Consider the following 57671-nt stretch of genomic DNA (forward strand, 5'->3'; position numbering starts at 1 on the left):
CACCACGATATGCAGGAACGAAATGCACGAGAACGCGAAGAACAGCGAAATGCCGTGGATCAGCTTCTCCGATTCCACGCCGAGCAGACTGAAGACCGGTGTGAGCAACTCCGCGAACGCGGGCTCGCCGATCCAGCCGAGCCCGAGCGACGCCAGTGTGATGCCGAGCTGGCAGGCGGACAGATAGGCGTCGAGGCGCCCGTGCACCTTGCCCAGCAGACGCCCGCGCATGCCATGTTTGGCGGCAAGGCTTTGCACGCGCGTCTGCCGCAGTTTGACCAGACCGAATTCAGCGGCAACAAAGAAACCGTTGAGGGCAACGAGAAACAATGCACCAATAAGGGCGACGACCTGGATCAAAGCGAAAGGCTCCGGCAACAAAAGTTGTCAGTATAGAGGGTGAAAGCTCGGTGAAATCTGCATCGTGCAACCGAAGTGGCGGAGTCCAACCGTTCACTTTGCCGCGCTTGCGCTCAGCGGGATGCGTAGTGCGAGCGTGGCCATGTTGCTGCCGGCTGCGTCACCTCCGATTGCTTCGCCCTGCTCGAAACTGCCGCCGTGCGCTTCCGCGACGCGCTTGCACAACGCCAGCACCCATGCGATCCGTCTCGCTTCGCGCGGCTCGCGCGCCTGCTTGCGGGCAAACGCTTCGAGCACATGAGGCAAGGCGGGATCCTGCAACGCAGCGCAGTTCGTGTCGTACAAGAGGCTGGCGTGCCATGTGCTCGTGTCGGCTTTCGTGGACAGGACGACCGTGGCGCCTTCCGGGCTCGTTTCGACTGCGAACGTCAGCATCAGCCATAGCGCGGCAGCGAGGCGCTCGCGGTCGCCCTTGAGTTGCTCGGTGGCGAGTTGCGAGTCGAGCGTGACTTCCACGCCGCGCGTGCGAGCCAGGCCCGAGCGGACTTCTTCCACGGTTTCATCGAGTAACGGATGCAGTGGGAATGACGCATAGGCCAGCGCCAGCGATTTCGTTTCGGCGCGCGTGGCGTCGACGATCGTCTCGAGCAGCTTGACCTGCTGGTCCACGCCATTACGAATGCCGGTGACGGCGCGCTGCGCGTTGGGGTCGTTCGCGTCGAGCTTGCGCTCCAGCACGTACGCCCAGCTATGGATGGCATTCAACGGACCGCGCAGATCATGCGACACCAGCGAGAGCACATGGTCACGCATGAACAGCGCGGTTTCCGCGCGCAGGTGCGCGGTGCGTTCGGATACGGCGAAGCCGGAAGGGACCGTTTTTTCGCCGGCAGTTCCGGTTGAAGACGTTGTCACGATCGAGCCCTCTCAGGCAGTGCATGATGATTGAAAGAAGCCCCATTATAGGCATGCCGTCCGGCGCGACCAGCTTGGCCGGACGGCCAACTGGCACGCAATCCACGTGCCACGCGGCAATCCTCGGCATGCGGCGCCAACACGCCTACAATGTCGGTTTTTACGTTTTTGACCTGAGGAGCGACATATGTCGACTGTGACTACCGAATCCGGCTTGAAGTACGAAGACATCGTTGAAGGCACTGGCACCGAAGCAGTGGCCGGCAAGACCGTCAGCGTGCATTACACCGGCTGGCTGACCGATGGCCAGAAGTTCGACTCGAGCAAGGACCGCAACGACCCGTTCGCCTTCGTGCTGGGCGGCGGCATGGTCATCAAGGGCTGGGACGAAGGCGTGCAAGGCATGAAGGTCGGCGGCACGCGCAAGCTGACCATCCCGCCGCAACTCGGCTACGGCGTGCGCGGCGCGGGCGGCGTGATTCCGCCGAACGCAACGCTCGTGTTCGAAGTCGAATTGCTGGGCGTCTAAGTTTTTCGCTGTACTGTCCTGCGCACCGTCGATGAGCCACGCCGCCGTCACCGCTCCTAGCGTTTCGCTGCGCCGCTACGGCGCGATCGAGGCGTCGGACGTGCACGACTTTCACCAGGTCGTGCTCGGCCTCGACGGCGCGATGATGATGGCGGTGGACGGCGTCGCGCAACGGCTTGATGCCGGTTCCGGCTGGCTGATCCCGGCGGGCGCCCGGCACGATTACGCGGGCGTCGGCGAAAACCGGCAGTTGGTGCTGGATTTGCCGGCCGCGTCGCTGGCCGTGCCGGAACGCTTGTTCGACCGCGCGCGGGCCGTCTCCGTGGAAGGCTCGCTTGCGCAACTCGTGCATCGCATCGCGGCGCACGCTACCGGCGGTGCTCTCGGCGACGATCTGGATTCACGGCGTTTTCATTGGGACGCAGCCGCGCGCCTCGGCGCCGCGTTGGTGGCCGACGCGGGCACAACGGCCGGCGCACAGGCGGCTGGCGCGGGGCTCGACTTTGCACGTATCGACCGCTGGTTGCGCGCGCATTTGTCGGAGCCTTTGCGGATCGCCGACCTCGCCGCGCATTGCGGTTTCGGGATGCGGCGCTTTCATCAGCTTTTTATCGAGGCCTTCGGTGAGACGCCGCATCGCTATTTGCAGCGGCTGCGGCTCGATACGTCGATCACGCTGCTCGCCGATCCGCGCATTTCGCTGACCGATATCGCGTTGGATATCGGCTTCGGCGATCAGAGCGCTTACACGCACGCGTTCACGCGGCGTTTCGGGCTGGCGCCCGGTCAGTGGCGCGCATTGCGTCACTGAGTTTTCACTGCACTGAGTCTCACTGCGCGAGCCGCCTGAACGGAGCGGCCCGCTTGTCCTGCCTTGAGCTTTCGCTCAAAACCTTCGCTCAACCCGCCAGACCGCGCTCCAGATCACCGCGGATATCACCGGCGTTTTCCAGACCGACGGCAAGACGAATCAAGCCTTCGCTGATGCCCGCCGCCGCGCGCGCTTCCGGCGTCACGCGACCATGCGTGGTCGTAGCCGGATGCGTGATGGTGGTACGCGTATCGCCGAGGTTGCCGGTGATCGAGCAGATCTTCGTGTTGTCGATCACACGCCATGCATTCGCGCGCATTTGCTCCGGCGTATCGCCCTTCAGTTCGAACGAGAGGATCGCGCCGCCCGCCTTCTGCTGACGCATGGCCAGCGCGTGCTGCGGATGCGATTCCAGCCCCGGATAGAACACGCGATTCACGGCCGGATGCGTGTCCAGCCAGCGTGCGATTTCGAGCGCATTCGCCGACTGCTTTTCAACGCGCAGCGACAGCGTTTCCATGCCCTTGAGCAACACCCATGCGTTGAACGCGGACAGCGTCGGCCCGGCGCTGCGAACGAACGGGAACACCTTTTCCATGATGAACTGCTTCGAGCCGACCAGCGCGCCGCCAAGCACACGCCCCTGACCGTCGAGGAACTTGGTGGCCGAATGCATCACGACGTCCGCGCCGAGCTTCAACGGCTGTTGCAAGGCCGGGCTGCAGAAACAGTTGTCGACTACGAACAGCGCGTTGGACGCCTTGGCGATCTTGCTGATCGCTTCAATGTCGGCGACTTCGGTCAACGGATTCGACGGCGTTTCGAGGAAGAACATCTTCGTCTCCGGACGCACGGCGTTTTTCCACGCGTCCAGATCGGTCGGATCGACGAACGTGGTCGTGATGCCGAACTTGCTGAAGATCTGCGAGAACATGCCGAGCGTCGAGCCGAACAGCGCCTGCGAGCTGACCAGATGGTCGCCCGCCTGCAACGCCGACATCACCACCGACATGATCGCCGCCATGCCCGACGCCGTCGCCATGCAGGCTTCGCCGCCTTCGAGCGCGGCCAGACGATCCTGGAACATGGAGACGGTCGGGTTCGTGAAGCGCGAGTAGGTGTAGTTGTCTTCGGAATTCTTGAATTTTTCGGCCGCGTCGGCGGCGCTCTCGAACACGAAGCTCGAAGTCAGGAAAATCGCTTCCGAATGTTCGTTGAAGTCGCTGCGCACCGTGCCCGAGCGGACTGCCAGCGTGTCGAAGTTCAGGGAGTCGTCCATGTTGGTTCTGGTTTCCAATGTTCCATGGCTGCGTTCGGCGTCTGCGGCTCACGTGTGAGGTGAGTATGTGAGGCCGAACGGCAGCAACAAAAAAGCCCGCTTTTGCGTCGGCATAAGCGGGCTTCATGTGCGGGGGAAAGCTGGAGCGGAGGTAGATAAATGCGGCTTTTCCACCATTCGCTTTAGCTGTTTCGGGTTGCCCCGCGTCCGCAAGCTGAGTTCAAATCGACGCAAGCCGTCATGCTAACACGCTCCCGGCGTGGCGTGCAGCGTGCCGCGCCGGGAGCGGATCATTCAAGCCGCGCTCAACCCACCGACAGTTGCAGATGCAGTTGCGAACGCGCCGGTGCGCCGCCGTCGATCGCTTCGCTGGCGGCGTCGCGGTCCGATTGCGAGGACGGTGCGAGACGCGCCCTTTCGATGCGGTCGAGGTACTCGGTGGTCACGTCGCCGGTCACGTAGTTGCCGTCGAAACACGACGCTTCGAATTCCTTCAGCGCCGGGTTGATGTCGCGCACCGCTTGCTTGAGCGCGTCGACGTCCTGATAAACGAGATAGTCCGCGCCGATCATGCGCGCGACCTCGTCGTCCGAGCGGCCGTGAGCGACGAGTTCGCCGCGCGTCGGCATGTCGATACCGTAGACGTTCGGGAATTTCACCGGCGGCGCCGCCGAAGCGAAGATCACCTTGTTCGCGCCGGCGTCGCGCGCCATCTGCACGATTTCGTGCGACGTGGTGCCGCGCACGATCGAGTCGTCGACGATCAGCACGTTCTTGCCCTTGAACTCGATGCCCATCGCGTTCAGCTTCTGGCGCACCGACTTCTTGCGCACGGCCTGGCCCGGCATGATGAAGGTGCGGCCGACGTAACGGTTCTTGAAGAAGCCTTCGCGATATTCCACGCCCAGTTTCTTCGCGACTTGCATCGCGGCCGGACGGGACGAATCGGGAATCGGCATCACGACGTCGATCGCGACGTCGGGCAGCTCGCGCTTGATCTTCTCGGCGAGGTAGTCGCCCATGCGCAGACGCACGTTGTAGACCGGCACGCCGTCGAGTACCGAGTCCGGACGCGCGAGATACACGAGTTCGAAAATGCAGGGGTTCAGGCTCGGGTTCGTCGCGCATTGCTGCGAGTGCAGATTGCCTTCGATGTCGATGAAAATCGCTTCGCCCGGCGCGATATCGCGCACGAATTCGAAGCCGATACCTTCGATCGCCACCGACTCCGACGCCAGGATCCATTCGACGCCTTCCGCCGTTTCCTGCTTGCCGAGGCACAGCGGACGGATGCCGAACGGGTCACGGAAGCCCAGCAGGCCGTAACCGGCGATCAGCGACACGATCGCATACGACCCGCGCACCCGGCGATGCACGCCTGTCACAGCCTTGAACAGCGCGGCCGGATCGAGTTGCAGGCCCGAGCTGGAGAGCTGCAATTCGTGCGCGAGCACGTTGAGCATGACTTCCGTGTCGGAATTGGTATTGATGTGGCGGCGATCGATGCGGAACATCTCATCTTTCAGCTGCTGCCAGTTGGTCAGATTGCCGTTGTGCGCGAGGATGATGCCGAACGGCGCGTTCACGTAGAACGGCTGGGCTTCTTCTTCGCTCGATGCGGAACCAGCGGTCGGGTAACGGACCTGGCCGATACCGGTCGTGCCGGGCAGGCTGCGCATGTTGCGCGTGCGGAACACGTCGCGCACCATGCCGTTAGCCTTGTGCATGTGGAAGTTGCTGCCGTTCGCTGTCGCGATGCCGGCGGCGTCCTGACCGCGATGCTGCAGGAGCAGCAGGCTGTCATAGATCAGCTGATTGACCGGAGAGTGGGAAACTACGCCTACGATGCCGCACATGGCATGTCCTTCAAAGGTACGAAATTCGTCATGGCGGCCGCTGCCTGCGATCGTGTCCCAAGGGACTTCCTTCGAGACGTTAGCGAAGCTAAGCGACCGAACGTAAAGGCAGCCGGTTTGCGCCGGAGTCCTGCTGCGTTTCCCTCACCACTCGCCTGATCGTCACACTCGGACGTAGGCAGCAAGCGTCTCGGGAAGCAGCGGTTTCATTACGTGCACGCCCTCGACCGCATAGGGCCGAAGCAAGGCGTTGCGCCAGAATTCCTGTTGGGGCAGTTCGGTCAAGCCAGCCAGGGCGACCAGAATCAGCACCAGAATGACCCCGCGCACGAGGCCGAACATCAAACCGAGCGACCGGTCCACGCCGCTCAAGCCGGTTGCCTGCACGATGCGGCTCAAAAGGGCGTTCAGCACGCTCGCCACCAGCACCACACCGACCACCACCAGCGCAAAGGCCAGCAGCCATTGGGTCAACGCGCCGCCCGGCCAAGTGGACGGTATGTACGGCACGACGTAACCGACGAAGCGGCAAGCAATGAAAAACGCCGCAATCCAGCCGATCAGCCCGAATATCTCCGACAAAAACCCGCGCCATGTGCCGCGCAGCGCCGACAAACCGATCACCGCCATTACAGCGTAGTCGAAGGCAGTGAACATCGCTGGCTTACTGTGCAGCGCCGCTGTTCGCGCTCGACGTCAAGCCGACCTCGCGAACCTTTGCGATCGCGGCGCTTGCCGCTGCACGGTCGGCGAACGGGCCGGCACGCAGCAACGTGAGCGTGGAGCCGTCAGCCTGCTTTCGATGTTCGGTATATGCGGGCACACCCGCCGCTTTCAACTTGGCCGCCCAATTGCGCGCGTTGGCGTCGTTCGCGAAGGCGCCGAGCTGCACCGCGAAACGGCTGCCCGGCGGCGAAGCCGGCGTGCCGGAATTCGCGTCCGCGCTGGCGGCCGTGTTCGTGTCGTCGGAGCTCGGGGCTTGAGCAACCGGTGCCGGAGCCGTCGCGGCGTTATGCGTGACCGGCGGTTTCGCCGCCGGTTTGGCAGGCGTTGCGGGCGCCGCCGGCGTAGTGTTGGCGGCCACGGACGGTGCCTGCGCTTTAGCCGCCGGCTTGGCTGCGGACGCCGCTGCGTTCGTCTCCGCGCCCGGTTGCTTTGTGGCGCCGGACTGGCCTTGCCTTGCTGCCGTTGCCGGCGCAAGACCGGATGCGGCGAGTGCCGCGTCTGGCGTTGCGGGGTTATCGGGTGCTACGCCGGCCTGCGTGTCTTCCTGGGCTTTGGCAAGCTTCGGCGCGGGACGGCTGGGAATGTCGATGGAGATGTCGTCTGTGACGGGCTTGGGGTGCGAGTCCAGCACCATGGGCAGGATGACGACCGCTGCCACGACCATCGCGATCGCGCCGACGAGGCGGCGACGCGCACGCTGCTTTTCCGGCAACGTAGGGTCGAGCAGCATCGCATCGGCGTCGACGGTGCGCTCCGTGCGGCGGGTTCGCCGCTCCACGCGCTCGCCACGGGCGGCCCGGGTGGAACTGGTGTTTGCGCCGCGCCGGGTGGGCGCGTCGTCTTTCTTGCCGAACGAGAAAATTCCCATGAATCGCTTGGTTCGAGCCTGGCGCCCGTTCAGTGTTGCTGCGATTTACGGTAGGCCATCACGCCTGCTACCGTATAGAAACTGCCGAAAACCACGATTCTATCATTCTCTGACGCTCGTTTTACCGCGTCTTGGAAAGCCTCTGCCGGTGAGGCGTAGCGCGTCACGCTGCTGTCGGCGCCCTCGGCCACGCCTTGCTCGCGCAAGGCCGCCTCGAGTTCTTCCGCTGACGCCGCCCGCGGCGTCGGCAAATCGGTCACGCACCAGTGATCGATTTCGCCTTTCAGGTGCGCCAGTACGCCGGCAATGTCCTTGTCTCGCATCGCGCCGAACACCGCGTAGGTGTAGGGGAAGAAACCCATGTTGCCGAGGTTTTGCGCCAGCACAGCGGCCGCGTGCGGATTGTGGCCGACATCCAGCACGATGGCCGGCTTGCCCGGCAGCACCTGGAAACGTCCCGGCAGTTCCACGTTGGCAAGGCCGAGGCGGATGTCTTGTGCAGACACCGGCAAACGGTCGCGCACCGTTTCGAGCCCGGCCAGCGCCGCCGACGTGTTGATCAACTGGTTCGCGCCGCGCAGCGCCGGATACGCTAAAGCCGAACGCCGCATGGTCGGGCCGACGTAGCTCCATTGCTGGCGCTCGCTGCCGGCCTGGCCTTCATAACGGAAATCGCGGCCGAACAGCCACAATTCGGCGCCGATTTTTTCCGCGTGATCGATCAGCGATTGCGGCGGAACCGGGTCCGCGCAGATCGCCGGCTTGCCCGGACGGAAAATGCCGGCTTTTTCGAAGCCGATTTTCTCGCGCGTGTCGCCGAGATAGTCCGTGTGATCGATATCGATGCTGGTGATGATCGCGCAATCCGTATCGAGGATATTGACCGCGTCCAGGCGGCCGCCCAGGCCGACTTCGAATATCACCGCGTCCAGCTTGCGCGAGGCGAACAGGCTCATGATCGCCAGCGTCGTGAATTCGAAGTAGGTCAGCGTGACCGGTTCGGCGAGGCTCAGGCGCGCGGCTTCGACGGCTTCGAAGTGCGGCAGCAGATCCGCGTCGCTGGCCATTGCGCCGTTCACCCGCGCGCGCTCGTTGAACGACAGCAAATGCGGCGACGTGTGGCAGCCGACCGTGAACCCGGCGCGCAGCAGAATGGATTCAAGGATCGCGCATGTCGACCCCTTGCCGTTCGTGCCGCCGACCGTGATGACCGGACACGCGAACGACAGTTGCATCGCGTCGCGCACCTGGCTGATGCGGGCCAGTCCCATGTCGATACCGACCGGATGCGCGGATTCAAGGTGCGTGAGCCACGCGTCGAGGGTGGGGAATGTGGTCATCGGGTGAATCGCGAGTGAATCGATTAGGCAGTGTTGCGAATGGGCGCGGAGCGAAGCGATCGGCTGCGGCTGCGGCTGCGGCTGCGGCTGCGGCTGCGGGCAGCAGCTTAGTCCGGCGGGCAGTTTATGCGCGAAAACCGCACCCGTCCGCGCTGGCCGACGTCAGCGACCGTCGCCGCGTTGCGAGACGGTGATTATCCCGGAAATGACAGCGCGCCGCTTGATCACTCACGCGGCGCGCTATTTTTTACTGCTTTTCTGACGGCCGCCGCGCTCGAGAAAGCGCAACGACGGTTCACGGCGGAGGCCTGCTTACGCGACCGCGTCAGCCGGTTGATGGCTCAGCAGCGCCATCAATTGCGCGATTTCTTCACGCAGCTTGCGACGGTCGACGATCATGTCGATCGCGCCCTTCGTCAGCAGGAACTCGGCGCGCTGGAAGCCTTCCGGCAGCTTCTCGCGCACGGTTTGTTCGATCACGCGCGGACCGGCAAAGCCGATCAGCGCCTTCGGCTCCGCGATCACCACGTCGCCGAGGAACGCGAAACTGGCCGACACGCCGCCCATGGTCGGGTCGGTCAGCACGGAGATAAACGGCAGCTTGGCTTCGGCGAGCTTGGTCAGCATGGCCGTGGTCTTCGCCATCTGCATCAGCGACAACAGGCTTTCCTGCATGCGCGCGCCGCCCGAAGCGGTGAAGCAGATAAACGGCACCTTCTGTTCGAGCGCGTTCTGCGCGCCGCGCGCAAAGCGCTCGCCGACCACTGAACCCATCGAGCCGCCCATGAACGAGAACTCGAAGCAGGCCACCACCACCGGCAGCGTATGGATCGCGCCGCCCATGACGACCATCGCGTCGGTTTCGTCCGTGTCGTCCATCGCCTCTTTCAGGCGGTCCGGGTACTTGCGGCTGTCTTTGAACTTGAGCGCGTCGACCGGGACGATCTCCTGGCCGATTTCGTAGCGACCTTCCGGATCGAGCAGGCCGTCGAGCCGCTCACGCGCGCCGATGCGCATGTGATGGTCGCACTTCGGGCAAACATGCAGATTGGCCTCGACGTCGTTGCGGTACAGCACCGCTTCACACGACGGGCACTTGATCCACAGCCCTTCCGGAATCCCCTTGCGGTTCTTCGGGTCGGTTTGTTTGATTTTCGGCGGCAGCAGTTTGTCGAGCCAGCTCATAGTGAATCCTTCTCGGGTCTACGATCGCGCAAACGGCGGGACAAGGCCGCCGCTCACACTACAGAAGACAAAAATAACTGTTATCGGGCAGTCGCGACACTATCCAGCGCCTCGCGCACTTCAGCGACAAAGCGCGTCAGCGTCTCGGCAGCGGCTTCGGGGGCCGCCTGTTCGAGCAATTGCACGATACGGCTGCCGATCACGACGGCATCGGAGACCTCGGCCACCGAACGCGCGGTTTGCGCGTCGCGGATACCGAAACCGACGCCCACCGGCAGGGGGACGCGCGACTTGATGGCCGGGATTTTACTCGCGATGCTGGAAACGTCCAGATTTGCCGCTCCGGTCACGCCTTTCAACGACACATAATAGACGTAGCCGCTGGCTATCTTGCCGACTTCCGCGATACGCTCGTCGGTCGAAGTGGGCGCAAGCAGAAAGATCGGATCGATACCCGCAGATCGCATCTGTTCGGCGAAGTTAGCACACTCTTCCGGCGGATAGTCGACAACCAGCACGCCATCCACGCCTGCCTCCTGCGCCGCCTTCGCGAAGGCTTCCGTGCCCATGCGTTCGATCGGATTGGCGTAGCCCATCAGCACGACGGGCGTGGTGTCGTTGGTTTCGCGGAAGCGCTTGACGTCGGCGATTACGCGGCGCAGCGACACGCCATGGGCCAACGCGCGTTCCGACGACTGCTGGATCACCGGGCCGTCGGCCATCGGGTCGGAAAACGGCACGCCGAGCTCGATCACGTCGGCGCCGCCGGCGGCGAGCGCATGCATGAGTTCGACCGTGCGCGCGGGGTCCGGGTCGCCAGCCGTCATGAACGGAATCAGGCCTTTCTTACCCTGGGCGGACAGCGCAGCAAACGTGTTCTTGATACGGGACATGGAATATTCTCGGATTTGGGTTACTGCGCAGCGTGCTCATTGCACGTCGCTCATTGCACTTCGGTCTGCCGTTGAGTTTTGGCTTTGACCCGACGCGCAACAGGCGGATTGGCGGCCGCGCTGACGCGTTCGCGCGCGATCGCGCAGTAACTTTCATTGATTTCATAGCCGACGAATTCGCGCTGCTGACGGGCGCAAGCGACTGCGGTGGTGCCGCTGCCCATGAAAGGGTCGAGCACGCGGCCGCCCTTCGGACAACTTGCCAGCACCATCCGCTCGACAATTTCCAGAGGTTTCTGGGTAGGGTGCGCGACGCGCTCGGCATGTTGCCGATGCAGCCGCGATACCGACCAGACATCCTTTGGATTATAGCCAACCTCGAGCCACTTACTGCCTTCGAACAATTTACGCGAACGCGCCTTCTTCGTGGCGGCATCGTACGGGATGCGGACGGGATCGAGATCGAAGAAGTAATCCTTCGACACCGCGAAAAAGCCGATGTTGTCATGCACCGAAGTGAACCGGCGCACCGTTCCGCCCATGCTCGGCACACGCCGGTCCCAGATGATTTCGTTGATCATCGTGAGTTTTGTCTTCAGGAAGCTGAAGATTTCCGGCGCGTACTGCCAGGTGCAGAAAATATAGAGCGAACCCGACGGCTTGAGCTTCGGAATAGCCAGTTCGAGCCAGCCACGCGTCCAGGCGAGAAAATCTTCGCCCGTGCGCATGTCGGAGTCGTTGCCATAATCCTTGCCGAGCCCGTAAGGCGGATCGCATACGATCAGGTCGATCGATCCGTCGGGAATGTTCGACACATCGGTCAGAAAATCGCGGTTCAACAGCTGGATGCCGGCAGGCACCTGCGGCAACAGCGACGCAGGCGCCTCAGCCGCCGGACTATCGGCGGCCGGCGTGGTTTCAATTGCCGGCTGCGGCTCGTCGAACTCGTCACGCATCGTCGCGGCGCTCAGAACTGAATGCCCGATCGCTCAGCGACCGTATGCATGTCCTTGTCGCCGCGGCCCGACAAATTGACCAGAAGGTACTTGTCCTTCGGCAGCGTCGGCGCGAGTTTCGCGGCGTAGGCCAGCGCGTGGCTGGATTCCAGTGCCGGGATAATGCCTTCGATGCGGCAGCAATCGTGGAACGCCTTGAGTGCTTCTTCGTCGGTGATGCCGACATATTCCGCGCGTTTGCTGTCTTTTAACCATGCGTGCTCCGGACCGACACCCGGATAATCAAGGCCCGCCGATACCGAATGCGTTTCAATGATCTGGCCGTCGTCATCCTGAAGCAGATATGTGCGGTTGCCATGCAAAACGCCGGGACTTCCGCCGATCAACGATGCGGCGTGGCGGCCGGTTTCGATGCCGTCGCCGGCTGCTTCGACGCCGATCAATTTCACCGACGTGTCGTCAATGTACGGGTAAAAGATGCCCATTGCGTTCGAACCGCCGCCGACACACGCAATCACTGCATCCGGCTGACGACCGACCAATTCCGGCATTTGTACTTTGCATTCGTCGCCGATCACGCGCTGGAAGTCGCGCACCATCATCGGATACGGATGCGGACCCGCCACCGTGCCGATGATATAAAACGTGTTTTCGACGTTGGTGACCCAGTCGCGCATGGCTTCGTTCAGCGCGTCCTTCAAGGTCCGCGAGCCGGATTCGACCGGTATCACGGTCGCGCCAAGCAACTTCATGCGGTACATGTTAGCGGCCTGACGGCGCACGTCTTCCGCGCCCATATAGACCACGCATTCCATGCCGAAACGCGCGGCGATGGTTGCTGTCGCCACGCCATGCTGGCCGGCACCGGTTTCCGCGATCACACGCGGCTTGCCCATGCGCTTGGCAAGCAGCGCCTGGCCAATCACGTTGTTGATCTTGTGCGCGCCGGTGTGATTCAGGTCTTCGCGCTTGAGGAAAATCTGCGCGCCGCCGAGCATTTCGCTCCAGCGCTGTGCGTGATAAATCGGCGACGGACGGCCGACGAAATACTTCAATTCGCGCTCGTATTCGGCGACGAATTCCGGGTCTTTCTGATATTTCTCGTACGCAGCACGCAGCTCGTCGAGCGCGTGAACCAGTGTTTCAGCGACGAACACGCCGCCAAACTGGCCGAAATGGCCTCTTTCGTCAGGCAAGTTATACATGGTGATCACTCTTCTCAGTGTGGCGCGCGGCTCTCGTGCGAGATAGCCGCCGCGCCGAAATCATTCGGCATCCGCTGCGCGCACCGCGCGTACGAACGCCGCCATCCGGGCGTGATCTTTCACGCCCTTGGCGCCCGGCATTTCGATGCCGCTCGAGACATCGACCGCGTACGGGCGCACGCGATGGATCGCATCACTGACGTTTTGCGCGTTCAACCCACCACTCAAAACGGCCCGACGCGCGAGCTCTGCTGGAATAAGTGACCAATCGAAGACCTTCCCGCCGCCGCCGTACCCTTCGACATGGGTGTCGAACAGAAGGCCGCTGGCTGCTGAATAGCTAAGAGCCGATTTTACCAAATCGGCCGGCTGAGTATCCGCCGCGACGCGCAACGCGCGCAACCAAGGCAAACCCGCAACGCCGGCGAGCGATTCGCACTGCTCCGGCGTCTCATCGCCATGAAACTGCAACAGCGTCAGTCCGACGTTGCTCGCGACTTCGCGGATCCAGTCCGGCGTGGCATTGACGAACAAGCCGACCACTGACAGGAACGGCGGCACATCGTGCACCAGCTCGACCGCCTGCGCGACGCTGACCGAACGCGGGCTCGGCGGGTAAAAGACGAGGCCGATTGCGTCGGCGCCGAGGTCGATCGCCTGGGACACGTCTTCGGGCTTCGACAGGCCGCACAGCTTGATGCGCGTGCGATGCGGCGCGGCCTGCTGCTGAGCGCCTTCGTGGGATTCGTTCGCGAGGTTTTCGGTTGAGTTCATGTTTGCGTTTGCTCGGTCCATACGGTACTCCACGGCACGCTACCCGTCTGCGGCGCGGGCACGGCGAATTGCTCAGGATAGCCCACCTGCGCCAGATACAAACCGTCCGGCATGAAGGTCGGCGCGGCGAAATCGCGATCCCGGCTTGCGAGCACCTCGGCCATCCATTCGACCGGGTGACGACCGCGGCCGATGTAGACCAGACAGCCCATCAGGTTGCGCACCATGTGGTGCAGGAACGCGTTTGCCCGAAAACGGAAATGGACGAAGTTGCCCTGCTGTCGCACGTCGATCTGATGCATGTGCTTAATCGGCGTTTTCGCCTGGCATTGCGACGAACGGAACGCCGAAAAGTCGTGTTCGCCGAGCAGATGAGCGGCGGCCTTCTGCATCGCGTCGACGTCGAGCGCCGTATGCACCCAGCCGGCCCGCGTCGCCAGCATCGGCGAGCGCACAGGATGGACGTACAGCACGTAGTGATAAGTCCGCTCGAACGCGGAGAACCGCGCGTGGAACTCGTCCGGCATCGGCTTGGCCCACTGCACCGAGATCGTCTTCGGCAGGAACGCATTGGTGCCGCGAACCCAGGAAACGTCGGCGCGATCCAGTTCGGTGTCGAAGTGCACAACCTGCCCAAGGCCATGCACCCCCGTATCCGTGCGCCCAGCGACGACGGTATGCACCGGCGTCTGCGCGAACTCGCGCAGCGCCCGTTCGAGCTCGTCCTGCACGGTGTTGCGGTGCAGTTGAGACTGCCAGCCGCAAAATGCCGAACCGTCGTACTGGACACCTAGAGCAATACGCTTCACGACAACGGGGCGAGCGTCGAGAGCAACGCACGGGCTTCGGTGCGCGTACCCGGATCGTTCGTCTCGATTACTTCGTTGATGAGCGCGCGCGCGCCGGAAAGGTCGCCGAGCTCGATGTATTCGGCCGCCAGTTCGAGCTTGTTGCGGGCGATGCGGCTGAGATCATTCTGCGTAAACGCCGGCAACGGCTGGGCCGGGCTCGGCGGCAACTCGAGGTCGAAATCGAGCTTCAACGCGCCGAAGCCGGCCGCACCCAGGCCCGTACCAAAAACCGCGCCCAGGCCCGCGACGGCCGCGTGGCCTGCGGTGCCAGCGGTGATTTCGTCGGCGATATGCGGCGCGTCGTCCGGGTGGAGCAGCGGCACGGCTTGCTGCGCAGTGGTTTCCGGCGATGCTACCGGCTGGGTCGACAGTGAGGCGGGCGCTTTCAAAGCATCGGCGGACGACTCGACGCGTGGGGGCAACGGCATGTCGAGGCTGCCGAACGCATCGACAGCGTCGCGGGGGAATTCTGTCGGCACAGCTGCGGGCGCGAACTGGGGTTGCGCTCGCGGTTCAGGCTCGATGTTCGGTGCGGCATCGGACGGTATCGTTTGAGCCGGTTGATGCGGCTCGTACGCCGGTTCGCTGTGCGCTTGCTGCGCCTCGTCCACCGACGGCGCGGCCTGCGACGCGGCGTCGCTGTACGACTGACCGAACGCAGAAGTCGTGTGCGGCTCGGCGTGCTGCTGCGTGAAATCGACCGCCGGCGGCGGGTTCAGATGATGCTGCGGCTCGATCGACGATTCCAGTCGCGCGGCCGGCGCATCGTCCCATTGGAGGCGATGAGCGGGTTCTTCGTGCAGGAAGGCGTCGTCGACGGGTTCGAGCGGCGCCAGCGGCAAGGCCTCGGCGCCGAGTTCCGCAGCGGCGGCAAGGCTCGCGGCCGTAGTCGCGCTGTCGAAGTCGTCGTGGTGGGGCGCCGGGAGAGGTTCGGGAATCAAACCGCTTTGAGCGGACGGAGCGACGTTCGGATTCAATTGCGCAGGTTCGACGGATGCGGGTGTTGCGTCGCGCTCTTGCGAGATGTGGTCGGGCGCGTTGAGGTCGGGTGAGGGGAAGGTTGTGTGGGCTGCGGGCTGATCTTCTGCTGCACGTTCTGCGGTTGCGCGGTCGGCCTCTGCTTGCTCGGCTGCCGTGTGTTCCGACGCTGCACGTTCAGCCTCTGCCTGCTCCGCTACCGTGCGTTCCGCCGTTGCATGTTCTGCCGCTGCTTGCTCCGCTGCCGTGCGTTCCGACGCTGCACGTTCAGCCTCTGCCTGCTCCGTTGCCGTGCTTTCCGCCGCCGCGCGTTCTGCCGCTGCGCGTTCCGCCGCGGCACGCTCTGCCGCAGCCTGTTCTTCATCTACACGTTCCGCCGCCGCTTTCTCCGTGGCTTTTTCCGCCGCCTCCCGCGCAGCCGCCTGACGAATCTCCGCGTCGCGCTCCGCCGCTACCCGTTCCGCCATTTCACGCGCCGCCGCGTCGCCTTCCGCAGCTTCATGCTCCGCAGCCGCCAGTGCTGCCGCATTTCCGGCGGCCGAATCATCGCCGACGTCCGACGCTCCGCGCGCCGGAATCTGCTCGCCCGTCGAAACGACGTCCTGCGGGCCCGTTGCCCGCGCGGACACTGCCCCATCGCCAGCCGCCGACGCAGCTTCCGCCGCCACACGTTCGCGCTTACGCCGGCCCATACGCAGCGCCGCCAGCAGCGCGACCAGCGCCGCGCCAATCGCCGCCGCCACGCTCAACTCCGTCTGCGACATGCCGGCATCAGTCGATGTCGATGCCACCGGCGTAACGCCATGACTTGGCACAGCCGCCGCTGACGACACGCCAACCGCCGGCTGCGCGACACCGGTCGACGCAGTGCTCGTAGCGGGCGGCGTCCCGCCGATGCCGTGCTTCTGCAACTCCATCAGCACGCGATTTTTCAGCGCGAGCAATTGTTGCAAGCTCGACACCTGCGTACGTGGTTGCGATGCAGGCTGCGCGGCGGTCGTCGCCGGCGTCGTTCCGGCACCCGGCGCTGATGCGCCTTCAGCCTCGCTAGCCGAGGGTTGAATCGAGCCGGACCACTCATGGGTGCCGCTGGCCGGGAGTGCCGCCGCCTGCGATCCCGCGACCAGCGCCGAAGAAGCCGTGCCACCCGGCGTCGCCGAGCTTGCCTCAGTGGCCGCACTGGCCATCGCCGAAACAGCAGGGGCGGCCGGCGTCGCCGCGCGCGCGGCAGCACTTGCTGCGCTTGCCGCCGCCGTATTGGCCTGCGCCACGGCACTCGCCGCGTCGGCCACCGGTGCCGCGTTGGGCGCCGCATTCGACGCCGAAGCAGGGGCAGCCGCGGGAGCCGCCGCCGATGCAGCCAGCGCACCCGACGCATCCAACACCGGCACCGTCAACACCGCGCCCAGCCGCAGCCGGCTCGGGTCGTGGCTCATGAAGGCATTCGGGTTCGCATCGAACAACGCGCGCGAGGCGCGTACGAGCGTTGCCTTGTCGTGCGACTGCGTGACGGCAATCGCCACATCGTTCAGCGACTGCCCGGGCCGCACCGTCACTTGACCACCGTTCGCGTACGAAACGGAGGCGGCGTCCGGCGCGCTCGCGGCATCGCCCGGCGCGGCGACCGCGTTGCCCACGCCAGCGCATGCGAGCGCAGCGGACACAGCGGCGGCAGCCGCCAATCGGCCCGCACCTTGATGAATGAACATAGCCCGAAGGGATGAGAGTCGAAGGTTCATCGGGACTCCTGGCGCGTCAGCGCGCAGCCCTTTTTTGCGGTTGGAAAGAGACAAGATAATCGGAGCACACAATGAAAAAAGCGCCGCGCAAGCGCGACGCTTCTTGAGTTTTCTACGCGTCGTGAGCGCGTAGTTTACTTTACTTGTCGAGCACAATGCGAAGCATGCGACGCAGCGGTTCCGCGGCGCCCCACAACAGCTGATCGCCGACCGTGAAAGCCGACAGATATTCGCCGCCCATCGCCAGTTTGCGCACGCGGCCGACCGGCACCGTCAGCGTACCCGTCACCACCGCCGGGGACAGTTCGCGCATCGACGCTTCACGCTCGTTCGGCACGACCTTGACCCAGTCGTTGCCCGACGCGAGGATGCTGTTCACCTCGTCGAGCGGCACGTCCTTGTTCAGTTTGATGGTCAGCGCCTGCGAGTGGCAGCGCATTGCGCCGATCCGCACGCACAGGCCGTCGACAGGGATCGAACCCGGCGTGCCCATGGCCGGCTTGCCGAGAATCTTGTTGGTTTCCGCGCCGCCCTTCCACTCTTCCTTCGACATGCCGTTGCCGAGATCCTTGTCGATCCACGGAATCAGCGAGCCGGCAAGCGGCACGCCGAAGTTGTCGGTCGGCATGCGGTCGCTGTTCATCGCGCTCAGCACGCGACGGTCGATGTCGAGAATCGCCGACGACGGATCAGCCAGGTCTTCCTTGGCTGCACCGTACAGCGTGCCCATCTGCTGCAGCAGTTCGCGCATGTTTTGCGCGCCCGCGCCCGAAGCGGCCTGATACGTCATGGCCGTCATCCAGTCGACGAGGTTTTCGCGGAACAGGCCGCCGAGCGCCATCAGCATCAGGCTGACCGTGCAATTGCCGCCGATGAAATTCTTCTGGCCCTTGACCAGCGCGTTCTTGATCACGTCGAGGTTGACCGGATCGAGAATGATGACCGCGTCGTCCTTCATGCGCAGCGACGAAGCCGCGTCGATCCAGTAGCCGTTCCAGCCCGCTGCGCGCAGCTTCGGGAACACGTCGTTCGTGTAGTCGCCGCCCTGGCACGAGATGATCGCTTCGCACTTCTTCAGGTCGTCGATGCTTGTCGCATCTTTGAGCTTGGTCTCGTTTTTGGCGAACGACGGCGCGTTGCCGCCCGCGTTGCTGGTGCTGAAAAACACCGGTTCGATAAGATCGAAATCACCTTCCTGCTGCATGCGTTGCATCAGGACGCTGCCGACCATGCCGCGCCAACCTACGAGACCTACGTTCATGACTTCATACCCTTCGAATGGAAACTTCCCCGCATCTTTGCCCGCAGTGACCGCGCGGGGAAGATGAGCGGGCACGACGGACGATCAGCGTTTCGTGATCGTTTTCGGGGTAATGGTTTTGGTGGTAATGGCGAGATCAACCACACGGGCCGTTTTGCCGTGCAGTGTCGAAATCGAGGAGATTTGAACTGTATGCGCCATCGCTACAATATACACGAAAACCGCAATCCGGCGACGTCAATGTCCGTTGCTGTTGTCTGAATTACGCGCGAATCAGCCTCTTTCAAGGCCAATTCGCGTTTTAAAGGCCGTTTGTCGACCTAACTACCCTGCTTGACTAGTCCGCTTTTAAAGCGCAGCGACAACCGCGTCGCCCATCGCGACCGTGCCGACCTTATTGCAACCCGGCGTGAGAATGTCGCCGGTGCGGTAGCCTTGTTCGAGCACCTTTTTCACGGCGCTTTCGATGCGATCCGCCTGCTCGGCCTTGTTCAGCGAATAGCGCAGCATCATGGCCGCCGACAGAATGGTGGCCAGCGGATTCGCGACGCCCTTGCCGGCGATGTCCGGCGCCGAACCGTGCGACGGCTCGTACAAGCCCTTGTTGTCCTTGTCGAGCGAGGCCGACGGCAGCATGCCGATCGAACCCGTCAGCATGGCCGCTTCATCGGAGAGAATGTCGCCGAACATGTTGCCGGTGACGACCACGTCGAACGCCTTCGGCGCCTTCACCAGTTGCATCGCCGCGTTGTCGACATACATGTGCGACAGTTCGACGTCCGCATATTCCTTCGACACGTCGATCATCACGTCGCGCCAGAATTGCGAGGTTTCGAGCACATTGGCCTTGTCCACGCTGGTCAGCTTTTTCTGGCGCTTTTGCGCCGCCTGAAACGCGACGTGCGCAATGCGGCGCACTTCGGGCTCCGAATAACGCATCGTGTCGAAGCCTTCCTTCGCGCCTTCGAACAGCCCGTCCGGCGACGAACGCACGCCGCGCGGCGCGCCGAAATAGATGTCGCCGTTCAGTTCGCGCACGATCAGGATATCGAGGCCCGAGACAATCTCTTCCTTCAACGACGACGCGCCCGTGAGTTGCGGATAGCAGATCGCCGGACGGAAGTTCGCGAACAGTTGCAGGTGCTTGCGCAGACCCAGAATGGCCTGCTCGGGGCGCAGCGCGCGTTCGAGCGAATCGTACTTCCAGTCGCCGACGGCGCCGAACAGAATCGCATCGGCTTCTTTCGCCAGCGCCAGCGTCGAATCGGGCAGCGGGTGGCCCTTCGCTTCGTAGCCCGCGCCGCCAACCGGCGCTTCTTCGAGTTCGAACTTTTCGCCGAGCACGTTCAGAACCTTGACGGCTTCCTTGACGATTTCGGGACCGATGCCGTCGCCCGGCAACACTGCGATCTTCATGCGAATTCCTTGATGTTTGCTTCGAGACTTTTCAAGCGTGAATCAACGCAAGGGCGTCGAGCCCCAAGCGCTTAACCGACGATGCGGTGATTCAGCCAAGGCTGCTTCGTAATACGCTCCGCTTCGAACTGGCGAATCTTGTCCGCGTGGCGCAGCGTGAGACCGATGTCGTCGAAACCGTTCAGCAGGCAGTACTTGCGGAACGCCGCGACTTCGAACGGATATTCGGTGCCGCCGTCCGACGTGCGTACGACTTGCGCCTCGAGATCCACGGTCAGCTTGAAACCGTTGAACGCATACGTTTCGTTGAACAGGTGATCGACCTGCTGTTCGGTCAGCACGATCGGCAACACGCCGTTCTTGAAGCAGTTGTTATAGAAAATGTCGGCGAAACTCGGCGCGATCAGCGCGCGAAAGCCGTATTGCTCCAGTGCCCACGGCGCGTGCTCACGCGAGCTGCCGCAGCCGAAGTTCTTGCGCGCGAGCAGCACCGAAGCGCCCTGATAACGCGGCTGGTTCAGCACGAAATCCGGATTCAGCGGACGCTTCGAATTGTCCTGACCCGGCTCGCCGTGGTCGAGGTAGCGCCATTCGTCGAACGCGTTCGGACCGAAACCCGTGCGCTTGATCGACTTCAGAAATTGCTTCGGAATGATCGCGTCCGTGTCGACGTTCTCGCGATCGAGCGGCGCCACGACGCCGGTGTGTACGATGAATTTATCCATGACGCTTGGCACCTGTTTCAAGACCGGGCGATGCGCGCGGCGGCCGGAAAGCCGCTCGGCGCATGGCCGGCAAAAATCAAAAACCGCTTATTTATCAGCGTGGTTGCTGATCGAATTGCCGAGGTGTGACATGTCCTCGCCGAATCCGTGCACCGTGTTGCAACCGGCCAGACCAAGCAACAGCCCAGCCAGAGTACCGAGCGCGAAGCGGCGCAATAGAGTGGTGCGACTCATGTTCTTCATCATGCGTGTTTATCCAAGCTTGCGAATATCGACGAAATGCCCTTCGATGGCCGCAGCCGCAGCCATCGCGGGGCTCACGAGGTGGGTACGGCCACCGGCGCCCTGACGACCTTCGAAATTGCGATTCGATGTGGACGCGCAACGCTCGCCCGGATCCAGCCGGTCGGCGTTCATGGCGAGACACATCGAGCAACCCGGTTCACGCCATTCGAAACCGGCATCGGTAAAGACCTTGTCGAGGCCTTCACGTTCCGCCTGCGCCTTCACGAGACCCGAACCCGGCACCACCATCGCCAGACGGATGTTTGGTGCCACGCGGCGGCCCAGTTTCTTCACGACGTAAGCCGCGGCGCGAATGTCTTCAATGCGCGCGTTGGTGCACGACCCAATGAAGATTTTATCCGGCTTGATCGACTCGATCGGCGCATTCGGTTCGAGCGCCATGTATTTCAGCGCGCGCTCCATGGCGTCCCGCTTGACCGGGTCTTTCTCGCGATCCGGATCCGGCACGCGGCCGTCCACGGCCGTGACCATTTCCGGCGACGTGCCCCACGTGACTTGCGGCACGATCTCGGCGGCGTTCAGTTCGACCACGCGATCGAATTGCGCGCCCTCGTCCGACTTGAACTGCTTCCAGTATTCGACCGCGTGATCCCACTCCACGCCTTCCGGCGAGAACGGGCGGCCCTTCAGGTAGTCGACGGTCGTGTCGTCCACGGCGACCATGCCGGCGCGCGCGCCTGCTTCGATCGCCATGTTGCAAACCGTCATGCGGCCTTCCATGGACAACGCGCGAATGGTCGAACCGCCGAACTCGATGGCGTAGCCGGTGCCGCCCGCCGTGCCGATCTTGCCGATGATGGCAAGCACGATGTCTTTCGCGGTGCAGCCGCGCGGCAGCGCGCCTTCCACCTTCACCAGCATGTTCTTGCTCTTCTTCTGCAAGAGCGTTTGCGTGGCCAGCACGTGCTCGACCTCCGACGTGCCGATGCCATGCGCCAGCGCGCCGAACGCGCCGTGCGTGGACGTGTGCGAGTCGCCGCAGACGATCGTCATGCCCGGCAGCGTAGCGCCCTGCTCCGGCCCGATGATGTGCACGATGCCCTGGCGCAGATCGTTCATCTTGAACTGCGTGATGCCGAAAGCGTCGCAGTTCGTGTCGAGCGTGTCGACTTGGAGCTTGGAAATCGGATCGGCAATGCCGTGGCTACGATCCGTGGTCGGCACGTTGTGATCCGAGACCGCCAGGTTCGCGCTGATGCGCCACACCGGACGCTTAGCCAGCTTCAGGCCTTCAAACGCCTGAGGGCTGGTGACTTCGTGCAGCAGGTGACGGTCGATATAGAGAATCGTCGTGCCGTCTTCTTCCGAGTGGACCACGTGTGTGTTCCACAATTTGTCGTAGAGAGTCTGTGCCATGGTATGCGGGGTAGTAGTGACTGCGGGCTGACCGTGTCGGTCGATTATGCCACGCAGTGTCCCGCTTTGGGCCGTTCAATCTGGCGAAAAACCGATAAAAAACAGGGAGTTGGGTGGTAGTGTCGATACCTGTATCGACGTTACCCTGCAAGCCTACACGCGGCTGCCGCTTGCTGCACCGCCGCGCAACTACCTGCTCAAACGCGCGCGATCAAAGCACCAAACAAAATGCCCCGACGGGAGAACCCGTCGGGGCATTTCTTATCAACCAGATTCCCCGCTAGCTGGCAGCAGGACCTACTGCTACGAACTATGCGGACTCAAACTCGATCAACGTTGCGCGATCGGCTTGGCTTCACGTTGCGTGTCGCCGATGAACAGCTGACGCGGACGGCCAATCTTCTGCTCCGGATCGGCGATCATTTCGTTCCACTGCGCGATCCAGCCGACCGTACGTGCCATCGCGAAGATACACGTGAACATCGAGGTCGGGATGCCCAGCGCGCGCTGCACGATGCCCGAGTAGAAGTCGACGTTCGGGTACAGCTTGCGCGACACGAAGTATTCGTCTTCCAGCGCGATCTTTTCCAGTGCCATGGCCAGCTTGAACAGCGGGTCGTCGTGCAGGCCCAGCTCTTCCAGCACTTCGTGGCACGTTTCGCGCATCAGCTTCGCACGTGGGTCGTAATTCTTGTAGACGCGGTGACCGAAGCCCATCAGCTTCACGCCGGAGTTCTTGTCCTTCACCTGCTTGATGAACTCAGGAATGTTGTCGACCGAGCCGATTTCTTCCAGCATGTTCAGTGCGGCTTCGTTCGCACCACCGTGCGCCGGGCCCCACAGACACGCGATACCGGCCGCGATACACGCGAACGGATTAGCGCCCGACGAACCGGCAAGACGCACGGTCGACGTCGATGCATTCTGCTCGTGGTCCGCATGCAGGATCAGGATGCGGTCCAGTGCGCGCACCAGCACGTCGTTGACCTTGTACTCTTCGCACGGGTTCGAGAACATCATGTGCATGAAGTTCGCGCTGTACGACAGGTCGTTCTTCGGGTACGCAAACGGCTGGCCGATGCTGTACTTGTACGCCATGGCGACCAGCGTCGGCAGCTTCGCGATCATGCGAATAGCCGACACTTCACGGTGACGCGGATTGTTGATGTCGAGCGAGTCGTGATAGAACGCCGACAGCGCGCCGACTGCGGCGACCAGAATCGCCATCGGGTGCGCGTCGCGACGGAAACCACGGAAGAAGAAGTGCATTTGCTCATGCACCATCGTGTGGTTCGTGACCGTCTTCACGAACTCTGCGTTCTGCTCTGCGTTCGGCAGTTCGCCTTTCAGCAGCAGATAGCAGGTTTCGAGGAAGTCGGCGCTTTGCGCGAGGTTGTCGATCGGGTAGCCGCGATACAGCAGTTCGCCCTTGTCGCCGTCGATGTAGGTGATCGCCGAATTGCAAGCCGCCGTCGACATGAAGCCCGGGTCGTACGTGAACTTGCCGGTCTGGCCGTACAGTTTGCGGATGTCGATCACGTCCGGGCCGAGAGTGCCCTTGTAAATCGGCATTTCAACGCTCGGCGAATTGTCGCTGAACGATAGCGTGGCTTTAACATCTGACGGGGTCATAGCACATCCTCAATCGAAGTATGGAAACAGGGTTTCGATAATTGCACGCCTGGAACAACGGACAAGCTGCGCTCAAAGCCGGTGATGCCGGTCAGGCATTCCGCAGCAGCTCCAGCACCCGGGTCACATCCGGGTCGGCAAGGTCGCCTTCCGGTTCCTTGCGCGCGAGCAGCAAGTCCATCAGGTCGTTATCGCTCAGCTCGAGCAGGCGCGTGAGGGCGCCCACATCTGCATCACTGAGGTCATGCTCATATCGGCTGAAAAAACGTTCAAAGATCAGATCGTTTTCCAGCAGGCCCCGCCGCGCACGCCAGCGAAGACGCGCGCGGCGGAGAGGGTCGGACTGATGCGATGTTTCGTTCATCTCAAACGGTGCGACGGACCATCAATTCCTTGATCTTGCCAATCGCCTTGGTCGGGTTCAGGCCCTTCGGGCAAACGTCGACGCAATTCATGATGGTATGGCAACGGAACAGACGGTACGGATCTTCCAGGTTGTCGAGTCGTTCGGCCGTCGCTTCGTCGCGGCTGTCCGCGATGAAACGGTAGGCTTGCAGCAGGCCAGCTGGGCCGACGAACTTGTCCGGATTCCACCAGAAGCTCGGGCACGAAGTCGAGCAGCTAGCGCACAGAATACATTCGTACAGGCCGTCGAGCTCGTCGCGTTCTTCCGGCGACTGCAGACGTTCCTTTTCGGGCGGCGGCGTATCGTTGATCAGGAACGGCTTGATCGAGTGATACTGGTTGAAGAACTGCGTCATGTCGACGATCAGGTCGCGAATGACCGGCAGTCCCGGCAGCGGACGCAACACGATCTTCTGCGGCAGGTCATTCATGTTCTGCAGACAGGCCAGACCATTCTTGCCATTGATGTTCATGGCGTCCGAACCGCACACGCCTTCGCGGCATGAACGGCGGAACGAAAGAGTCTCGTCGACTGCTTTCAACTTCAGCAGCGCGTCGAGCAGCATGCGTTCGTGCGAATCGATCTCGATCTCGTACGTTTGCATGCGCGGCGCTGCGTCCTTGTCCGGGTCGTAGCGGTAAATTTCAAATGTACGCTTTGCCATTTCTGAATTCCTTTGACTTGTGCCTTAGAAGGTCCGCGCTTTCGGCGGAACCGATTCGACCGTCAGCGGTTGCATGTGAACCGGCTTGTAGTCGAGGCGATCGCCTTCGCTGAACCACAGCGTATGGCGCAGCCAGTTTTCGTCGTCGCGATGTTCGAAGTCGTTTTGCGCGTGCGCGCCACGGCTTTCCTTACGCGCTTCGGCGGAAACCATCGTGGCGCGTGCCACTTCGATCAGGTTCGCCACTTCCAGCGCTTCGATACGCGCCGTGTTGAACACCTTCGACTTGTCCTTCAAATGGATGCTGTCGACACGGTCAGCCACTTCGCGGATGCGCTCGACACCTTCAGCCAGCAGCTTCGACGTGCGGAACACGCCGGCATGAGCCTGCATCGTGCCGCGAATGTCGTTCGCGACCGATTGCGCGTACTCGCCCGAGGACGAGCTATCGAGCTTCGCCAGACGCGACAGTGCGAAATCAGCGGCGTCGGCCGGCAGCGGCTTGTGCTCCTTGATTTCCCTTACGTGCTTGACGATGTGGTTGCCGGCCGCGCGGCCGAACACCACCAGGTCGAGCAGCGAGTTCGTGCCGAGACGGTTCGCACCGTGCACCGACACGCACGAGCATTCGCCCACTGCGTAGAAACCGTTGACGACTTCTTCATGCCCCGTGGACGTACCGACGACCTGGCCGTTGATGTTCGTCGGAATACCGCCCATCTGATAGTGGATGGTCGGCACAACCGGAATCGGCTCTTTAATGCAGTCGACGTTCGCAAACTTCATGGCGATTTCGCGGATCGACGGCAGACGCTTCAAGATCGTCTCGGCGCCGATGTGCGACAGGTCGAGCAGCACGTGATCCTTGTTCGGACCCACGCCGCGGCCTTCCTTGATTTCCTGATCCATCGAACGCGAAACGAAGTCGCGCGGCGCCAGATCCTTCAAGGTAGGCGCGTAGCGTTCCATGAAACGCTCGCCGTTCGAGTTACGCAGAATGCCGCCTTCGCCGCGCACGCCTTCGGTAATCAGCACGCCCGCGCCGGCCACGCCGGTCGGGTGGAATTGCCAGAATTCCATGTCTTGCAGCGCGATACCCGAACGCGCCGCCATGCCCAGGCCGTCGCCGGTGTTGATGAACGCGTTGGTCGATGCCGCGAAGATCCGGCCCGCGCCTCCCGTGGCGAACAGCGTGGTCTTGCCTTCGAGGATGTAGACGTCGCCGGTTTCCATTTCCAGCGCGGTCACGCCGAGCACGTCGCCTTCGGCGTCGCGGATCAGATCCAGCGCCATCCATTCGACGAAGAACTGCGTCTTGGCTTCCACGTTTTGCTGGTACAACGTGTGCAGCAGCGCGTGACCGGTACGGTCAGCCGCCGCGCAAGCGCGTTGCACCGGCTTTTCGCCGTAGTTCGCGGTGTGGCCGCCGAACGGGCGCTGGTAAATCGTGCCGTCCGCGTTGCGGTCGAACGGCATGCCCATGTGTTCCAGTTCGTAGACGGCGTTCGGTGCTTCGCGGCACATGAACTCGATCGCGTCCTGGTCGCCGAGCCAGTCGGAACCCTTGATCGTGTCGTAGAAGTGGTAGTGCCAGTTGTCTTCGCTCATGTTGCCAAGCGATGCGCCAATGCCGCCTTGAGCAGCGACCGTGTGCGAACGCGTCGGGAACACCTTGGACAGCACGCAGACCGACAGGCCGGCGCGCGCGAGTTGCAGCGAAGCGCGCATCCCCGAGCCGCCTGCGCCGACGATAACCACGTCAAACTTGCGACGCGGCAGAGAATTCTTGATTGCAGCCATTCTTTTACACTCTCCAGAGAATCTGCGCAGCGTAGCCCGCACACGCGAGCAGCCAGACGATCGTCAGCGCTTGAAGCAACAGGCGGATGCCAACGGGCTTCACATAGTCCATCCAGATGTCGCGGATACCCACCCACGCGTGATAGAACAGCGAGAGCAGCGTGACGAACGTGGCCAGCTTCATCCATTGCGTGGCGAAGATCGACGCCCAGCCGTCGTACGAGAAATCGCGTGCGCCGAAGAACCAGGCGAGCAGGATGACCGTGTAGACCGCCATGATGGCGGCGGTAATGCGCTGCGCCAGCCAGTCGCGCAGACCGTAGTGAGCGCCGACGACGAGACGCTTCGAACCGATTCGGTTATTTGATGACATTTTTTAGAATGCTCCGAACAGTTTTGCCGCGAATGCGATGGTGAGCAGCGACGACACGACGAGAACGACGACGGAAGTCGATTTGCCCTTCTCTTTCGTCACCGCGTTGTGGTTCGTGTCCATCAGCAGGTGACGGATGCCGGCGCAGAAGTGAAACAGGAAGGCCCACGCGAGAACGAGCGTGATGAGCTTGACGATGATGTTGGAGAGGAAACCTTTGAAGACTTCGAAGCTGAGTTCAGAAGTCAGGCTCTGATCGAAGAGGTACAGCAGGAACGGAAGAAAAACAAAAAGCAGACCACCGCTCAAGCGGTGCAAGATCGATACTCGCCCCGCTAGCGGGAGACGGTATGCCGTCAAAATCTGCCCGATACCGATGTTCCGGAATTCCGGCCTCGGTTTTTTTACGGCTTCAGCCATGCTAGACCCCTACTATGTAGTCACACTAATCCGCAATTTTAGCGCCTTTTTATATCGCGCTGCAGCGAAAACCACGACAGGTCCGTTACAGCACGCACGATAAAGGCGCCTTCAAACAGGCGCGCGTGTGGGACGCAGCGCCCTCATTCAGCCCGATTCAGCTTAGATCGTTCTGATAGTAGTACCCGGTTGTGACATACCAACCACGACGTACTTCAACCGGCCGGTCTCCATAGGTATAGGACACGCGCTCGACCGATAGCAGCGGAAAACCCGCGGGCACATGCAGCAGATCGGCCACGGAAGGCTCGGCCGCCACCGCGCGGATTTTCTCCGTCGCGCGAATCATGCGGGTGCCGAATTCCGTCTCGAACATCGCATAGAGGGGACCTTTATACTCCGACAGCCGCTCGAGCGTCAGGCCGCGGAACACGGCGCCGGGCAGCCAGATCTCGTCGAGTACGGTGACTTCGCCGTCGAACTGCAGCAAGCGCTTGATCAATACGACCGGATCGGCTGGCTTCAGATCGAGTTGCCGGGCGATATCCGCCGAAGCGCGCAAGCGCCGGCATTCGAGCAGACGGCTGACGTGCGGGTGTTCCGCGCCGTCATCGGCCAGTAATCTGAGGAAGCGAAACTGGGCGCGATCTTCGTTGTGCGTTGCAACAAACGTGCCCTTGCCCTGGCGGCGCACGAGCAGGTTATCGGCGGCAAGTTCGTCGATCGCTTTGCGCACGGTGCCCTGACTGACCTTGAATCTGGCCGCCAATTCGACTTCACTAGGAATGATCTCGCCCGGCTTCCACTCGCCATTCTCCAGGCTCTGCGTGATCAGCCCTTTGATCTGCTGATACAACGGGCTGAAAGTGGGTGACGCAGCCGGGGGCGCAGCGGGTACACCCTCGCCCGCGGCCCCTTGACCGCTCGGATTCGTAGTGTTCGCCGGGTTCGAATTCATCCGCGCATTTCATCATAAAGGGCTAGGCCGCGTCTAGGGTTTTCCCCGCAACAGATATGTCTTATATAAGACATAAGATAATGTTGACTTTGTGTCTGCCGACTCCTACACTCCTTGTCGAGCAAGGGTTTGCGGGTTTTTCGGCGGCTGTTCGATGCAGCGCCGCGACGCACCGGCAGCCACTCTGCACCATGCTGTTCCCTCGCAGTTCAGGTTTCGATTCGCCGCCATTCGTTGGTCAGACGCTTGCCGAAACGCGCTGTTTGCAGGAGCCCGCACCGTGCAGCGGCTACCCGGCGCCTCGTATTCCGCTCCCGTGCGGCAGTACAGATTTCCGGCATGGCGGTCTCGCCGCAACGCGCCGCTCGGCCTCGGCAGATTTCGAGGCAGTCCGCGACAGTGAATTCCGCCGTGTTTCACAACGCTTCGCTGAACGCGCATATAGAATGGCGTTTTCCCTAGCGTCTAACGCATCGTCCTGGAGATTTCTCAATGGCTAAGCCCGCAAAGCGCGTTGCCGTCACCGGCGCCGCAGGTCAAATCGCTTACTCCCTGCTGTTCCGCATCGCCAATGGCGACCTGCTCGGCAAGGATCAGCCGGTGGTCCTGCAACTGCTCGACCTGCCGCAAGCGCAAGGCGCCGTCAAAGGCGTCGTGATGGAACTGGATGATTGCGCATTCCCGCTGCTGTCGGGCGTCGTGATCACTGACGACCCCAAGGTTGCATTCAAGGATGCAGACGTGGCCCTGCTGGTCGGCGCGCGTCCGCGTTCGAAAGGCATGGAGCGTAAGGACCTGCTGTCGGCCAACGCCGAAATCTTCACGGTTCAGGGCAAGGCGCTGAACGAAGTCGCGAGCCGCGACGTGAAGGTGCTAGTGGTCGGCAACCCGGCCAACACGAACGCTTACATCGCCATGAAGTCGGCGCCGGATCTGCCGAAGAAGAACTTCACCGCCATGCTGCGTCTGGACCACAACCGCGCGCTGTCGCAACTGGCCGCCAAGTCGGGCAAGCCGGTCGCGTCGATCGAAAAGCTGGCGGTGTGGGGCAACCACTCGCCGACCATGTACCCGGACTTCCGCGTTGCAACGGCAGAAGGTCAGGACCTGACCAAGCTGATCAACGACGAAGAATGGAACCGCAACACGTTCATCCCGACCGTCGGCAAGCGCGGCGCGGCGATCATCGAAGCGCGCGGCCTGTCGTCGGCGGCGTCGGCGGCTAACGCTGCGATCGACCACCTGCGTGACTGGGTGCTCGGCACGAACGGCAAGTGGGTCACCATGGGTATTCCGTCGGACGGTTCGTACGGCATTCCGGAAGACATCATTTACGGTGTGCCGGTCACGTGCGAAAACGGCGAGTACAAGCGCGTCGAAGGTCTGGAAATCGACGCGTTCTCGCGCGAAAAGATGGACGGCACGCTGAATGAATTGCTGGAAGAACGCGAAGGCGTTCAACACCTGCTCGGCTAAGCGGCTGATGCAGACGAACCGGAACTCGTGAGAGAACGCCAGGCCGCCCTTGGGGGCTTGGCGCGAAGCGAGCAGTCTGGCGCGGCGCTCACTGGCGCCGCCGCGGCGGGTTCCGGTTTTTTACGTGCGAATGCAGCTATTCGCATCTGATCCGAGCGCGTTTTGCGCAGTTGCCGCGATGGTCCGGCAGAGCGCGCCCGAATCGGATTTCTCCAAACACTACCCACGCTCCTGACGCCGAAGATGCGCGCCCTCACACCCGCCGAAGTGCTGTTTGACGGCGAAGTGCCGCCCGCTGTGCTGCCTGCCTGCGATCACTACGCCGGCAGCGAAAAGCTGATGCTGAAATCGCTCGGTTTGCAGCAGCAACTGGGACCCGTGTTCGACATCACGCTCGATTGCGAAGACGGCGCACAGGTCGGCCGCGAAGCGGAGCACGCGGAGCTGGTCGCGTCGTTGCTAGGCAGCGAGCATGACCATTTCGGCCGCGTCGGCGTACGGATTCACGATTTCGATCACGCGCACTGGCGCGACGACGTCCGTCTCATTCTGCGTGCCGCGAAGCGAGCGCCTGCTTACATCACCCTGCCAAAGATCCGCAACGTCCCCGATGCCGCCGAAATGGTCGCGTTCATCGAGGCGAAGCGGCGCGAACTCGGCATCGCGCAACCGGTGCCGGTGCAGTTGCTGGTCGAAACGCACGGCGCGCTGACACGTGTGTTCGATCTGGCCGCGCTGCCCGGCGTGGAAGCGCTGAGCTTCGGGCTGATGGACTTCGTCTCCGCGCACGACGGCGCGATTCCCGATACCGCCATGCGCTCGCCCGGCCAGTTCGATCATCCGCTGGTGCGGCGCGCGAAGCTGGAAATCTCCGCCGCCTGCCATGCCTACGGCAAAGTGCCGTCGCACAACGTCAGCACGGAAGTGCGCGACATGAGCGTGGTCGCCAACGACGCCTCGCGCGCCCGCAACGAATTCGGCTACACGCGCATGTGGAGCATCCACCCGGCGCAGATCGAGGCGATCGTCGCCGCGTTCGCGCCGCGCGACGAAGAGATCGCCACGGCCACCGAAATCCTGCTGGCCGCGCAGTCCGCACAATGGGGCCCGACGCGCCATCACGACACGCTGCATGACCGCGCCAGCTATCGCTACTACTGGTCAGTACTGCGACGCGCGCAAGCCACGGGTCGCGCCGTCCCGCAAGACGCCGCGCCGCTCTTCACGAAAGTGGGCACTGACGTGCAAGCAGGATCATGAGCGTGAAAGTCGCTGCGGCAATCGGCGCGGCTGCCGTGAGCGGCCTATGCGCACGCCGTGAGGCAATCGAAACAGTCCGCCGTATGGCGCTGCGCGAGACCGGCGTCGAACGCACGGGTCAATCAAAAGCATGGAGCAGGCACAAAGGAGATTGCGGGAGATGAGCGAGACGACGCAAACCGCCGGTGCACAAGGCGGCAACGAACCCCAAAGCGGCTTCAAACCGAAGAAATCCGTCGCCCTGTCCGGCGTGACGGCGGGCAACACGGCACTCTGCACGGTCGGCAAGACCGGCAACGACCTGCACTACCGTGGCTACGACATTCTCGATATCGCGAACGCCTGCGAATTCGAAGAGATCGCGTATCTGTTGGTCCACGAAAAGCTGCCGACCCAGGCCGAACTGACCGCGTACAAGACCAAGCTCAAGGCGCTGCGCGGCCTGCCCGCGAACGTCAAGGCCGCGCTCGAATGGATCCCGGCCGCCGCCCATCCAATGGACGTGATGCGCACCGGCGTGTCGGTGCTTGGCACCGTGCTGCCGGAGAAAGACGATCACAACCTGCCGGGCGCGCGCGATATCGCCGACAAGCTGATGGCCTCGCTCGGCTCGATGCTGCTCTACTGGTATCACTACTCGCACAACGGCAAGCGCATCGAAGTGGAAACCGACGACGATTCGATCGGCGGCCACTTCCTGCATCTGCTGCACGGCGTGGAGCCGTCGAAGGAATGGGTTGACGCGATGCACGTCTCGCTGAACCTGTACGCCGAGCATGAATTCAACGCCTCGACCTTCACCGGCCGCGTGATCGCGGGCACGGGATCGGATATCTATTCGGCGATCACCGGCGCGATCGGCGCGCTGCGCGGGCCGAAGCACGGCGGCGCCAATGAAGTCGCGTTCGAGATCCAGTCGCGCTACCAGACGCCGGACGAAGCGGAAGCGGACATCCGCCGCCGCGTCGAGAACAAGGAAGTGGTGATCGGTTTCGGCCACCCGGTGTACACGATCTCCGACCCGCGCAACAAGGTCATCAAGGAAATCGCGAAGAAGCTCTCGAAGGACGCGGGCAACAGCAAGCTGTTCAACATCGCCGAGCGGCTCGAATCGGTAATGGCGGACGCGAAGAAGATGTTCCCGAATCTCGACTGGTTCAGCGCGGTCTCGTATCACATGATGGGCGTGCCCACGGCGATGTTCACGCCGCTCTTCGTGATTTCGCGCACGGCCGGCTGGAGCGCGCACATCATCGAGCAGCGCATCGACAACAAGATCATCCGTCCGAGCGCGAATTACACCGGACCTGAGAATTTGAAGTACCTACCGCTAAATAGGAGAAAATAGCGGTCGCTGTGCGCTTTCAAAGCGCGTGCAGTTCAACCACGCGGTCGCCAGGACCGGTAGCCCGCGGAATGTTTAACTGAAACTAGATAGAAAGGTTTTCTCCATGAAAAAGCTGATGATCGCCGCCGTGATTGGCGCCCTGTCCACGACGATGCTGTCCGTCGCGACTGACGCCGCCGCGCAAACGGCGACCACCACGCCGGCTGCCAAGGCTACGCCGAAACACCCGCAGCCGAAGCGCCTGATCAAGCGCAAAGCGAACCCGGCCAAGGAAGCGAAGGTCGACCCGGTGCCGGAAGGCTCGGAAAAGTGGTCGTGCAACGAAGGCATGTCGTTCGAATTGAAGGGTGACATGAAGCGTGACCAGATCGTCACGGTTCACTGGGCTAACAAAAATTACAATCTGCCGCGCGAAACGACCACCACGGGCGCAGACCGCTTCCACGACGCCGCAACGGGTATGGATCTGGTCGTGATCCCGATGAAGGCCATGTTGTTCTCGGACAAGGACAGCTCGCGTCTGGCCGACGAATGCAAGACGGCAGCCATGCAGCAAGGCGCGCCGGCTCCGACGCAATCGAACGCGATCGACAAGACCAGCAACTAATCATCGTCATCAGGAAAGCTCCCCGATGTCCGCTCCGATTTCCAACGTGCGACCCGACCCGGACCCAGTCCTGGCCGATATCGTCGACTACGTTCTGGATTATCAGATCGACAGCATGCTCGCGCTGGAAACCGCGCGTCACTGCCTGATCGATACGCTCGGCTGCGGACTCGAGGCGCTCACCTATCCGGCCTGCACCAAGCTGATGGGACCGATCGTGCCGGGCACGATCGTCCCCAACGGCGCGAAGGTGCCCGGCACGTCGTTCCAGTTGGACCCGGTTCAGGCCGCCTTCAACATCGGCGCCATGATTCGCTGGCTCGACTTCAACGACACCTGGCTTGCCGCCGAATGGGGGCATCCGTCGGATAACCTCGGCGGAATTCTGGCGACAGCCGACTGGCTCTCGCGCAGCGCCATCGCAGCCGGCAAAGCGCCGCTGGCGATGAAAGACGTGTTGCTCGCCATGATCAAGGCGCACGAAATTCAAGGCTGTATCGCGCTCGAAAACTCCTTCAACAAGGTCGGGCTCGATCATGTATTGCTGGTGAAACTGGCGTCGACCGCGGTGGTCGGCCAGCTGATCGGTCTCACGCGCGGCGAGTTGATCAACGCGGTATCGCAGGCGTTTGTCGATGGGCATGCGCTGCGTACGTATCGCCACGCGCCGAATACCGGCTCGCGCAAGTCGTGGGCCGCGGGCGATGCGACCTCGCGCGCCGTGCGTCTCGCGCTGATTGCGAAGACCGGCGAGATGGGCTATCCGTCGGTACTGACGGCGAAAACGTGGGGTTTTTACGACGTGCTCTTCAAGGGCAATGCGTTCCAGTTCCAGCGTCCGTACGGTTCGTACGTGATGGAAAACGTGCTCTTCAAGATTTCTTTTCCGGCAGAATTCCACGCGCAAACGGCAGTGGAAGCGGCCATGAAGTTGCATGAGCAACTCGCCGCAGCGGGAAAGCGCGTGGACGAGATCCGCAAGATCACGATCCGCACGCACGAGGCCGCGATTCGCATCATCGATAAAAAAGGACCGCTGAACAATCCGGCCGACCGCGATCATTGCATTCAGTACATGATCGCCGTGCCGTTGATCCACGGCCGCCTGACGGCCGCGGACTATGAAGATTCGATCGCGCAGGACGCGCGGATCGATGTGCTGCGTGCCAAGATGGAATGCGTCGAAGACGCGCAGTTCACGAAGGATTACCACGATCCGGAGAAGCGTTCGATCGCCAATGCACTGACGATCGAATTCAACGACGGATCGACATTCGACGAAGTCGTAGTCGAATACCCGATCGGTCATAAGCGTCGTCGCGAAGACGGGATTCCGTTGCTGGTCGAGAAGTTCAAGACCAACCTCGCGCGCCGCTTTCCGGTCAAGCAACAACTGGCGATTCTCGACGTGTCGCTGGATCAGGCACGGCTCGAAGCCATGCCGGTCAATGAATACGTCGATCTGTACGTCATCTAGTTAAGTACTGTAGTTCCGCGATCAAACCAAGGAAAACACCATGGCCCACAACCTCCACAAAACGCTCAAGGAATTCGACAGCGGTTCCGGCAAAGGCAAGTTCTACTCCCTGCCGCAACTCGGCAAGGCACTGAACATCAAGATCGACCGCCTGCCGGTTTCGATCCGAATCGTGCTGGAATCGGTGCTGCGTAACTACGACGGCAAGAAAATCGCCGAAGAACACATCGAGCAACTCGCCAACTGGAAGCCGACTGCTTCGCGCGTCGACGAAATCCCGTTCGTCGTGTCGCGCGTCGTGCTGCAAGACTTTACCGGCGTGCCGCTGCTCGCCGACATCGCGGCAATGCGCGGTGTCGCGCAACAGATGGGCAAGGATCCGAAGTCGATCGAACCGCTGGTCCCGGTCGATCTGGTCGTCGATCACTCGGTGCAGATCGATCACTTCCGCGAAAAGAACGCGCTCGATCTGAACATGAAACTGGAATTCCAGCGCAACAACGAGCGCTACCAGTTCATGAAGTGGGGCATGCAGGCATTCGACACGTTCAAGGTCGTGCCGCCGGGCGTCGGTATCGTTCACCAGGTGAACCTGGAATACCTCGCACGCGGCGTGCACAAGAAGGCTGAAGGCGCGGACACGGTGTACTACCCGGATTCGCTGGTCGGCACCGACAGCCACACCACCATGATCAACGGTATCGGCGTGGTGGGCTGGGGCGTGGGCGGTATCGAAGCGGAAGCCGGCATGCTCGGCCAGCCGGTGTACTTCCTGACGCCGGACGTGGTCGGCGTCGAACTGAAGGGCAAGCTGCGCGAAGGCCTGACGGCGACCGACCTGGTCCTGACCGTCACCGAACTGCTGCGTAAAGAGAAGGTAGTCGGCAAGTTCGTCGAATTCTTCGGCGAAGGCACGAAGTCGCTGTCGTTGCCGGATCGCGCAACGATCGGCAACATGGCGCCGGAATACGGCGCGACCATGGGCTTCTTCCCGGTCGACGAAAAAACCATCGACTACTTCAAGGGCACGGGCCGCACGGACGCGGAAATCTCCGCTTTCGAAAACTATTTCAAGGCACAAGGCCTGTTCGGCATTCCGAAGGCTGGCCAGATCGACTACACCAAGGTCGTCACGCTGGATCTCGGCACGGTCACGCCGTCGCTGGCAGGTCCGAAGCGCCCGCAAGACCGTATCGAAATCGGCAATGTGAAGTCGACGTTCGCTGACCTGTTCTCGAAGCCGGTCGCAGAAAACGGCTTTGCGAAGAAAGCAGCCGATCTGGACGCGCAATACACGACGAGCAACGGCGTCGACGTGAAGAACGGCGACATCCTGATCGCCGCGATCACGTCGTGCACGAACACGTCGAACCCGAGCGTGCTGCTGGCCGCCGGCCTGCTGGCGAAGAAGGCTGTGGAAGCCGGCCTGACGGTCGCTCCGCACATCAAGACGTCGCTGGCGCCGGGATCGCGTATCGTCACCGAATACCTGACGAAGACCGACTTGATGAAGTACCTCGACAAGCTCGGCTTCACGCTGGCCGCTTACGGTTGCACGACCTGTATCGGTAACGCGGGCGATCTGACGCCGGAACTGAACGAAGCGATCACGAAGAACGACATCGTCGCGGCAGCGGTTCTGTCGGGCAACCGTAACTTCGAAGCGCGTATTCACCCGAACATCCGCGCCAACTTCCTGGCCTCGCCGCCGCTGGTCGTCGCTTACGCGATTGCCGGCAATATTACGCGCGACCTGATGACCGAACCGGTCGGCAAGGGCAAGGGCGGCAAGGACATCTACCTCGGCGACATCTGGCCGACCAGCGAAGAAGTTAACGCCCTGCTCAAGTTCGCGCTGGACGCGGACGCGTTCCGCAAGAACTACGCGTCGCTGACGAAGAAGGGCGACCTGTGGAGCAAGATCGAAGGCGAAGAAGGTCAAGTCTACGACTGGCCGAAGTCGACCTACATCGCCGAGCCGCCGTTCTTCGGCAAGGACTTCTCGATGACGCCGGCCGACAGCATCGCTGCTGTGACGAACGCACGCGCACTGGGCATCTTCGGTGACTCGGTTACGACCGACCACATTAGCCCGGCTGGCTCGATCAAGGAAGACTCGCCGGCAGGCAAGTGGCTGAAGGAAAACGGCGTGCAGAAGGCCGACTTCAACAGCTACGGCTCGCGCCGCGGCAACCACGACGTGATGATGCGCGGCACGTTCGCGAACGTTCGGATCAAGAACCTGATGATCCCGGCGAAGGCAGACGGCTCGCGCGTGGAAGGCGGCCTGACGATTCACCAGCCGAGCGGCGAACAGGAATCGATCTACGACGCAGCGATGAAGTACATCGACGCCGGCACGCCGACCGTCGTGTTCGCGGGCGAAGAGTACGGCACGGGCTCGTCGCGTGACTGGGCTGCGAAGGGTACGCAACTGCTGGGCGTGAAGGTCGTGGTCGCACGCAGCTTCGAGCGGATCCACCGTTCGAACCTGGTCGGCATGGGCGTTCTGCCGCTGCAGTTCAAGGGCTCGGATAGCGTGCAATCGCTCGGCATCACCGGCGAAGAAACGTACGACATCGAAGGCCTGGGCGCTGACTTCAAGCCGCAACAGGAAGTGACGCTGGTGATTCGCGACAAGGACGGCAAGGAAAAGCGCGTGCAGGTGCTGCTGCGTATCGACACGCCGATCGAAGTCGACTACTACAAGCACGGCGGGATTCTGCCGTTCGTGCTGCGTTCGCTGCTGGCTGCTTAAGGTATTCGCGTATCTCAGCAGTTGCTGCAAGCTGTTTTGCAGGAGCTGCGTCCTGTGGAGGACGCAGCTGACTTTGAAGCCCGACCGGTGGTCGGGCTTTTTTTTGGCTGCTTACTTTTGGGCGCGGCCTGTCTGGAAGGCGTCGGCGCTGTCGGTGATGCGGCGCTGGGTCATGTGGGCGTTCCAGTCGGTGTCGCTGGGCGTGGGTGTGCTGGAGCGCGTTGTGATGCTTGCGCGACGCTGTTGTGCGGCCCAGTCGCGCAGTGCTGCGCGCTCGGCTGTGTCGGTCGCGGACGAGGGGCGTTCGGTCCATTCGGTCCGTTCGGGCTGTTTCGACGCGGAAGGCTGTGTACCTGGATTAATCGTGCGGCTTTGTGCGAGCCGTTGGTCGACTTGCGGCTTGCTTAGGCGTGCGATTGGCGTCTGGTGATGGGCCTTTGCGGGTTCGATCGATGCGATCTGCCGTATGGACACGCGTGCGGTTGCCCGCGGCACGAAGTGTTCGACGTGTTGTGGCTCCGGCGTGCCGCGAACAGTCGTCTCCAGTGTCGCGTCGGGTGGGGTAGGAGCGCGGGGAGCCGTCGACTCCGGCCTCGAACTAGCGGCCAACGGCGCACTCCGCGCAGTCGTCCCGGCGAATTTGACCGATGGCTGCGCCGGTTTAGCTTGCTCTTGTGGACGAATCGCCATCGTACTGCCGTCCATCGACGCGACCGATTGTGTTATTGCGCTGGCCGCTGCCGTCGTCCTGTCGGCATCATGCGTTGTACAGGTGGCCAGCAACCAGGCCAGCGCGATGCTGCAGCCCGCGAAGATCGCCGCTCCGAGGATATGATCCGAACGAGTCGAACTCGGCTTCACCCGGCCTATTTCGAGGTAGTGCCTCGCTTCGTCCAGTTGCTCTTTAAACCGATGCGAATCGTCCCGTTGCGGCGGCGACTTGTAGAAGAAGAAAAACTTGGCGCCCGGCGGAAGCCGAACTCGACGTGCGGGTGAAGCTGGACGCTGCATTGCATTCTGCATTGCCTGTCGCGCAATGGTGAGTGCCGCGGGTTGCGGTTCTCGTTGCGCCCTAGCCTGCGCCTGACGACGCCACGAACCGAAGGGCGGCGGCAACGCATCGAACGGCCGCGGAATCGGAAGCGCCAGATCGCCTTCGATCAAGGCAAGCGGTCGATTCATTGTGAGGTGCTCCGGTAAGCGCGGGACGTGGCTTCAAGTTGCGTGACGAGGGTTCTGGCGCGCACCGTTAGCGCGGCGATTGCCGCAGCGCCGTGTTCCGGCGGCGACATGCTCGCGCGCCGCAACGCATCCATCAAACTGTGCGCGCCGACGAGCGCCACTGCTCCGCTCAGTCGATGCAGCACACTATGAAAATGGTCGAAGTCGCCTTCAAGAGGTAACGCGTTGAGGCGCGCGAGGTCGTCATTCATCGCTTGACGCCAGTTGTTGAGAAACGCGTTAAGGTCGACGCCCTCTTCGGACAACGCGTCCAGGTAACGACTTTCAAAGGGCTCAAAAGGAGCGCTTGATGAGCTGTCCAATGACTGCGCGACGCTGGTGAAAAGAAGCGTCTGTGCGTTGCCGCTAAACATTTCCACGGATGACTCCCGTTGTTCGACGGTGAACGGCGCGTTGAAGATCGCGCACGTTCGTCGCGCTCTCTTTGAGGACGAATACGCAGGAATCCGCGGACGCCGTATCTAGCAGATCGTTTAGCGTTTGGCTCCCTATGCACCCAGCGGAACGAGACAGGCTCGCAGTATTCATAGCCCGCAAACCTACTCGACCAACCGGTGCAAAGTCGCGAACTCGATGAGTCCTGCCAACGACGTGAGGCCGAGTTTCTCCTGGATACGGCTCTTGTATGTACTGACGGTTTTATCGCTGAGTGACAAGCGACCGGCAATGTCACGATTGCTCACGCCGCGTGCGAGATGTTGCAAAACCTCCACCTCACGTGCCGACAAGCTGCTCAATCCGCTCGCGGGCGCAACGTCGCCGTTATCGGGCGGGAAGCAGTCGTAGCCGGCGAGCACCGCCTCGACGCCGCGCATGATCTCCTTCATCTCCTGCGACTTGCCGACGAACCCGTGGACACCGGAGCGCATCGCGCGCGGCGCGAACGTGGCCGGATCGTGCCCCGACAAGACCATCAAGCGAATCGGTGGATGAACGAGCTTGAGTCGGGGAATCACATCGAGTCCGCTGATACGCGGAATGTCGAGATCCAGTATGGCGAGCTCCGGAGTATGGATCCGGGCCATGTCTCGACAGCGGTCTGGCCGTTGTCGGCCTCGATCACATCTTCAACGCCAAGTAATTGCACGAGTTGCATTTTGATGACCATGCGAAACGCAGGATGGTCGTCGATAACCAGAATAGTTGACATTCCTAAATTCTCCTGAATACACGCTTCGCGACGTTGATCGTCGCCGGCGTCACGCTCGAAGACACGTCATGTGTCCGACGCGGCTGCTCGCTTTCGATCCAATGGCACACTACAAGCCCGCAGCGACGGATTCGATCTCGACGCGTCGATTCGGCGCGAGGCATCGCAGCAACACATCTCGCCTGGATTGCCGGCAGTCCACCAACGGGTTCGCACTGCCCTTGCCATGTGCGGTCATCGGCAATCTCACACCACGCGTTTGCAAATATCGCTCGACAGTCCGTGCTCGCTGCATCGACAAACCCAGGTTGTATGACTTATCGCCGAGGCGGTCAGCGTAGCCGGTGATCCTCAGCTCACGCATTGAGGGCGTCGTCTTCAAACGATTTGCCACGTCGTCCAGTTGTCGTTTGCCGGCGGGCAATATCGCGGCATCGTCACCGCCGTCGAAACGGAAAAGCGAATCGGCTTTTAGCGTGATCCTTCGCGGCGAATTCGCAGCGGAGGGGAAAACAGGAGCACTTGCCGCCACCGGCGCGGACGCCGGCATTTGCATCGCCTGCTTGCATTGCAACGCTGTTTCCGCCGACTGACGCAAGTTGTCCTGCACATCAGGCAAGCGTTTTTCGGCGTTGGAGAAACTGCGTCGCCATGCGTCATGGCCAGCTTGCATCAGTTCGACTTCGGCACAGGCGAGCGGCGCCTGCGCCTGCGGACATTGGGCAACCGCGGGATCTGATTTAATGGTATTGACGATCTTCCACAGATCGGGGCGCACCGTGGACACCGTGCGCAGCGCCGGATTGACGGCGGATAACGACGCACCGTTCTGCAGGCTCATCGTAATCATGGCCGCCTGGCCGATCGCTTCTTCGACGAAACCCCAGTGGTCGTTAGCTTGCCGCGCTTGTTGAGCGGCATTGATCCAGCATTGCGCCTTGGCTCGAAAATAGCCGTTCTTATCGCCGGAAGAACGATCGAGTTCAGTCTGCAGTCGTACCAACGCCGTGCTGCTGTTGACGGCCGGCGCGTAGGTGCTGATCCATTGTGAGTTGACCGCGCCCGCGGCTTCGTCTTGTGTGGCGCCGAAACCGCTTTTCAGCAACGTGGCGTCTTCAACGCCAAGGCGGTCACGCGCGGCGTGGTCCGCGCAAGCTGTCAAGGCCAGCGCGCACACTAGCACGGTGAGCTGGTGTTTCATTGATTCCCCGCGTCAAACGCATCTTCTTATCGAGGATTGCGAGTATGAAGAGACGCTGATGCATAGGGAATGGGAGCAGTCTTAGATTAACGTTATAGATTTGTTGATCGTTATGCCTTTCAAATAAAATCTGTCATACGTCTGTGCAGATACTCAAGCCTTGACCGCCCGCGCTGCATTTCGCCCACGCAGCCACTCGAGCGCCAGTAACAGGCACGTGGAAAAAACAATCAGAATTGTCGCCAGCGCGGCGATGGTCGGGCTGATATTTTCGCGGATGCCGGTAAACATTTGTCGAGGCAAGGTAGTCTGATCCGCGCCCGCCAGGAACAGGGTTACGACGACTTCGTCGAATGAAGTCGCGAACGCGAACAGCGCGCCTGAAATCACGCCCGGCGCGATCACCGGCAATGTGATGCGGAAGAACGTCTTCACCGGATTCGCGCCCAGCGACAGACTTGCCCGCACCAGGTTGTAGTTGAAACCCTGCAACGTCGCGGCCACGGTCGTCACGACAAAGGGCACGCCGAGCGACGCATGCGCAAGAATCAGGCCGATGTAGGTATTGGCCAACCCGAGCGGCGCGAAGAACAGATACATGCCGACGCCGACCACCACCACCGGCACGATCATCGGCGAAATCAGGATCGCCATGAGCAGTCCCTTGCCGCGGAAGTTCGCCTTGGTCAGTCCAATGGCCGCCAACGTGCCGAGCACGGTTGCGACCACCGTCGCCGACGGCGCGACGATAAAACTATTCTTAGCGGCCATGCGCCATTCATCGGATGCGATCAGATTCTGATACCAGCGCAACGACCAGCCCGGAATCGGATACACCAGAAACGTGCTCGACGAAAACGACAGCGGTACGATCGCCAGCACCGGCAGGATGAGATACAGCAGTGTGAGCACGACCAGCGCACGCAACGCGAAATACCACACGCGTTCAACGAAAGACGTATGCGGCGCGAACAAAGGCTTGGCAAGTTTCATCGCGATAGACTCCGTTCAGCCGAGGCTCAGTGACGAGCGCGTGAAGCGTCCGTAAATGATGTACAGCACGAGCGTCGCAGCGAGCAGCAGACCGCCGAGCGCGCACGCCATGCCCCAGTTGATCGTCACGTTCGTAAAGTATGCGACGTAGTAGCTGACCATCTGATCGTTCGGTCCGCCGAGCAAGGCCGGCGTGATGTAGTAGCCGATCGCCAGAATGAACACCAGCAATGCGCCCGCGCCGATGCCCGGATAGGTCTGCGGGACATACACGCGCCAGAACGCGGCGAACGGATGACTGCCGAGGGAGATCGCGGCGCGCTGATAGGACGGCGGGATCGACTTCATCACGCTATAGAGCGGCAGGATCATGAACGGCAGCAGAATGTGCGTCATCGAAATGTAGACGCCGGTGCGGTTGAACAGCAGCGACAGCGGATCATGCAGCAACCCGCTACCGACGAGCGCCTTGTTCACCAGCCCTTCGCCTTGCAGAATCACGATCCATGCGGCGACGCGCACGAGGATCGACGTCCAGAACGGAATCAGCACGAGAATCATCACCAGATTCGCGCGACGTTCGGACAGCGTCGAAATCCAGTAGGCGAGCGGATAGCCGAGCAACAACGCGAAGAACGTCACCACCCCGCCGATCACGAAGGTGCGGGTGAACACGGCGAGAAAAATCTGGTGGTCAGAATCGGTCGGAATGATGTGGCCGAACGCGTCCTCTTTGTGGTCCAACGAAGCAAGTAGATAAAACGGCGAATACGCGCCGGAATTCTTCGCGATGGCTTGCCAGTACGCGACGTCGTTCCAGCGTTCGTCAAGTTCGACGAATTTCGCGTGGATCTGGGCGGGCGTCAGTTGCAAGGGCTTGCTGTTGTCGTCGACGAACGGCATGGCGTGCGCGGACTTGGCGACCAGCGAACGGTAGCCTGGAATCTCCACGTTCAGGCGCCGGGCGAGTGCGCCCATGCCGTCGCTGTCGGCGATCGCGGTGAGGTCGACCGCCAGCGCGGCATAGGCGGTGTCGGGCGGCGGCACCTTGCGATCCCACGCGCTCAATGACGCCAGCGTATGCGGCAGCGCGTTGACGACTTCGGGATTTTGCGCGGCACGTGTGAGCAGCGCGCCGATCGGCACGACGAAAATCAGCAGTAGAAAAATCGCGAGCGGCGCGATCAACAGCAGCGCCATCGCACGTTTCCTGGCTTCCGCGGCCTTCAACTCGCGCTTGAGTCGGCCACTTGATTCAGGCGTCGAATCGGCAGCGATCGTCATCGTAGTCACACCTGTCTCTCCCGCTCTACGTTGGAACCGCGCGCACATCGGTACTGCATGCGCGCGCGTCATTTCACATCTCGAAGGCGCGACCTCGCTCAACCAGCCACGCCCTCTCACGCAACACTAATTACTTCGAAGCCCACGACGAAAATCGCTGTTCCAGCTCATCGCCATGATCGGTCCAGAACGCGAGGTTCTGCAGCACCGCGTTCTTCCCGTTAGCCGGCGAGTTCGGCAGATTCGCGAGCGTCTTCGGATCGAGCGCCTTGATCGCCGCCACATTCACCGGCCCGTACGCGATGTTGTGCGCGTAGTCCTGTTGCGGCTTCGACGAAAGCGAATAGGCAATGTACTTCTCGGCCAGCGCCTTGTTCGGCGTGCCCTTCGGGATCGCCCAATAGTCGAGGTCGTAGATGCTGCCGTTCCACACCACCTTCAGGTTCTTGCCTTCCTTCTGCGCGGCGTCGATCCGGCCGTTATACGCGGTGGACATCACCACATCGCCCGCGACGAGGAATTGCGGCGGCTGCGCGCCTGCTTCCCACCACTGGATGTTCGGCTTCAGCTCGTCGAGCTTCTTGAACGCGCGATCCTGGCCTTCCTTGGTGGCGAGCACCTTGTAGACGTCCTTCGGCGGCACACCGTCGGCCATCAATGCGAATTCGAGGTTGTAGCGCGCGCCCTTGCGCATCGCACGCTTGCCGGGGAATTTCTTGACGTCCCAGAAATCGGCCCAGCCGGCCGGCGCCGTTTTCAGCTTGTCCGCGTTGTACGCGAGCGCCGTCGACCACACGAAGAAGCCCACGCCGCAGGTTTGCGGTGCTTCAGGAATCAGATCCGACTTCTTGCCGATCTTCGACCAGTCGAGCTTCTCGTACAGCCCTTCATCACAACCACGGCCGATATCGCCCGATTCGACCTCCACCACATCCCAGTTCACATGCTTGGCTTCGACCATCGCCTTGACTTTGGCCTGCTCGCCGTTGTATTCGACGGCGGTGACCTTGTTGCTGGTCTCTTTTTCGAACGGCTGGTTGAATGCCACCTTTTGCGCGTCGCCATTCGCGCCGCCGAAATTGACGACCGTCAATTCCGCTGCATTGACTTGCGCGGCGCCCAGCGCGAGCGCCACAGCACCGACAGCGATGGCGCAGCGCGATTTCCCGATCTTGCTCATGGTGTGTTGCTCTCCTTTGGTGGTGTGCTTCAGTACGTTCAGTGCGACTTTGTTATGTACTGCTTGACCTGCTCTGCCTGCGTCGAACACCTTGTGCGTTCGACGATTCACGCCCCTGCGAATACCCGCAGATGCTCGGGTGCGAATTCGAGTGCGACCGGTGCGCCGGGCGCGAAGGTGTCGAGCACGCCGGTGCCGAGCGGCACCTTCACGAAGCACTCGTCCTGTTGTGGCAAACCACAACGCATGCGCACGTGGTCGCCGAAATAAATCAGCCCGCGCGCTTCGCCGGCGAGCGCATTGGCGCCCGGACGTGACGGCCCGTCGGCGAGCTTCATACGCTCTGGCCGGATGCACGCGACCGCCGGCGTGCCCGCTCGCGCGCCACCGATATTGCGACCGGTAAGGCGCGTGCCGTCGATCAGATGAAATTCGCAATACTCGCCGTCGACATCCGCGATCGTGCCGCGCAGCTTGTTGCTGTCGCCGATAAAGTTCGCCACGAACTCATTGCACGGCGATTCGTAAAGACGATCCACGGTATCGAGTTGCTGCACGATGCCCTTATCGAACACGGCAACGCGATCGGACATGGTCAACGCCTCGCCCTGATCGTGCGTGACGTACACGAACGTGACGCCGAGTTTCTCGTGCAATGATTTAAGTTCGTACTGCATGTGTTCGCGCAACTGTTTATCCAGCGCGCCGAGCGGCTCGTCCATCAGCACGAGCTTCGGCTCGAACACCAGCGCGCGGGCGAGCGCGATACGCTGCTGCTGGCCGCCGGAAAGCTGCGCCGGATAGCGCTTCGCGAAGCTCTCCATGCGCACCATCTTGAGCGCGTTATTCGTGCGATCTGCGCGCTCTGCTGCCGAAATCTTCCGCACGGTGAGCGGATACGCGACGTTCTGCTCCACCGTCAGATGCGGAAACAGCGCGTAGTTCTGAAACACCATGCCGATGTTGCGCTTATGCGGCGGCACGGTATTTAGCAGCGTGCCATCCAGCCAGATTTCGCCGCCGGTGGGAAATTCAAAACCCGCCAGCATCATCAGACAGGTGGTTTTGCCCGAACCGGACGGCCCGAGCAGCGTCAGAAATTCGCCCTGATAGATATCCAGATCGAGCTGTTTGACGACCAGCGTTTCGCCGTCGTAGGTCTTGCGCACACCTCGAAAGCTGACGATCACGTCTTCGGTTTTCATCGTCCAAGTCTCCTCTGCGGTCCGGCTGGCTCCCGTGCAAAGCAGCGGGATTGCATCAATTGCGTGGCTCACTATAGACCGTTACGGTTCTACAATATGGAACCATTTCATTATTCCGGATAGAACCACTTGGACACCGTGATCTTGTCGGATTGGCTCGCCGCGCGGCTCGACCGCGCGGCCGCCGAACCAGTCTACCGGCAGACGTTGCGGCTCATGCAGCAGGCCATTCTGACCGGCCAGCTGCCGCCCGGCGCCAAGCTGCCCAGTTCGCGCACACTCGCCGAAGACCTCGGCATTGCACGCAACACGGTGCTGCACGTCTACGACCAGTTGACCGCCGAAGGCTATGTGATCTCGACCACCGGCAGCGGCACTTATGTTGCCGACACGCGACCGGACACGGCCGCCGTGAATATGCGCAGGAAGCCGGCGGTCGCGAGCGTCGACAAAGAAGACAGTACAGCCAGGGAACCCCCCAAGCCGCCGAAGCGCGATCTTGGCGACCTGTCGACTCGCGGACGGCGTCTGATCGACAAAGCCGGCGTTTCCGCCAAACAGTGGGGCGCGTTCATGCCGGGCGTTCCCGACGTCGCGGAATTTCCGGCGCGCACGTGGAGCCGCCTGCAAGCGCGCTTGTGGAAAGAAGCCAATCCGGATCTGCTCACCTACGCGCCCGGCGGCGGCTACCGGCCGTTGCGGCGGGCGCTGTCGGATTACCTGCGGGTGGCGCGCTCGGTGAATTGCACGCCGGATCAGATCATCATCACCACAGGTATTCATCAATCGATCGACCTGGCGGTGCGCCTGTTGACCGATGTCGGCGACCGCGCGTGGGTGGAAGAGCCGTGCTATTGGGGCGCACGCAGCGTGCTGCAGTCATCGGGGATTACCCTTGTGCCCGTGCCGGTGGATGACGAAGGCCTGAATCCGCGCGAACAGGACTTGCAACAGCCGCCGCGGCTCGCGCTCGTCACACCGTCGCATCAGTATCCGCTCGGCATGGTGATGAGCCTCGCGCGCCGCCGCACGCTGCTCGAATACGCGCGCCAGCACAACGTGTGGATCATCGAGGACGACTACGACAGCGAGTTCCGCTACGGCAGCCGTCCGCTCGCGTCGCTGCAAGGACTCGACGACGCCGGCCAGGTGATCTACGTCGGCAGTCTGGGGAAGATGCTGTTTCCGGGCTTGCGGATCGGCTACATGATCGCGCCCGAGCATCTGGTGGACACGTTCCGCACCGGTGTGGCCGAGTTGTATCGCGAAGGTCAGTTGATGCAGCAGGCGGTGATGACCGACTTCATCATGGACGGGCATCTCACGTCGCACGTTCGGCGCATGCGCGCGCTATACGGCGAACGCCGGCAGATTCTGATCGACGCGATCACTGCGCGCTTCGGCAGCGAACTGCCGGTGATGGGCGACGAGGCCGGCCTGCATCTGGTGCTCGGCCTGCCGGATCACGCGAACGATCGCGCCGTCGCGGCCGCCGCTTACGACGCCGGCGTGATCGTGCGCCCGCTCGCGAGCTATTACAGCAGCGATACGCCCGCGCGTCGCGGGCTGCTGCTCGGTTATGCATGCGTGCCGAACGACAAGATCGGTCCCGCGTTCGACACGCTCGCGCGCGTAATCGAGCAAACCGCGTTGAAGGCGCCGACGCGCGCCGCTTGAGCCCATGCCGCCGCGAGCCTGGCGGCAGGCGGCGGTGCGTTCAACGTTCGATGTTCAACGTAGCGCGCTCAAGACAAACGCCGGGTTTTGCCTGACGCGCGAAGCACCAGGCTCGAACACGCTCACTTCAAGCCGAAGTCGACCCGCGTCGTCGCGCCCTTGTCCTTGATGCCGTCGGCGCTCAGTTTCGGCGCGACGATAAACACGCGGCTGCTGTCGATCTTGCCGTCCAGATACTGCTGCACGCTCTGCGCCCGCTGTTGTGCGAGCTGGCGCAAGCTGGCGTCGTCGATCGGTGCATTGGCGGCGAGCGCGCTCTTCATTTCGTCGTCCGGCACGCTCTTGGTCAAGCCGACAAAATTGCGCGGCTTCTTGAAGTCCGCCGACTTGTAGGCCTTGGTCAGATACTTGTCGTAGTCCTTCGGGTCCACAGTGACGGTCGACAAATCGACGCTCTCGCCGTTGCCCACCACGTCCTTGATTTTCTGCTGCTTGACGAGGCGGTCCACATAGTCGGTGCGCAACCCGGGTTCGTCGACAGCCGGATCGACGCGGCCGATCAGATCCATACGGATCGACGGTTTGTCGGACAGTGCCTTCACGATCGTGTCGAGTTTCTGGGTGTCGGCGTCCGTGAGTTTCGCCGAGCCGGGTTCGAACTCGACGTAGCCCAACTCCTCGCCCTTGCCGCCGAACGCGTTGGCGATCAGCGAGAACGGCGCGGTCACCGCCTTTTGCAGCAGATTGAGCACGGCATGCCAGATGAGGCCGCCAATACTGAACTCGGGATTCGACAACGAGCCCGACACCGGCAGATTCACGTCGATTTCGCCGCGCGAGTTCTTCAGCAGCGAGATCGCGAGACGCACGGGCAGCTTGGTCGCCGTATCGTTATCGACGTGATCGCCGAACGTGAGCTGATCGATGAAAATGTGATTGTTCGCGTCCAGTTGATCGTTCGCCAGCTTGTAGTGCAGATCGACGTTCAGCTTGCCCTTGGTGATCGGATAACCGGCATATTTCGACGAATACGGCGTGAGATTGGTCAGTTCGATATCGTGCGCGACGGCCGTGAGATCGAGCGCCGGCTTCGCAATCAGTGGATTGACCGTGCCGCGAATCGACAGCGGACCATTGGCCGCCAGTTTCGCGGCGATGTCGACCGGCGCGGCCGTGGTCGATTGCGTGCCGAATGCGCCGACCGTGCCCTGAATGTTGACCAGGTTCGCCGTGAAATTCGGCCTGATGAAGTTGTCGGTGTACGTCACGCGACCCTGTTGCAGCACCAGTTGACCGAAGTGCAGCTTGACCGGGCTTGACGGCGGCGTGGCCGCCGTCACCGTGGCGGGCGTAGCCGATGAAGCCGGCGCAGGCGCAGCCGCGACCGCCGATGCCGCTTGCGGCGTCAACGGCACGGGCTCGGCGCCGCTCTTGTCGCGCGTCAGCGATTGCGCGGCACCGGTTTCATGCGCGACGACGTCCTTCAGGTTGAGCTTGCCCTGCGCGTCGAGCAGCACGCGTCCATAGAACTTCGTGAACGTGACGCGGCCTGCGTCGACCACCGTGCCATGCTCGTCGTAATCGGCTTTCAGGTTCGACAATGCAAGCGAGCCCCATCCCGCGAACGGGTCGGAAGTCGCCTTGTCGAGCATGCGGACTTCGACGAGCGCCAAGTCACCGTGATAGTTGGCTTTCAGCGACTTCGCCTGATTCAACGTTAGGTCGCCGTTCGCATTGAGCAGCGCGCTCGCGATTACCGCATTCAGCTTGCCGCCGAAGTACGGTTCGAAGGCCGCCGCGTCGAGCCGGTTGGCATTCACCTTGACGGCCACCTTGAGCGGCGTCGCCGTGACGTCGCCCTTGACGCCGAGCGTGCCCTTCTTGTTCAGCGTGGCTTGCAGATCGATCGGCAGCGGGCGGCTCAGGTCGTCGCTTATGTTCTGCACCTTCAGTTGCAGCGGCGTGATGTTCAGTTTCACCGGCTGCGGCGTGGTGTTGTCGGTGAAACTGGCAGTGGCGTCCTTCAGGGTCAACTCGCCGATCTTGTAGTGCCACGCGGGCCCTTCCGCATGCGCCTTCTTGACCGCGTGAATCGCGGTGCGCTGCGCCGCGGCTTCGTGCTGGCCGGCAAGCGCGGCGAGGTTGATGCTGCCGTCTTTCAGACGCTGCGCATCGACCGCGAGGCCGGTCGTGTCGACGCTGGCGATCTCGGCGTTGCGCGCCGCCACATCCACCTGCTTGATCTTCACGCTGCTTTGCGCGAGCGAGATCAGCGGGTCCTTGCTGTCGCGCGCCGCGACTTTCAGCGATTGCAGATCCAGTTGCGAGTCGGTGACCATTACCGCTACCGGCGACTTCGACCAGTTCGCGCCGACATTGGCGGTGGCAGACAGCGCGCCGTCCGTGATCTGCGCCACGGTCGCCGTGTCGATATACGGCTGCAACAGCGGCAGCTTCAGCGACTTCAGGTCGAGCTTCGCACTCGCCGTCTTCGCGACGAGGCCGAACGCGCCGGCCACGCCGAGCGAACCGCCGGCGTCCTTAAAATCGGTGTTCAGCGTGTAGTGGGCGGGCGCGGTGGCGAGCGTCGAAAAATCGGTCAGCGTCACGGCCAGTTTTTGCAGGCCGACGTCGACGGGCCGCGAGGCGGCGTTGTCGTGGACATTCACCGTGCCGTCATTGAGCACGAAGCGTTTGATCGACAGATCCAGCGGCGGCGCCGTCTTTTCCGTGGCGCTCGAACCGGATGCCGCAAGCGGCGCGCTCGCGGCCGGTTGCGCCGCAGCGGCTTCAGACGCGGACGCGGGCGCGGGCGCAAACATCTTCTCGACGCTCACCACGCCGTCCTTATCGCGCGCAAGGTTGGCGGTCGGCGCGTCGATGCGGATCTCGTCGAAGTGATAGAGGCTCTTCAACGGCTCGAGCGTGGCAGCGGCCACATGCACCGCGCGCGCCGCGAAGAACGGCGCCTTGCTCTGATCCAGCACGTCCACGTCGTTCATATCGACGGTGCCCGCCACGCGCAACGAAGGCGCGTCGTTGGAGACCACGAAATTGAGCTTGAGATCGGTGGACAGTTTGCCGGACTGCACGATCACCGGCAGTTTGGTCGGCACGTAGGACATGAGACGCGGCACATCAAGCCCGTCGAAGCGCAACGACACTTCCGACTCGCGCGACGCGGCAAACGGCTTGGTCCTGCCGTCGATGGCAAGCGGACTGCCGTCGATCCGCGCACGCAGCAAAGGCTCGACGAAGATATCGGTTTTGGACGGCAGCGTGGCGATAAACGGAATACCGAGCTTCCATTGATCGATCACATGCGTCGCGCCGAGCAGTTTGTCGTCGAACGTGATCTGGCCGTTTTCGAGGCGAATGTTCGAGACGGAGAACAGCGTCGGTTTGCTATCGGGCTTGGCCGGCTGCTTCGAGAATTTCTCGATCAGGTCGGTGAAATTGAAGCGCTGCGCGTCGTAGCGAACAATATGAAAGCGCGGCGAATCGAGCTGGATTTCGTCGATGATCGGCGCTGCGCGAAACAGCGAGCTCCATGACGGCTGCACGATGAGCCGCGAGATATCCACGAAGTCGCCCGCGCCGCCGCGCTCGCCGATGTGCACACGATCGGCTTCGAGCTTGAGCGTGTACGGATTGAGCGCAATGCGGCCGATGGTGGCGGGACGGTCGAGTTGTTTGCTGAGCTGTTGCTCGGCAATGTGGCGAATCAGCGGTGGCGCCGCGAAGAAGCCCAGCAGACCAAACAGTACAACGAAGATCAGCAGACCGGTGATGACACGCCGGGTGCGGCGTGACTGCGCGACATCGCGCACGGTCTGCATGGACGAGGCTAATGATGCTTTATTGAGGCTTGCCATGCTCGGTCTTGGGTAGTGCGGCGGCAAGCCCGCCGCGAAAACGAAAATCCCGCAAGCGGCAGTATAAGTCGTGAATCTTTCGTGGGACATAAATGTAAGACGTGGCTTACACATTACTCCGCGCGATAGCGTCGCATGTCCGCCGAGTTGATGCGGCAGACATGCGTTGCTCGATGCGTTAGCCGCTCGTTACTGAAGCGCGGCTGTCACGTCATGGACACGCAAGTATCACTGACGCACGACGGCCGGCGGTTGCCAACTGCCGTCGGTGGCTTGCGGCTTGGGTGCGTACAGACGCAGTACCAGTTGCAGATCGCCACGCGGCGTCGGCAGCCAGTTGCCGCTCTTGCTCCGAGCGGACGACACCGTCACGTCGAGCGAGCCGTCGCGATTGCGGCGCGCGCCATTGCGATCGCCTACCGCCAGCCGCGCCGGCGCGCTTTCGCCGAGCGCGCCGTCCTTCGTATAGGCGGTGATCGACCAGAAGCCGCGCACCGGCGGCAGCTGATTCGCCTCGAAGTGGATCACGTAGCGGTTTGCGCCGTTGAGCGCGCGACCGTCGCTGTCCTGTGTAACGACCGCGCGAACTTCGTCGTCTTTCGTGCCGATGCCCGGTTGCGCATAAGCGGCATAGGCACGCATCGCGTAGTCGGGGCCGTAGTTGCCCACGCCGTCGCCGAACCAGCTCCAGCCGTTGCCGCTCAGCAAATTGGACGGCGGCGTGGCAACACGCTCATGACCGTCGGCCAGACCGGCCGCGATGGCTTCCGGCGCTTTTGGCAGCTTGACCGGCTCGTCCGGCGTCACGCCGAGGTCCGACAGGAATTTGAGCGCATGGGGATCAGCCGGCGTCGGCGGATTGTCAGGCAAGGCCTGAGCGAGTCGCGTGAAGAAGCCGTTCGCGTCGAGCGCGGCGACCTGCGCGGCCGGCGTGCCGGAAGCGCCCGCGGCGGCGTCGGCGGCATTGCTGCGCGGCGGTGTGATCGAGGCGGAGCGGCCGTCGCCCGCGTAGACGCTCAGCGGCGCGACGCGAATGGCGCGCTGCAGCTTATGGACTACCGTCAGGTCGCGCGTGCCGTTCGACTGGATACGCACGCTCACCCACGCGTTGCGAGTCGGCACGTCGACGCGCGTCACACCCTTAGGCAAATCCCCTTGCCAGCCCGGACCGACAAAGGCGATCGCCTGCGCCTTGATGCCCGCCGCGCGCGCGGCGAACTGCGAGCCGGTCGACCACACCACGTTGGTCCACATGTCGAGCACGCGGGCGTCGACGTAGCGGCCGTGCGAATCGGGGAGCGAAACGATCACCGGTTCGCTGCCGACGTCCAGCCAGCCGGTCGAATCGAATGTATCGAGACTCGGCTGCATCGGATTGGCCGCGCCGATCGGCGGCAATGCCTGTGCGTGGCGCAGCGTATTGAGGGGCGCCTGGCCTGGATTGGTGCCGACCGCCGCATCGCGCGCGACGCCCATCAGCACCAGCGGGTAGCCGAATACGTACGAGTCGGCCACTTCGTCCTTGATCCAACCCGTGGATTTTTGCGTCGCGGTGGGCGCCGACGCGCAACCGGCCAGAAATGCAAGGCCCGCGAACGATGCGCAGGTCCAGTGAATCGAAAACAGTGCTCGGCGATTTTTTATCATTCGTTCAGGTGGCGGAACGTGTGGTCCTAAGGGAGACGCCGGCGTCCGGCGAACCCTGTTTGCGCGGCCTCCCAAAGCCCAACGCAGCCAGTCCGCGGTTCGCGATGCCGACAACATCGGGTTGTATCGTATCCTTGCTCACCAGGCAAGCGCAAAGGCAGGATTAGCGCCGTTCGCGCGCGCGAGCCGCTTTTTTGCGGTACGGTTGACGTTTTTTGTTACATCGCCCCGGCACCCCACGCCGTGGGCGACTTTTCATCACTGCTCTTTCGCCCCCTCGTATCCGGAGCGCTTCATGTACATGCCCGCCCATTTCGAAGAGAACCGCCCAGAGGTTCTCCATCGCCTGATCGCCGAGCAGCCTTTCGGCGCGCTGATCACCAACGGGCCGAACGGGCTCGATGCGAACCATGTGCCGTTCGAGTTCGAAGTCCCGTCCGCGGCCGGTGAAACGCACGGCATCCTGCGCGCTCACGTCGCTCGCGCGAACCCTGTGTGGCAGGAAGCCGCCGCGAATCCGGATGCGCTCGTGATCTTCCAAGGGCCGGCCGCTTATATCTCGCCTAACTGGTATCCGAGCAAGCACGAAGCGCATCGGCAGGTGCCGACTTACAACTATATGGTGGTGCATGCTCACGGCCGCATCGTCGTGCGCGACGACGAGTCGTTCGTGCGCGGCCTGGTCGCGCGTCTGACGCGCAAGATGGAAGCCGGCGAACCGGTGCCGTGGAAGATGGGCGATGCGCCCGCCGACTTCATCGCGCAAATGCTCGGCGCGATCGTCGGTATCGAGATCGAGGTGACGCGGCTGGTCGGCAAGTGGAAGCTCGGCCAGAACAAGGCTGCGGACGACCGTCGCGGCGCGGCCGAAACCCTGCTGGCGCGCTCGAGCGACGAACAGCAGGCCGTGGGCCAAGCCATGCTGGACGCGCCGCCGGCCTTCTGAGCGGGCGTTTCGGCGAGGTACCGGCGCCTTTGAAGCGCGCCCTGCAATTCGCCCTTGACCTTCCCATCATGGGAAGGTCAATACTGGGTTCATGATGCGGCCTGATGCCGCCACGAGCCTTGCCTACCATGAGCGAACTTGCCAACCCACAGCGCCCCGCGGACGCTGCCCCCCCGTCCGCCCGGACCGCCGAACTCGACATCGGCGGAATGACTTGCGCCTCGTGCGCGCTGCGCGTCGAGAAAGCGCTCAACAGAGTGCCGGGCGTCACGCGTGCGTCGGTGAATCTCGCCACGGAACGAGCGCGCATCGAAAGCGACGCCACCGTCGATCCCGAGACGCTCGCCAATGCCGTGCGCAAGGCGGGCTACGACGCCACACTGTCCGCCTCCACGGACACGCCGCCGCTCGTAGCTGAGGCGCAGCAATCCACGGAACTGGCGATCGGCGGGATGACCTGCGCCTCGTGCGCGACGCGCGTCGAAAAGGCGCTGGCGAAAGTGCCGGGCGTGGTCGGCGCGTCGGTGAATCTGGCGACCGAAACGGCGACCGTCAATCTGGATGGCACGGCCGCCGCACCGGACGCGCTGATCGCCGCCGTCAAGAAAGCGGGCTACGAAGCGACCTTGATCGTGCCGCCGGATGCATCGGCGGCTGCCGACCACGCTGACCGCGCCGCGCCCGCCGACCGCAAGCGCGACCAGACCCGCCGCGAACTGGCCGCCGTGCTCGCCTCCGCCGTGCTGACGCTGCCGCTCGTCGCGCCGATGGTCGGCGAATGGTTCGGCCTGCACGCGATGCTCTCGCCGTGGCTGCAACTCGCGCTCGCTTCGATCGTGCAGTTCGTGTTCGGCGCGCGCTTCTATCGCGCGGCCTATCGCGCCGTGCGGGCCGGCGCGGGCAATATGGACTTGCTGGTGGCGCTCGGCACGTCGGCGGCGTATGGCATCAGCGTCTACGAACTGGCGACCCATCCGGGCGACATGATGCATCTGTATTTCGAGGCGTCGGCGGTCGTGATCACGTTGGTGCGCTTCGGCAAGTGGCTCGAAGCGCGCGCCAAGCGCCAGACGACGGACGCTATCCGCGCGCTCAACGCGCTGCGCCCCGAGCGCGCGCGCATTCGCGTCGGCGCCGACGAACGCGACGTCCCGCTCGCGCAAGTGCGAGTCGGCACGGTGGTGATCGTGCGTCCCGGCGAACGCGTGCCGGTCGACGGCGCGGTGCTCGAAGGCCGCACGCATATCGACGAATCGCTGATCACCGGCGAAAGCCTGCCGGTGCCGAAGCAGGTGGCCGACGCGGTCACCGCCGGCTCGATCAACGGCGAAGGCGCGATTGCCGTGACGACCACCGCGATCGGCGCGGAAACGACGCTCGCGCGGATCATCCGCCTCGTGGAAAGCGCGCAGGCGGAGAAAGCGCCGATCCAGCGTCTCGTCGACCGGGTCAGCGAAATCTTCGTGCCGGCGATTTTGGCGATTGCCGCGCTCACGCTGGTGGGCTGGCTGATCGCCGGCGCGGGCGGCGAAACCGCGATTCTGAACGCGGTCGCCGTGCTGGTGATCGCCTGCCCGTGCGCGCTCGGCCTTGCCACGCCGGCGGCGATCATGGCGGGTACCGGCGTCGCGGCGCGGCGCGGCGTGCTGATCAAGGACGCCGAAGCGCTGGAGACCGCGCATCGCGTGACGATCGTCGCGTTCGATAAAACCGGCACATTGACGCTCGGCCAACCGTCGGTGACGGCGTTTGAACCGATTGGCGGCATCGGCCGCGATGAAGCGCTGGCGCTTGCCGCAGCGGTGCAACGTAATAGCGATCACCCATTGGCGCGGGCAGTGATCAAGGCGTATGAAGAAGCAGCAGCGACGAACGGTGACGGCGCGGCCGCGCCTATCCAGGCTCTTGTCAGCAAGGCGAGCGCCGCGCGCGCCGTCGCGGGGCGTGGCGTCGAAGCAGACGTCAACGGACGCACGCTTGCGCTGGGCAGCACACGCTGGCTCAACGAACTCGGCATCGACTTGCCGCCGGAACTCGCCGCACGCGCTCGCGAACTCGAAGCCGCGGGCAACACGGTTTCCTGGCTCATGCAGCGCAATCCGCAAGCGCCCGCGGGACTCGCCTTGATCGCTTTCGGCGACACCGTTAAACCGACCGCACGCGCCGCCGTCGAACGACTGGCGCAAATGGGCATCAAGAGCGTGCTGGTCACCGGTGACAACCGCGGCAGCGCTGCGAGCGTGGCCAAGGCGCTCGGCATCGACGAATTCCACGCGGAAGTTCTGCCCGACGACAAAGCCCGCGTGATCCGCGACCTGAAAATCCGCAGCGCCGGCATCGTGGCGATGGCGGGCGACGGCATCAACGACGCGCCCGCACTCGCCGCCGCCGACATCGGCATCGCGATGGCGACCGGCACCGACGTCGCCATGCACGCAGCGGGCATTACGCTGATGCGCGGCGATCCGGCGCTCGTGGCCGACGCCATCGACATCTCGCGCAAGACGTGGCGCAAGATCCAGCAGAACCTGTTCTGGGCGTTCGCTTATAACCTGATCGGCATTCCGCTGGCCGCCTTCGGCTTGCTGAACCCGATGCTCGCCGGCGCGGCGATGGCCTTTTCGAGCGTGAGCGTCGTTACCAACGCGCTGCTGCTGCGCACGTGGCGCGGCGCGCAGCGCAGTTCGGCGCACTGAGCGCGCGCGCATTGAAGCGCTCCGCCGGCAACATAGCCAATTACGAAGTGCTTTCAAATTTCTAAAGAAAGCGGACGCCGCGGCCGTAAACAAGTCATCGACGCCGGGCATGCCTATGCATGGCTCGTGCGTCCTTGTCCTTCCTTACTCCACAAACGTCCATGGAATTTCTCTCTTTGCGCCGCGCCAGCGTCGGCGCGCGGCTCGCCATACTTTCGTGCGTGCTGGTGGCGTTGATTTTCGCCGCGTTCACGTGGGCGCTCACCCGCACCGCCGGCCAGCAGATCAGCGATCAGGTGCTCGAACGCATCGCCGATAAGGACCGCTCCATCGCCGCGATGATCAAGCTGTTCGACAAAGCCTTGTCCAACGAGGTCGATCGCTCGATGTCGCTATTCGCGAGTTTCCTGCCCACCGGCTACGCGCTCGACGAGACCCAGAAGGTCGACATCGGCGGCGTCGCCACGCCGACCATCAAGGCGGGCGACAAAGTTCTGAACATGGACTTTTCCATCCCCGATCTGTTTCTCGAACGCAGCGGCGCGGTGGCAACCATCTTCGCGCGCAGCGGCGATGATTTCGTGCGCGTCACGACGTCGCTGAAGAAACAGGACGGCTCGCGCGCGATCGGCACGCTGCTCGACCGCAAGGCACCGGCCTATGCGCTGCTGCTCGCGAACAAGCCTTATACGGGACTCGCCGCGCTCTTCGGCAAACGTTTGATCACGCAATACCGGCCGATCACGGACGCAAGCGGCCGCGTGATCGGCGCGCTGTTCGTCGGCGTGAACGTGGACAAGGAAATTCAATCGGTCCAGGACGGCATTCGCACCCTGAAGATCGGCGACAGCGGTTATTACTTCGTCGTCAACGCGTCGAACGGCGCGGATCGCGGCAAGCTGATCGTGCATCCGGCCGCCACCGGCCAGAACGCCGACAACGCGAACGCGCCGTATCAGCAGATGCTCGACATGAAGGAAGGCCAGCTCGAATACAGTTCGGCCGACACAACACTCGGCGAACGCGGTTCGCGCGACAAGTTCGTCTCGTTCGTGACGGTGCCGGAA

47 protein-coding genes and 1 pseudogene (2 of these 48 cut by a window edge) are annotated in these 57671 nt (G+C 62.5%); 12 read left to right on the plus strand and 36 right to left on the minus strand.

The annotated features are described in order from the left end of the window. Positions 1-360 carry the beginning of a hemolysin family protein gene (locus HF916_RS27210; protein ID WP_168791825.1) on the minus strand. It extends 984 nt beyond the left edge of the window, so 360 of the gene's 1344 nt are visible here — the first part of the coding sequence; it begins with the start codon at positions 358-360; the stop codon falls past the left edge of the window. A 93-nt stretch (positions 361-453) separates the two neighbouring features. Further along, on the minus strand, positions 454-1275 hold the full coding sequence (locus HF916_RS27215; protein WP_168791826.1) for a sensor histidine kinase: 822 nt from the start codon (positions 1273-1275) through the stop codon (positions 454-456). A 187-nt stretch (positions 1276-1462) separates the two neighbouring features. On the opposite strand from HF916_RS27215, the gene HF916_RS27220 reads away from it, so the two are divergent. Both HF916_RS27220 and HF916_RS27225 read left to right on the plus strand, forming a co-directional pair. Further along, complete coding sequence (locus tag HF916_RS27220; protein WP_168791827.1) at positions 1463-1804, plus strand: FKBP-type peptidyl-prolyl cis-trans isomerase; 342 nt, start codon at positions 1463-1465, stop codon at positions 1802-1804. 31 nt (positions 1805-1835) lie between these two features. Beyond that, positions 1836-2615, plus strand: coding sequence for an AraC family transcriptional regulator (locus HF916_RS27225; protein WP_168791828.1), 780 nt, complete (start codon positions 1836-1838; stop codon positions 2613-2615). An 88-nt stretch (positions 2616-2703) separates the two neighbouring features. On the opposite strand, the gene HF916_RS27230 is transcribed toward HF916_RS27225, so the two are convergent. The 24 genes from HF916_RS27230 to HF916_RS27345 all read right to left on the minus strand — a co-directional run bounded on the left by HF916_RS27230 (position 2704) and on the right by HF916_RS27345 (position 28582). Beyond that, complete coding sequence (locus HF916_RS27230) at positions 2704-3894, minus strand: O-succinylhomoserine sulfhydrylase (RefSeq protein WP_168791829.1); 1191 nt, start codon at positions 3892-3894, stop codon at positions 2704-2706. 305 nt (positions 3895-4199) lie between these two features. After that, positions 4200-5750: an amidophosphoribosyltransferase gene (gene purF / locus HF916_RS27235; protein ID WP_168791830.1), complete on the minus strand. Its 1551-nt coding sequence runs from the start codon at positions 5748-5750 to the stop codon at positions 4200-4202. A 162-nt stretch (positions 5751-5912) separates the two neighbouring features. Beyond that, positions 5913-6407 (minus strand): CvpA family protein, encoded by a 495-nt coding sequence (locus HF916_RS27240; protein WP_012428627.1) that lies wholly within the window; start codon positions 6405-6407, stop codon positions 5913-5915. 7 nt (positions 6408-6414) lie between these two features. Further along, a complete protein-coding gene (locus HF916_RS27245; RefSeq protein WP_168791831.1) occupies positions 6415-7344 on the minus strand; it encodes an SPOR domain-containing protein in 930 nt (309 codons plus the stop codon). A gap of 29 nt (positions 7345-7373) precedes the next feature. After that, positions 7374-8684, minus strand: coding sequence for a bifunctional tetrahydrofolate synthase/dihydrofolate synthase (gene folC / locus HF916_RS27250; RefSeq protein WP_168791832.1), 1311 nt, complete (start codon positions 8682-8684; stop codon positions 7374-7376). 312 nt (positions 8685-8996) lie between these two features. Continuing rightward, positions 8997-9869, minus strand: a complete 873-nt coding sequence (accD, locus tag HF916_RS27255) for an acetyl-CoA carboxylase, carboxyltransferase subunit beta (protein WP_091804851.1) — start codon at positions 9867-9869, stop codon at positions 8997-8999. An 80-nt stretch (positions 9870-9949) separates the two neighbouring features. Next, positions 9950-10762 (minus strand): tryptophan synthase subunit alpha, encoded by an 813-nt coding sequence (gene trpA, locus HF916_RS27260; RefSeq protein WP_168791833.1) that lies wholly within the window; start codon positions 10760-10762, stop codon positions 9950-9952. Between the two features lie 50 nt (positions 10763-10812). After that, positions 10813-11718, minus strand: coding sequence for a DNA-methyltransferase (locus tag HF916_RS27265; protein WP_168791834.1), 906 nt, complete (start codon positions 11716-11718; stop codon positions 10813-10815). 11 nt (positions 11719-11729) lie between these two features. After that, positions 11730-12923 carry a tryptophan synthase subunit beta gene (gene trpB / locus HF916_RS27270; protein ID WP_168791835.1) on the minus strand — a complete coding sequence of 398 codons (1194 nt, stop codon included), beginning with the start codon at positions 12921-12923 and terminating at the stop codon, positions 11730-11732. A 60-nt stretch (positions 12924-12983) separates the two neighbouring features. Further along, on the minus strand, positions 12984-13697 hold the full coding sequence (locus tag HF916_RS27275; protein ID WP_168791836.1) for a phosphoribosylanthranilate isomerase: 714 nt from the start codon (positions 13695-13697) through the stop codon (positions 12984-12986). After that, positions 13694-14506, minus strand: coding sequence for a tRNA pseudouridine(38-40) synthase TruA (truA, locus tag HF916_RS27280; protein WP_168791837.1), 813 nt, complete (start codon positions 14504-14506; stop codon positions 13694-13696). Before truA ends, HF916_RS27275 begins: the two co-directional genes overlap by 4 nt. Continuing rightward, a complete protein-coding gene (locus tag HF916_RS27285) occupies positions 14503-17265 on the minus strand; it encodes a FimV/HubP family polar landmark protein (RefSeq protein WP_168791838.1) in 2763 nt (920 codons plus the stop codon). Before HF916_RS27285 ends, truA begins: the two co-directional genes overlap by 4 nt. A 139-nt stretch (positions 17266-17404) precedes the next feature. Next, entirely contained in the window at positions 17405-18526 is a 1122-nt protein-coding gene (asd, locus tag HF916_RS27290; RefSeq protein ID WP_168791839.1) for an aspartate-semialdehyde dehydrogenase, read from the minus strand. Between the two features lie 348 nt (positions 18527-18874). Continuing rightward, complete coding sequence (gene leuB / locus HF916_RS27295; RefSeq protein ID WP_168791840.1) at positions 18875-19942, minus strand: 3-isopropylmalate dehydrogenase; 1068 nt, start codon at positions 19940-19942, stop codon at positions 18875-18877. 71 nt (positions 19943-20013) lie between these two features. Continuing rightward, positions 20014-20667 (minus strand): 3-isopropylmalate dehydratase small subunit, encoded by a 654-nt coding sequence (gene leuD / locus HF916_RS27300; RefSeq protein ID WP_132383622.1) that lies wholly within the window; start codon positions 20665-20667, stop codon positions 20014-20016. Between the two features lie 87 nt (positions 20668-20754). After that, entirely contained in the window at positions 20755-20913 is a 159-nt protein-coding gene (locus tag HF916_RS27305) for an entericidin A/B family lipoprotein (RefSeq protein WP_168791841.1), read from the minus strand. A gap of 6 nt (positions 20914-20919) precedes the next feature. Next, a complete protein-coding gene (gene leuC / locus HF916_RS27310) occupies positions 20920-22329 on the minus strand; it encodes a 3-isopropylmalate dehydratase large subunit (RefSeq protein ID WP_168791842.1) in 1410 nt (469 codons plus the stop codon). Between the two features lie 330 nt (positions 22330-22659). Beyond that, on the minus strand, positions 22660-23961 hold the full coding sequence (gene gltA / locus HF916_RS27315; protein WP_168791843.1) for a citrate synthase: 1302 nt from the start codon (positions 23959-23961) through the stop codon (positions 22660-22662). A 91-nt stretch (positions 23962-24052) separates the two neighbouring features. Next, positions 24053-24325, minus strand: a complete 273-nt coding sequence (locus tag HF916_RS27320; RefSeq protein WP_168791844.1) for a succinate dehydrogenase assembly factor 2 — start codon at positions 24323-24325, stop codon at positions 24053-24055. Position 24326: 1 nt separating this feature from the next. Beyond that, entirely contained in the window at positions 24327-25031 is a 705-nt protein-coding gene (locus HF916_RS27325; protein ID WP_168791845.1) for a succinate dehydrogenase iron-sulfur subunit, read from the minus strand. 24 nt (positions 25032-25055) lie between these two features. Next, on the minus strand, positions 25056-26831 hold the full coding sequence (gene sdhA / locus HF916_RS27330; RefSeq protein ID WP_168791846.1) for a succinate dehydrogenase flavoprotein subunit: 1776 nt from the start codon (positions 26829-26831) through the stop codon (positions 25056-25058). A 4-nt stretch (positions 26832-26835) separates the two neighbouring features. After that, positions 26836-27204, minus strand: a complete 369-nt coding sequence (gene sdhD / locus HF916_RS27335; protein WP_168791847.1) for a succinate dehydrogenase, hydrophobic membrane anchor protein — start codon at positions 27202-27204, stop codon at positions 26836-26838. Between the two features lie 3 nt (positions 27205-27207). Continuing rightward, positions 27208-27624: a succinate dehydrogenase, cytochrome b556 subunit gene (gene sdhC / locus HF916_RS27340; RefSeq protein ID WP_007178774.1), complete on the minus strand. Its 417-nt coding sequence runs from the start codon at positions 27622-27624 to the stop codon at positions 27208-27210. 157 nt (positions 27625-27781) lie between these two features. Next, positions 27782-28582 (minus strand): GntR family transcriptional regulator, encoded by an 801-nt coding sequence (locus HF916_RS27345; RefSeq protein ID WP_168791848.1) that lies wholly within the window; start codon positions 28580-28582, stop codon positions 27782-27784. A gap of 492 nt (positions 28583-29074) precedes the next feature. On the opposite strand from HF916_RS27345, the gene HF916_RS27350 reads away from it, so the two are divergent. The 6 genes from HF916_RS27350 to acnA all read left to right on the plus strand — a co-directional run bounded on the left by HF916_RS27350 (position 29075) and on the right by acnA (position 37508). Continuing rightward, positions 29075-30058, plus strand: a complete 984-nt coding sequence (locus HF916_RS27350) for a malate dehydrogenase (RefSeq protein WP_168791849.1) — start codon at positions 29075-29077, stop codon at positions 30056-30058. A gap of 243 nt (positions 30059-30301) precedes the next feature. Further along, the gene (locus tag HF916_RS27355) at positions 30302-31318 is read left to right on the plus strand and encodes an HpcH/HpaI aldolase/citrate lyase family protein (RefSeq protein ID WP_168791850.1); all 1017 of its coding nucleotides are present in this window, start codon (positions 30302-30304) and stop codon (positions 31316-31318) included. A gap of 160 nt (positions 31319-31478) precedes the next feature. Further along, on the plus strand, positions 31479-32666 hold the full coding sequence (gene prpC / locus HF916_RS27360) for a bifunctional 2-methylcitrate synthase/citrate synthase (RefSeq protein WP_168791851.1): 1188 nt from the start codon (positions 31479-31481) through the stop codon (positions 32664-32666). Between the two features lie 103 nt (positions 32667-32769). Further along, positions 32770-33273 (plus strand): hypothetical protein, encoded by a 504-nt coding sequence (locus HF916_RS27365; RefSeq protein WP_168791852.1) that lies wholly within the window; start codon positions 32770-32772, stop codon positions 33271-33273. 25 nt (positions 33274-33298) lie between these two features. Then, positions 33299-34750: a bifunctional 2-methylcitrate dehydratase/aconitate hydratase gene (locus HF916_RS27370; RefSeq protein WP_168791853.1), complete on the plus strand. Its 1452-nt coding sequence runs from the start codon at positions 33299-33301 to the stop codon at positions 34748-34750. Between the two features lie 40 nt (positions 34751-34790). Continuing rightward, the gene (gene acnA / locus HF916_RS27375) at positions 34791-37508 is read left to right on the plus strand and encodes an aconitate hydratase AcnA (RefSeq protein WP_168791854.1); all 2718 of its coding nucleotides are present in this window, start codon (positions 34791-34793) and stop codon (positions 37506-37508) included. Between the two features lie 111 nt (positions 37509-37619). On the opposite strand, the gene HF916_RS27380 is transcribed toward acnA, so the two are convergent. The 8 genes and pseudogenes from HF916_RS27380 to HF916_RS27415 form a co-directional block, all read right to left on the minus strand. Beyond that, positions 37620-38672, minus strand: a complete 1053-nt coding sequence (locus tag HF916_RS27380) for a hypothetical protein (RefSeq protein ID WP_240975516.1) — start codon at positions 38670-38672, stop codon at positions 37620-37622. Positions 38673-38686: 14 nt separating this feature from the next. Then, on the minus strand, positions 38687-39103 hold the full coding sequence (locus HF916_RS27385) for a hypothetical protein (RefSeq protein WP_168791856.1): 417 nt from the start codon (positions 39101-39103) through the stop codon (positions 38687-38689). 186 nt (positions 39104-39289) lie between these two features. Next, positions 39290-39900: pseudogene (locus HF916_RS27390) on the minus strand (response regulator). Positions 39901-40009: 109 nt separating this feature from the next. Then, on the minus strand, positions 40010-41101 hold the full coding sequence (locus tag HF916_RS27395; protein WP_168791858.1) for an OmpA family protein: 1092 nt from the start codon (positions 41099-41101) through the stop codon (positions 40010-40012). Positions 41102-41254: 153 nt separating this feature from the next. Beyond that, positions 41255-42094: an ABC transporter permease gene (locus HF916_RS27400; RefSeq protein WP_168791859.1), complete on the minus strand. Its 840-nt coding sequence runs from the start codon at positions 42092-42094 to the stop codon at positions 41255-41257. A 15-nt stretch (positions 42095-42109) separates the two neighbouring features. Beyond that, positions 42110-43378 (minus strand): ABC transporter permease, encoded by a 1269-nt coding sequence (locus HF916_RS27405; protein WP_206001866.1) that lies wholly within the window; start codon positions 43376-43378, stop codon positions 42110-42112. 130 nt (positions 43379-43508) lie between these two features. After that, positions 43509-44558, minus strand: a complete 1050-nt coding sequence (locus HF916_RS27410) for an ABC transporter substrate-binding protein (protein WP_134461811.1) — start codon at positions 44556-44558, stop codon at positions 43509-43511. Between the two features lie 107 nt (positions 44559-44665). Continuing rightward, positions 44666-45763, minus strand: coding sequence for an ABC transporter ATP-binding protein (locus HF916_RS27415; RefSeq protein ID WP_168791861.1), 1098 nt, complete (start codon positions 45761-45763; stop codon positions 44666-44668). Between the two features lie 129 nt (positions 45764-45892). Between HF916_RS27415 and HF916_RS27420 the strand changes: the two genes are divergently transcribed. Next, positions 45893-47440, plus strand: a complete 1548-nt coding sequence (locus HF916_RS27420; RefSeq protein ID WP_168791862.1) for a PLP-dependent aminotransferase family protein — start codon at positions 45893-45895, stop codon at positions 47438-47440. A 122-nt stretch (positions 47441-47562) separates the two neighbouring features. Here the strand turns inward: HF916_RS27420 and HF916_RS27425 are convergent, their stop codons facing one another. Continuing rightward, entirely contained in the window at positions 47563-51315 is a 3753-nt protein-coding gene (locus HF916_RS27425; RefSeq protein WP_168791863.1) for a DUF748 domain-containing protein, read from the minus strand. A 228-nt stretch (positions 51316-51543) separates the two neighbouring features. After that, on the minus strand, positions 51544-52962 hold the full coding sequence (locus HF916_RS27430; RefSeq protein ID WP_168791864.1) for a DUF1254 domain-containing protein: 1419 nt from the start codon (positions 52960-52962) through the stop codon (positions 51544-51546). Positions 52963-53257: 295 nt separating this feature from the next. Here HF916_RS27430 and HF916_RS27435 point away from each other — a divergent pair, with 295 nt between their 5' ends. The 3 genes from HF916_RS27435 to HF916_RS27445 all read left to right on the plus strand — a co-directional run. After that, entirely contained in the window at positions 53258-53908 is a 651-nt protein-coding gene (locus HF916_RS27435) for an FMN-binding negative transcriptional regulator (RefSeq protein WP_168791865.1), read from the plus strand. Between the two features lie 128 nt (positions 53909-54036). After that, positions 54037-56604, plus strand: coding sequence for a heavy metal translocating P-type ATPase (locus HF916_RS27440; protein WP_168791866.1), 2568 nt, complete (start codon positions 54037-54039; stop codon positions 56602-56604). A 161-nt stretch (positions 56605-56765) separates the two neighbouring features. Beyond that, on the plus strand, positions 56766-57671 hold the beginning of the coding sequence (locus HF916_RS27445; RefSeq protein WP_168791867.1) for a methyl-accepting chemotaxis protein. It continues 1068 nt past the right edge of the window; 906 of the gene's 1974 nt are visible here — the first part of the coding sequence; the start codon lies at positions 56766-56768; its stop codon lies beyond the right edge, outside the window.

It is taken from the genome of Paraburkholderia aromaticivorans (assembly GCF_012689525.1).
Lineage (GTDB): Bacteria > Pseudomonadota > Gammaproteobacteria > Burkholderiales > Burkholderiaceae > Paraburkholderia > Paraburkholderia aromaticivorans_A.

Excerpts from the sequence above, each read along its gene's own strand:
- HF916_RS27220 (WP_168791827.1), top strand. The coding sequence starts at position 1,463 with ATGTCGACTGTGACTACCGAATCCGGCTTGAAGTACGAAGACATCGTT.
- HF916_RS27225 (WP_168791828.1), top strand. The coding sequence starts at position 1,836 with ATGAGCCACGCCGCCGTCACCGCTCCTAGCGTTTCGCTGCGCCGCTAC.
- HF916_RS27230 (WP_168791829.1), bottom strand. The coding sequence starts at position 3,894 with ATGGACGACTCCCTGAACTTCGACACGCTGGCAGTCCGCTCGGGCACG.
- purF (WP_168791830.1), bottom strand. The coding sequence starts at position 5,750 with ATGTGCGGCATCGTAGGCGTAGTTTCCCACTCTCCGGTCAATCAGCTG.
- HF916_RS27240 (WP_012428627.1), bottom strand. The coding sequence starts at position 6,407 with ATGTTCACTGCCTTCGACTACGCTGTAATGGCGGTGATCGGTTTGTCG.
- HF916_RS27245 (WP_168791831.1), bottom strand. The coding sequence starts at position 7,344 with ATGGGAATTTTCTCGTTCGGCAAGAAAGACGACGCGCCCACCCGGCGC.
- folC (WP_168791832.1), bottom strand. The coding sequence starts at position 8,684 with ATGACCACATTCCCCACCCTCGACGCGTGGCTCACGCACCTTGAATCC.
- accD (WP_091804851.1), bottom strand. The coding sequence starts at position 9,869 with ATGAGCTGGCTCGACAAACTGCTGCCGCCGAAAATCAAACAAACCGAC.
- trpA (WP_168791833.1), bottom strand. The coding sequence starts at position 10,762 with ATGTCCCGTATCAAGAACACGTTTGCTGCGCTGTCCGCCCAGGGTAAG.
- HF916_RS27265 (WP_168791834.1), bottom strand. The coding sequence starts at position 11,718 with ATGCGTGACGAGTTCGACGAGCCGCAGCCGGCAATTGAAACCACGCCG.
- trpB (WP_168791835.1), bottom strand. The coding sequence starts at position 12,923 with ATGTATAACTTGCCTGACGAAAGAGGCCATTTCGGCCAGTTTGGCGGC.
- HF916_RS27275 (WP_168791836.1), bottom strand. The coding sequence starts at position 13,697 with ATGAACTCAACCGAAAACCTCGCGAACGAATCCCACGAAGGCGCTCAG.
- HF916_RS27285 (WP_168791838.1), bottom strand. The coding sequence starts at position 17,265 with ATGAACCTTCGACTCTCATCCCTTCGGGCTATGTTCATTCATCAAGGT.
- asd (WP_168791839.1), bottom strand. The coding sequence starts at position 18,526 with ATGAACGTAGGTCTCGTAGGTTGGCGCGGCATGGTCGGCAGCGTCCTG.
- leuB (WP_168791840.1), bottom strand. The coding sequence starts at position 19,942 with ATGAAGATCGCAGTGTTGCCGGGCGACGGCATCGGTCCCGAAATCGTC.
- leuD (WP_132383622.1), bottom strand. The coding sequence starts at position 20,667 with ATGGATAAATTCATCGTACACACCGGCGTCGTGGCGCCGCTCGATCGC.
- HF916_RS27305 (WP_168791841.1), bottom strand. The coding sequence starts at position 20,913 with ATGATGAAGAACATGAGTCGCACCACTCTATTGCGCCGCTTCGCGCTC.
- leuC (WP_168791842.1), bottom strand. The coding sequence starts at position 22,329 with ATGGCACAGACTCTCTACGACAAATTGTGGAACACACACGTGGTCCAC.
- gltA (WP_168791843.1), bottom strand. The coding sequence starts at position 23,961 with ATGACCCCGTCAGATGTTAAAGCCACGCTATCGTTCAGCGACAATTCG.
- HF916_RS27320 (WP_168791844.1), bottom strand. The coding sequence starts at position 24,325 with ATGAACGAAACATCGCATCAGTCCGACCCTCTCCGCCGCGCGCGTCTT.
- HF916_RS27325 (WP_168791845.1), bottom strand. The coding sequence starts at position 25,031 with ATGGCAAAGCGTACATTTGAAATTTACCGCTACGACCCGGACAAGGAC.
- sdhA (WP_168791846.1), bottom strand. The coding sequence starts at position 26,831 with ATGGCTGCAATCAAGAATTCTCTGCCGCGTCGCAAGTTTGACGTGGTT.
- sdhD (WP_168791847.1), bottom strand. The coding sequence starts at position 27,204 with ATGTCATCAAATAACCGAATCGGTTCGAAGCGTCTCGTCGTCGGCGCT.
- sdhC (WP_007178774.1), bottom strand. The coding sequence starts at position 27,624 with ATGGCTGAAGCCGTAAAAAAACCGAGGCCGGAATTCCGGAACATCGGT.
- HF916_RS27345 (WP_168791848.1), bottom strand. The coding sequence starts at position 28,582 with ATGAATTCGAACCCGGCGAACACTACGAATCCGAGCGGTCAAGGGGCC.
- HF916_RS27350 (WP_168791849.1), top strand. The coding sequence starts at position 29,075 with ATGGCTAAGCCCGCAAAGCGCGTTGCCGTCACCGGCGCCGCAGGTCAA.
- HF916_RS27355 (WP_168791850.1), top strand. The coding sequence starts at position 30,302 with ATGCGCGCCCTCACACCCGCCGAAGTGCTGTTTGACGGCGAAGTGCCG.
- prpC (WP_168791851.1), top strand. The coding sequence starts at position 31,479 with ATGAGCGAGACGACGCAAACCGCCGGTGCACAAGGCGGCAACGAACCC.
- HF916_RS27365 (WP_168791852.1), top strand. The coding sequence starts at position 32,770 with ATGAAAAAGCTGATGATCGCCGCCGTGATTGGCGCCCTGTCCACGACG.
- HF916_RS27370 (WP_168791853.1), top strand. The coding sequence starts at position 33,299 with ATGTCCGCTCCGATTTCCAACGTGCGACCCGACCCGGACCCAGTCCTG.
- acnA (WP_168791854.1), top strand. The coding sequence starts at position 34,791 with ATGGCCCACAACCTCCACAAAACGCTCAAGGAATTCGACAGCGGTTCC.
- HF916_RS27385 (WP_168791856.1), bottom strand. The coding sequence starts at position 39,103 with ATGTTTAGCGGCAACGCACAGACGCTTCTTTTCACCAGCGTCGCGCAG.
- HF916_RS27395 (WP_168791858.1), bottom strand. The coding sequence starts at position 41,101 with ATGAAACACCAGCTCACCGTGCTAGTGTGCGCGCTGGCCTTGACAGCT.
- HF916_RS27400 (WP_168791859.1), bottom strand. The coding sequence starts at position 42,094 with ATGAAACTTGCCAAGCCTTTGTTCGCGCCGCATACGTCTTTCGTTGAA.
- HF916_RS27405 (WP_206001866.1), bottom strand. The coding sequence starts at position 43,378 with ATGACGATCGCTGCCGATTCGACGCCTGAATCAAGTGGCCGACTCAAG.
- HF916_RS27410 (WP_134461811.1), bottom strand. The coding sequence starts at position 44,558 with ATGAGCAAGATCGGGAAATCGCGCTGCGCCATCGCTGTCGGTGCTGTG.
- HF916_RS27415 (WP_168791861.1), bottom strand. The coding sequence starts at position 45,763 with ATGAAAACCGAAGACGTGATCGTCAGCTTTCGAGGTGTGCGCAAGACC.
- HF916_RS27425 (WP_168791863.1), bottom strand. The coding sequence starts at position 51,315 with ATGGCAAGCCTCAATAAAGCATCATTAGCCTCGTCCATGCAGACCGTG.
- HF916_RS27430 (WP_168791864.1), bottom strand. The coding sequence starts at position 52,962 with ATGATAAAAAATCGCCGAGCACTGTTTTCGATTCACTGGACCTGCGCA.
- HF916_RS27435 (WP_168791865.1), top strand. The coding sequence starts at position 53,258 with ATGTACATGCCCGCCCATTTCGAAGAGAACCGCCCAGAGGTTCTCCAT.
- HF916_RS27440 (WP_168791866.1), top strand. The coding sequence starts at position 54,037 with ATGAGCGAACTTGCCAACCCACAGCGCCCCGCGGACGCTGCCCCCCCG.